Raw genomic sequence first — 55,696 nt, forward strand, 5'->3', positions numbered from 1 at the left:
GCACCTGACTACCCGACAAGAACAATACGAGGTAAGCACGATGACCGTGAAAATTTCCCACACTGCCGATGTTCAAACCTTCTTCAACAAGGTGGCTGGCCTGGACCATGCCGAGGGCAACCCACGCTTCAAGCAGATCATCCTGCGCGTCCTGCAGGACACCGCGCGCCTGGTCGAAGACCTGGAAATCACCGAAGACGAATTCTGGCACGCCATTGACTACCTCAACCGCCTGGGCGGCCGTAACGAGGCGGGCCTGCTGGCCGCAGGCCTGGGTATCGAGCACTTCCTCGACCTGCTGCAAGACGCCAAGGACGCCGAAGCCGGCTTGGGTGGCGGCACACCGCGCACCATCGAAGGCCCGCTGTACGTGGCCGGTGCGCCGCTGGCGCAAGGCGAAGCGCGCATGGATGACGGCACCGATCCGGGTGTGGTGATGTTCCTTCAGGGCCAGGTGTTCGATGCCGACGGCAAGCCGCTCGCCGGTGCCACCGTCGACCTCTGGCACGCCAACACCCAGGGCACTTATTCGTACTTCGATTCGACTCAGTCCGAATACAACCTGCGCCGCCGCATCATCACCGATGCCGAGGGCCGCTACCGTGCGCGCTCCATCGTGCCGTCGGGGTACGGCTGCGACCCGCAGGGCCCGACCCAGGAATGCCTGGACCTGCTCGGCCGCCACGGCCAGCGCCCGGCGCACGTGCACTTCTTCATCTCGGCACCTGGGTTCCGCCACCTGACCACGCAGATCAACTTCGAGGGCGACAAGTACCTGTGGGATGACTTCGCCTACGCCACCCGTGACGGGTTGATTGGCGAGCTGCGCTTTGTCGAAGATGCCGCTGCCGCGCGTGATCGCGGTGTTCAGGGCGAGCGCTTTGCCGAACTGGCGTTCGACTTCCACCTGCAGGCGGCTGCAGCGCCGGAGGCCGAAGCGCGCAGCCATCGGCCGCGTGCGTTGCAGGAGGGCTGAGTTCTAGCCTGGATTCACAGTGTTTTGGCCTGGGCCTTTCCGTGCGGGGAGGGCCTGGGCTTTTTGCTGTCGGCCGCTTGTCATCTAGAATCGGCCTTTTACCCCGAGCCCGCACCATGCTCCCGATTGCACTGTTACCGACTACCGCCGACCAGGCCCCGCTCATCCGCAACCTTTACCAGTTCTACTCTTACGAGTCCTCCGACTGGGAGCAGGAAGATGTCGAAGTGGATGGCCGCTTCTACATCCACGACGAGCACCTGCAGCGCTACTGGCAGGACGACGGTTGGGGCGCCTACCTGGTGCTGGCGGACGGCTTCATCGCCGGTTTCGTACTGGTGGAACGCAGCGAGCTGCCGGGCCTCGATGCCCTCGAACTGGCCGACCTGTTCATCCTGAAGAAATACCGCCGCCAGGGTATTGGGCAGGCGGTGGCGTTGCAGTTGTTGAGCGGTGAGGGCGACTGGTTGTTGCGCTGCTACGCACAGGATCCGCCCGCTGTGGCGTTCTGCAAGGCTGTGCTGGCGAACCTGTCGCGCCCGGCACAGGCGATTGCCTTGGACGATGAGCCTGACTTGCTGAATTTCCTGGTGAGTGGCGCCCGCCATTGAGGCTGTATCTGTCTTCGTTCGTCCTTGAAGGGGAATAGCGAGATTTTTGTGAGCCGCTTCACAAAATCGTCATGAGCGGCATAATGCCATCAACGCATACCAAGACCCGGCCACAGTGTGCCGGGGTCCCTTCTCATGCCCCTCGAGGGTTCAGGTAAAGTTCATGTCGCTAGCTGCAAACCCCGACATCATGTACCGGCTGTTGATCCAGAGCGTGGTGGACTATGCCATCTACCTGCTCACCCCCGAGGGTATTGTCGCCAACTGGAACCCCGGTGCCCAACGTGCCAAGGGCTACCATGCCGATGAAATTGTCGGCCAGCATTACTCGTTGTTTTACACCGATGCCGAGCGTGCAGCCGGGCTGCCGGCGCTGAACCTGGAGCAGGCGCGCAGCACCGGGCGCTTTGAAGAAGTGGGTTCGCGCCTGCGTAAGGATGGCACTGCCTTTCACGCCCATGTGGTCATCGAAGCGGTGCATGACGATGCCGGGCAACTGGTGGGGTTCGCCAAGGTCACCCGCGACATTTCCGAGCGCCACCACCAGGAGCAGGAGCTGCTGAAGGCCAAGGAACTGGCCGAGCAGTACAGCCAGGAAATGACCAAGCTGTCTCAGTTCCTGGATTCGGTGATTGCCAACATTCCTGCCAGCGTCATCGTCCAGGACCTGGAAAGCCAGCGCATCCTGTTGGCCAACCAGCAGGCCGAGCGCCTGTTCGGCGGGCCGGGGCGCAGCATGATCGGTCAGTTGCCCGGTGACTGCCTTGCCCCCGCAGCGGCCGGCTACCTTGAGCAGCAACTGGCGCGTGGTGCCCGCAGTACCAAGGGCCATGCCGCCGAAACCCGCGTCGACACGGCCCGCGGCCCGCGCACCCTTCGCAGCCGCACCTTGCTCAGCCAGAACCGCGAGGGCCAGGCTGACTACGTGCTCTTCGTCGCCGAGGACGCCACTGAAGAGTTGGCCGCCCATGCGCAGATCCACCACATGGCGCACCATGATGCGCTCACCGGGTTGCCCAACCGAACGCTGTTCAACGAACGCCTGCGACAGGCCCTGGTGCGCGGCAGCGAAAACGCCAAGCTGACCGCTGCCTTGTGCCTGGACCTGGACAATTTCAAGAACATCAACGACTCGTTGGGCCATGCCTTTGGCGACAAGCTGCTGCGCGAGCTGGGCAAACGCCTGCGCCGCGAGTTGCGCGAGCACGACACTCTGGCGCGTCTGGGTGGTGACGAGTTTGCCGTGGTGCTGACCGGCCTGGATGGCCGAGATGCCGCATGCAACACCGCGCAGCGGTTGATCAACGCCATCTGCCCGCCGTTCCAGATCGAGGGGCACCAGTTCACTGTGGGGGTCAGCATCGGCATTGCCATCGCCCCCGATGACAACGACCAGGCCGAGCAATTGCTCGGTTATGCCGACATGGCGCTGTACGAGGCCAAGCGCAATGGCCGCAACCGCTACGAGTGTTTCGACGTCGAGCTGGACGTCGCGGCCCGCCAGCGCCGCCTGGTGGAAACCGACCTGCGTACCGCGCTGCATCTGGGCCAGCTGCAGCTGCACTACCAGCCGGTGGTCGACCAGCAGACCAGCAGCGTTACCGGTTACGAGGCGTTGCTGCGCTGGGAGCACCCGACCCGTGGCATGGTCATGCCCATGGACTTCATCCCCATCGCTGAAGAAACCGGGCTGATCCACGAACTGGGCACGCGTGCACTGAACCTGGCTTGCCAGGAGGCGGCCAGCTGGGACAGCGAGCAGACCGTGTCGGTCAACCTGTCGGCCGTGCAGTTCAAAAATGGCAACCTTGTCCATATTGTCGCCCTGGCGCTGGCCGACTCAGGCCTGCCGCCGCAGCGGCTGGAGCTGGAAATTACCGAATCGGTACTGCTGGGCAACAGCGAAGAAAACGTGCGCACCTTGCGTGCGCTGAAAGACCTGGGTGTGTCCATTTCGCTGGACGACTTCGGGACCGGCTACTCATCGTTGGGGTACCTGCGGTCGTTCCCGTTCGACCGGATCAAGATCGACAAGTCGTTCGTGCACGACATGTGCGACAGCCGCGAAGCAATGTCGATCATTCGCGCCATTACCGACCTGTCCAACAGCCTGATGATCAAGACCACGGCCGAGGGGGTGGAGTCGGAAGAGCAGATGCGTCGGTTGGCGGCGGAAGGGTGTTCGCACTTTCAGGGTTACCTGTACGGGCGGCCGGCACCGGCGAGCGAGCGGTTGAAGCAGGTCATTACGCCAGGCTGACGGCTTACGCGGTCTTACTCAAAATCTAAAAACTTGTGCAATCCTTATGGGAGCGGGCGTGCCCGCTCCCATAAGGCCTGTGTCGCGCTTATGAATTTCAGCTATTCCAGTCCGGCGCAAACGCCGGGCTCACTACGCGCTGATCCTTCGGCAACCCGGCAATCGCCGCACGGTCTTCGTCATCCAGTTGCACGTCCAGCGCTGCCAGGTTGGCCAGTTGGTTTTCGCGGCTACTGGCCTTGGGGATCGCCGCTACGCCGTCCTGGTCCAGCAGCCACTTCAGTGCTACCTGGCCAGGCAGCACACCATGCTTACGGGCAACTTCCTGGATGACCGGCTGCGCCGCTGCCTGGCCACGGGCCAGTGGGGTGTAGGCGGTGAGCAGCAGGTCATGGCGGCGCGCGTAATCAAGCAGCGGTTGCTGGCCAAGTAGCACATGGTATTCCACCTGGATCGCCGACAACGGTGCGCCCAGGGTTTCCATCACCTGGCGCAGCAGCCCAAGCGGGAAGTTGGCCACGCCGATGTGCCGCGCCTTGCCTTCGTCACGCAGCGCTACCAACGTTTCGATGCTGCGGGCCAGGTCCCAGTCCTGGCCGGGCCAGTGAATGTGGAACAGGTCGACGTGCTCGGTGCCCAGCGCGCGCAGGCTGTCTTCCAGTGACTGACGCATGGCCTTGGGTTCCAGGCGGTCCCACCACACCTTGGTGGTCAGGTGGATCTGCTCGCGCGGCACGTCGCTGTCGCGCAGGGCCTGGCCGACAGCCGCTTCGTTGTCGTAAGCGGTGGCGGTATCGATGTGCCGGTAACCCACGTCCAGCGCCTGGCGCACGGCCTGGGTGCACGCGGTGCCAGTCATCGGCCAGGTGCCCAGGCCGATTGCGGGCAGGGCCAGGCCGTTACGGGTGGTGAGCCTTTGCATGTAAATTCCTTGTAGGGTGTGCAGGGTTCGCGGTCGATGGTCGGCGATCAGCACGGCACGGGCCATGCGTGCGGGGCACAAAGTGGTCGATCAGCGAACAGAATTTGCAGTCGGCCTGGACAAGCGGCAATTGAACTTCCTTATGCTGCGCCATCTCTTCTAGAATCCGAACTGTTGCACCCGCCAGGCCATGCCTGTGCGGCCTTCCCTGGGCGCTGCCTGCTGGCGCGCCGTCATCGAGAGAGCCATGAGTTCCAGCACACCGCTGTCCGGCGTCAACCAACCTCTGCGTGGCATCACCCTCGTCGTGGTGGCGACGTTTCTGTTTGCCAGCCACGATGCCTTGTCCAAGTTTCTTGGCGGCCTGTACCCGATCATCATGGTGGTGTGGGCACGCTATTTAGTGCATACGCTGCTGATGGCCGGCATCTTTCTGCCCAAGTCGGGTATGAACGTGCTGCGCACCCGTCGGCCGCTGTTGCAGACGCTGCGTGCCTTGAGCCTGCTCAGCACCAGCCTGTTGTTTACCGCTGGCCTGCAATACCTGCCGCTGGCCGAGGCCACGGCAGTCAACTTTCTTGCCCCGGTGCTGGTCACCGCGCTGTCGGCGCCGCTGCTCAAAGAGCGGGTGACGGTGGGGCAGTGGGTGGCGGTGGTGTTGGGCTTTATCGGCGTGCTGGTGGTAGTACACCCGGGGGGAGCAATGTTCACCCCTGCCATTCTGTACCCGTTCGGTTCGGCGCTGGGGTTCTGCTTCTACCAACTGCTGACCCGCATCCTGGCGGCGCACGACAGCCCGACCACCAGCAACTTCTATGCGGGGCTGTGCAACACCTTGGCGTTGAGTGCGCTGGTGCCGTTTTTCTGGGAAATGCCGCGTTGGGACCATGCGCTGCTGATGCTGGCGTTGGGGGGCTTTGGCATGACGGCGCACCTGCTGCTGACCCAGGCCTTCCGCCATGCGGCGCCAGCGTTGCTGGCACCGTTCAGCTACTGCCAGATCGTGTTTGCCGGGTTGCTCGGGTTCGTGATCTACAGCCAGGTGCCGGATACCTTGAGCCTGGTGGGTATTTCGGTTATTTGCCTCAGTGGGCTGGGGGCGGCGTGGATGCAGCGGCGTAAATGAGGCGCTCGATCTCACAAACGCCAAACTTCTTCAGCCAAGCACCTACCGAGCCATAAACTGCAAAATACGCTCGCGCAACCAGCGCTCGGCGGGGTCGTTGTCCTGGGCACCACTCCACACCATCGACAGCTCTGCCTCGGTGATATCGAACGGCGCCGGGTCGGCACGCAAGCTGCCGTCGTCGGCCAGGGCGCAGGCGGCGTAGTCCGGCACCGTGGCGATCATCTCGGTATTGCGTAGCAGGGCGCGCAGGCTGCCGAACTGCGGCACTGCCAGCACCACCTTGCGGCAACGACCGATGCGCGCCAGGTCCAGGTCGATATTGCCGCTCATGTCGCCGGAGAACGACACCATCACATGCGGGCGGGCGCAGTATTCGTCGAGGGTCAGCGGGCCGGGGCGGTCGTCGGCGCGCAGTACCCGCACGCCGATGTTACGCAGCTTGCGGCGTTTGGCGGTGGCCGGCAGGTCGGTGGTGTAGCTCACACCGACCGAAATTTCACCGCTGGCCAGCAAGCCGGGCATCAGCAGGAAGTTGGCACGCCGTACCACCACGCTGATATCCGGGGCCTCTTCGCGAAGGGCCTGCAGAAGCGCTGGGAACAGGCCGAACTCGGCATCGTCCGACAGGCCCAGGCGGAACACGTTGCAACTGCTGGCCGGGTCGAACTCGCGGGCTCGGCTGATGGCGGCGGAAATCACGTCCATGGCCGGGCCCAGCTCGGCGAAGATCTGCATGGCCCTGGGCGTGGGCTCCATGGCCCGGCCGCTACGGATCAGCAGCGGGTCGTCAAACAGCTCGCGCAGGCGGGCGAGGGCGGCGCTGACGGTGGACTGGGTGATGAACAGCTTTTCACCCACGCGGGTCAGGTTGCGTTCGATCATCAGGGCTTCGAACAGCACCAGCAGGTTCATGTCGACGCGGCGCAGGTCGTTGCGGTTCATTGGGCTCGGGTTCCGGGGGTAGAGGGCTTGGCGGTGTATTGAAGCATGTGGGCGGCCTGCTTGCCTTGTATGGATGTGCCTGCCAACGCCTGACAGAGCCAGCCTATCACCCCCTAACAGCCACTCTATTAGAAGTCTGCCCAAGCTCGGCTAGTCTTTCCCCTGGCCCCGCGAATTCCGCGAGCGGGCGGTGTGTCAGCACCTGCGTGCAAGACCGCACCGGCCCGCCGTGACAGCTTCGCAAGCCCCGTGTAGACCTGATGAGGGGTAGCACGAGCCCACACGCTCGGCTGAAAGAACACCTGGCATAGACCGGAAATCTGGATAACCGACCCAAAGGTACCCGCAGATGTCGAACGAATCGAAATGCCCGTTCCATCAAACCGCAGGTGGCGGCACCACCAACCGTGACTGGTGGCCTGACCAGCTCAACCTGAGGATTCTTCACCAACATTCGTCCAAGTCCAGCCCTGACCCGGACTTCGATTATGCCAAGGCGTTCAAGAGCCTGGACTTCCAGGCCCTGAAAAAAGACCTGACCGCCTTGATGACCGATTCGCAGGACTGGTGGCCCGCCGACTTCGGCCACTACGGCCCGCTGTTCATCCGCATGGCCTGGCACAGCGCCGGTACCTACCGCATTGGTGATGGCCGGGGTGGCGCCGGCTCGGGTCAGCAGCGTTTCGCCCCGCTCAACAGCTGGCCGGACAACGTCAGCCTGGACAAGGCCCGGCGCCTGCTGTGGCCGATCAAGCAAAAGTACGGCAACAAGATTTCCTGGGCCGACCTGATCGTGCTTACCGGCAACGTCGCCCTCGAATCCATGGGCTTCAAGACGTTCGGGTTCTCGGGCGGGCGTGCCGATGTGTGGGAGCCCGATGAAGACGTGTACTGGGGTTCGGAAAAGGTCTGGTTGGGGGGCGATACCCGCTACGGCAAGGACCAGGTCAAGGCGCAGCCGCCAGGCCAGGGTGACCTGGTGGCCGAACCGGCCAAACATGGCGAAGAGCAAAACCGCGACCTGTCGGCCGAGCGCAACCTGGAAAACCCACTGGCCGCCGTGCAGATGGGCCTGATCTACGTGAACCCGGAAGGGCCGGAAGGTAACCCCGACCCGGTGGCTTCGGGCAAGGATATCCGCGAGACCTTCGGCCGCATGGCCATGAACGACGAAGAAACCGTGGCACTGATTGCAGGTGGCCACGCCTTCGGCAAGACCCACGGTGCCGGCCCTGCCGACAACGTCGGCCCGGAGCCGGAAGCTGCAGGCCTGGAGCTGCAGGGGTTGGGTTGGGCCAACAAGTTCGGAAGCGGCAAGGGTGGCGATACCATCACCAGCGGCCTGGAAGTGACCTGGACCTCGACCCCCACCCGATGGAGCAACGAGTACCTCAACAACCTGTTCAACTTCGACTGGGAACTGACCAAGAGCCCGGCCGGTGCCCACCAGTGGCGGCCGAAGGAGGGCAAGGGGGCAGGCACCGTGCCGGATGCCCATGACCCGGCCAAGCGCCACGCGCCTTCCATGCTCACCTCCGACCTGGCGCTGCGCTTCGACCCGATCTACGAACCGATCGCTCGCCGCTTCAAGGACAACCCTGAGCAGTTGGCGGATGCTTTCGCCCGCGCCTGGTACAAGCTGATCCACCGCGACATGGGCCCGCTTGCGCGTTACCTGGGCCCGGAAATGCCCAATGAAGAGCTGCTGTGGCAGGACCCGTTGCCCAAAGCTGAGGCATCCACTCTCAGTGAACAAGACATCGCGGCCCTCAAGGCCAAGGTTTTAGCTTCGGGCTTGAGCGTGGGCGAGCTGGTTTCCACCGCCTGGGCATCGGCCTCGACCTTCCGTGGCTCCGACAAGCGCGGTGGTGCCAATGGCGCCCGCTTGCGCCTGGCGCCGCAGAAGGACTGGGCTGCAAACCAGGGTGTAGACAAGGTGCTGGCGGCGCTGGAGAAGATTCAGGCCGACTTCAACAATGGCGGTAAAAAGGTCTCGATGGCCGACCTGATCGTGCTGGCGGGTACGGCCGCCGTTGAAAAGGCCGCCAAGGATGCCGGCTACAGTGGCAGCGTTGGGTTCCGCCCGGGCCGTGTCGATGCGTCCCAGGCGCAGACCGATGTCGAATCGTTTGCCGTGCTGGAACCGTTGGCCGATGGTTTCCGCAATTTCACCAAGGCTCGCTATAGCGTCAAGGCCGAGAAGCTGTTGCTGGACAAGGCCCAGTTGCTGACCCTGACCGCGCCGGAGCTGACCGTGCTGATCGGTGGCCTGCGCGTGTTGGGCGCCAACCATGGCGGCAGCAAGCAGGGCGTGTTCACCGACAAGCCCGGCACCTTGAGCAATGACTTCTTCCGCAACCTGTTGGACATGGGCGTGGAATGGAAGGCGACTTCGGCAGACAACGAAAGCTTCGAAGGCCGCGATCGCAAGACCGGGCAGGTGAAGTGGACCGGTAGCCGGGTTGACCTGGTGTTTGGTTCGCATGCCCAGTTGCGGGCGCTGAGTGAGGTGTATGGCAGCAGTGATGGGGGTGACAAGTTCGTCCGGGACTTTGTGGCCGCGTGGCAGAAGGTCATGGAGCTGGATCGCTTTGACCTGAAGTAGCAGTGTTTCCGGGGGCGCATCGCGCCCCCTTTGCAGTGGCCATCCCGCCAATTCCAGGTCGGATAGATACAAAAGCGTCCTCGTCGGTTCTGTTGCAATGCTTCTCAGGCGGCAAGCCTGAACAGCGTGCTTACAACGACAAGGAACCCCGACCATGCAAATGCCCAAGACCCTGAAAATCCGCAATGGCGACAAGGTGCAGCCAACCTTCTCGGCCCAGGAATATGCGGCCCGCCATGCCCGGCTGCGGGCCTACATGGACGAGCAGGACATCGAAGCGGCGATCTTCACGTCGTACCACAACGTCAACTACTACAGCGATTTTCTCTACTGCTCGTTCGGCCGCCCCTATGCGCTGGTGATCACCCAGGACAAGGTGGTCTCGATCAGTGCCAACATCGACGGCGGGCAACCCTGGCGGCGCACGGTGGGCACTGACAACATCGTCTACACCGACTGGCAGCGCGACAACTTCTTCGTCGCCATCCAGCAGGCCCTGCCGCTGGCCTCGCGCATTGGCGTGGAGCATGACCACCTCAACCTGCAGAACCACGGCAAGCTCGCCGCCTGCTACCCCAAGGCCGAGCTGGTAGACATCGGTGCACCCTGCATGCGCATGCGCATGATCAAGTCGGCCGAGGAGCAGGCGCTGATTCGCCATGGCGCGCAGGTGGCCGATATCGGCGGTGCGGCGGTGGTAGAGGCGCTGCGCGATCAAGTGCCTGAATATGAAGTGGCATTGCATGCCACCCAGGCGATGGTCCGGGAAATTGCCAAGCGCTTCCCCGATGCCGAGCTGATGGACACCTGGACCTGGTTCCAGTCCGGGCTCAACACCGACGGTGCGCACAACCCGGTAACCAGCCGCCGCGTGGGCAAGGGTGAAATCCTCAGCCTCAACTGCTTCCCGATGATCGCTGGCTACTACACCGCGCTGGAGCGCACACTGTTCCTCGACCATTGCCCGGACGAGCACCTGCGCCTGTGGCAGGCCAACGTCGAGGTACACGAGGCCGGGTTGAAGCTGGTACGTCCGGGCATGCGCTGCAGCGATATCGCCCGTGAACTGAACGAGATTTTCCTGCGCCACGACCTGCTGCAATACCGCACCTTCGGTTATGGCCACTCGTTCGGCACCTTGAGTCACTACTACGGCCGCGAAGCCGGGCTGGAGCTGCGCGAAGACATCGACACGGTGCTGGAGCCGGGCATGGTGGTGTCGATCGAACCGATGATCATGCTGCCTGAAGGGCGACTGGGGGCGGGCGGGTATCGCGAGCATGACATCCTGATCGTCACTGACCACGGCGCTGAGAACATCACCCGATTCCCGTATGGGCCGGAGCACAACATCATTCGCAAGTAAGCATCGGTGGTGCCTCGTCGCGGCTTCAGCCGCGATGAGGCCAGCCCAGACAACAAAAAAATCACTGTATGACCACCAGACCCTGCCTCCAATTAAAAGAACCAGAGGGTACCCGTCATGTCCAGCACCACACTTGACCCATCCACCGTCGACGGCCCCGCGCTCAGTGCCGAACGCCAGGCCCTGCGCAAGGCCGCCCGGGCCAGTTTCATGGGCAACTTCGTCGAGTGGTTCGACTACGCCGCCTACGGCTACCTGGCCACCATCATCGCCGCCACCTTCTTCCCGCAAACCGATAAGACCACCGGCTTGCTGGCCACCTTTGCAGTGTTTGCCCTGTCGTTCCTGGTGCGGCCACTGGGCGGCATTGTCTGGGGCCATTTCGGCGACCGCCATGGCCGGCGCAACGCACTGTCGTGGTCGATCCTGATCATGTCGGTATCCACCTTTTGCATTGGCCTGTTGCCCGGTTATGCGCAAATCGGCCTGTGGGCACCCTGCCTGCTGTTGCTGATCCGCCTGGTGCAGGGCTTTTCGGCTTCGGGCGAGTACGCCGGTGCCGCCGCGTTTTTGGCTGAATACGCACCGCCTGGACGGCGCGGCTTGTACACCAGCATCGTGCCGGCCAGCACCGCAGCGGGGTTGCTGTTTGGTGCGGCATTCGTGGCGGTACTGCACGAGCTGCTCAGCAGCGAAGCCCTGCATGAATGGGGCTGGCGGCTGCCGTTCCTGCTGGCGGCGCCGTTTGGCCTGGTAGGGCGTTATATCCGCATGAGCCTGCAGGACACCCCCAAATTTCTGGAGATGGAGCAGCGCCTGGAAAACAAAGCCTGCATGGCGCAGGCGCCAATACGCGAACTGATGAGCCAGCACCGCCGCAGCCTGGCCATCGGCATTGGCGTTACCTGCCTGAACGCCGTGGCGTTCTACCTGCTGCTTAGCTACATGCCGACCTACCTGTCCACTGAAATGGGCATGAGCGAGCGGGATTCGTTCATTGCCTCGACGGTGTCGCTGGCCACCTATATCGGCTTGATCTTCCTGATGGGGCGTTTGTCCGACCAGTTTGGCCGCAAGACCATGCTGGTGGTGGCGTCGCTGTTGTTCCTGGGGCTGACCGTGCCGTTGTTCCGCCTGCTCGATGGGCAGCCGCTGGTGGTGATCCTGGCGATCCAGATTTGCTTCGGGGCGGTACTGGCGATGAACGACGGGACCTTGCCGTGCCTGCTGGCGGAGATTTTCCCGACCCGGGTGCGTTTCAGTGGCTTTGCCCTGAGCTTCAATCTGGCCAACGCGCTGTTTGGCGGGACTGCGCCGTTCATTGCCACCTGGCTGATCCAGGTGACCGGCAGCAAGCTGGCGCCGGCGGGGTATTTGCTGGCGGCGGCACTGGTCGCGCTGGTGGCCATGCTGATGTGTCGGGAAACGGCGCACTCGGCTCTTGAAGATTAGTTGACCTGTACCGGCCTCTTCGCGGGTAAACCCGCGAAGAGGCCGGTAAAAGCGATACAAAAACTTGAATTAATGCAGCGAAGCCTGCCGCCGCTCCCCCAGCGGCGACAACCCGAAGAATCGGCTATAGCTCTTGGAAAAATGCGCCGGCGAACTGAACCCGCAAGCCAACGCCACCTCCCGCACCTGCGCATCGCTGCGCAGCAGCAACTCCCGCGCCCTCGACAGCCGTAACTCCAGGTAATACTGGCTGGGCGTACGCTGCAGGTACTTGTGAAACAGCCGCTCCAACTGGCGCACGGTCACTTCATTGAGGCTGGCCAGCTCTTCCAGCCCCAGCGGTTCTTCCAGGTTGGCTTCCATGATCGCCACCACCTGGCTCAGCTTGGGTTGGGCGCTGCCCAACAGGGTGCGCAGCGGCACCCGCTGGCGCTCGCGCTCGCCCCGCATGCGGTCGCACAGCAACAGCTCGGCCGCCTTGGCCGCGATGTCCTGGCCGCCAGCCTCGCGGGCTACCAGTTGCAGCATCATGTCCATGGCTGCCACACCGCCCGAGCAGGTGTAGCGGTCGCGGTCCAGTTCGAACAGCTGGCTGGAGATCACGATGCCGGGGAAGTGTGCCTGCAATGTCGGCAAGTCTTCCCAGTGGATGGTGCAGCGGTAGCCCTTTAGCAGTTCGGCCTTGGCCAGCAGGTAGCTGCCGGTACAGATACCGCCCAACGGCATGTGTTGGCGGGCCAACTGGCGCAACCAGTCGATCAACGGACGGTTACCACGACTACGGTCGATGGGGTTGGCACCCACCACCAGCAGGGTATCCAGTGCGGGCGCGTTGGCGATGCTGTAGTCGGGTAAGACGCGCATGCCGTTGCTGGCCGTCACTGGCGCATCGTCTGCTGCGATGAGCACACTGCGAAACAGTGGCTTGCGCGCGGCCAGGTTGGCCATGCGCAAGGTTTCTACCGCCGAGGCCAGGCCGATGGTGGTGAAATTGGGCAAAATCAGAAAGCCGAAGGTCTTCGCGGAACAACTCTTTACAATAGACGGCGATGGGGTTGCAGAAGCGGGGTGGACCATTGCGCTGTTCCTGTGCAAGCTGAGGCATAGTTCGTCAGGGGCAGTGAGAAAATACAGCCTCGCGTGGTTCTTGTTTTTATAGGTCGTTGCCGGGTCGATCTTACACCCCCGGCGCAGCGACCAGGAATGGCCCCGCCGGCTGGCAGGGCCGACAGTGATTGCACAGAGAAGGTGATCGTTCGTGAACCCCGAATCCATGCTGGCGGCATTGCCAGGCTACGCCATGTCGCCCGAGTCGATCCAGGTGCTGCCCGATGCCAAGGCCTACCGCGCCTGCCTGTTCGAGCGCATCCGCGCTGCAACCCGGCGCATCGTCATCGTTGCGTTGTACTTGCAGGAAGACGAGGCCGGCCAGGAAGTGCTGGATGCCTTGTACCAGGCCAAGGCCGAGCGGCCGGGCCTGGAAATCACTATCGTGGTCGACTGGTTCCGTGCCCGCCGTGGCCTGCTCGGGGCCGGTCGCCAGCCGGGTAACGCCGCCTGGTACCAGGCCCAGCGCCAGTTGCGCGGGCTGGATATCGTCATTCACGGGGTGCCAGTGCAGACCCGTGAGTTGTTCGGTGTGTTGCACCTGAAGGGCAGCATCATCGACGACTGTGTGATCTACACCGGCGCCAGCCTGAACAACGTGTACCTGCACCGCTTCGACCGTTATCGCCTGGACCGCTATCACCTGTTCCAGTCACCGGCGCTGGCCGACGCCATGGTCGGCCTGGTAGCGCGCCTGCTGCACCACACCGCCACACCACGCCTCGACTTGCCCGCACCACCCGCCACCCGTAGCTTGCGCGGCGACATTCGGCGCTTGCGTGCGCGGTTGCGGCGCATGGCGTACGAGGCACCGGCCGCCGTGCCTGGGGAGGGGTTGCGGGTGGTGCCACTGTTGGGCGTGGGCCGTGGCAACCCGTTGAACCGGGCGCTGTGCGCCCTGCTAGCGGCGGCGCGCACGCACATCATCATCAGCACGCCGTATTTCAACCCGCCACGGGTGGTGATGCGCGAGCTCGACCATGCGCTGGAGCGGGGCGTGCACGTTGAGCTGATCGTGGGTGACCGCACGGCCAACGACTTCTACATCGCCCCCGGTGAGCCGTTCAGTGCCAGTGGCGCTTTGCCTTATCTGTATGAAGACAACCTGCGAGGCTTCGCCCGGCGCCGCCACGCGGCCATTACCCGTGGCCAGCTGGAAGTGCGGATCTGGAACGATCCCGGGCATACCTTCCACGCCAAGGGCGTGTGGGTCGACCAGCGCTATTCGCTGCTGACCGGCAACAACCTGAACCCGCGGGGGTTCAACCTGGACCTTGAGAACGGCCTGCTCATCGATGACCCGCTGGGGCAGTGGCTGGCGCCACGAGAGGCGGAGCTGGCCGAGTTGCGCCGGTTTGCGCCGAAAATCGGCTCGGCCGAGGCGTTGGGGGTCAAGGCCGAGCACCCCAAGGAAGTGCGCAAGTTCCTGCGGCGGTTGCGTTATAGCCGGTTGGAGCCGTTGATCAAGCGGATGCTCTGAGCCCTTGCACTCTTCCAAAAGCCGTGCCCGCGCCTACAGGGACCGCGCCGGCTCGGCGACCTTAGCTAAGCCTGTGCTTGTCTGAGTGCTCACGGGCGGGCAACGGGTGCGTTTTCTTGGGTGAATGCATCGCGATTTGAGTGGTGAACACGACCGCTTGATGTCAATATGATATTGCTTGCGCACGACCATGGACAGGGGCTGGGCTATCATTTGCAGGCAACCGTGCAAGGCCCCTCTGAAAAGTCATCACGAGCGCATACAATCGGGCCTTTTCTTCGTTAACCAGATAGGCCAATGCGTATATGGCGCTAGATCCACCCACGATGCTGACCATCTCGGTCGCCCTGGCAGCAGCAGCTGCGTTGTACCTGGCGATTGAGTGGCGCAGCGTCCGCGAAACCTCTTTGCTGTTCTGGAGTGCAGGTTTTGCCACCATTACTGTCGGCTGTGTTCTGGCCTTGCTACGCGGGATCGGCTTGCTGTTCATCGGCATCTGGTTCGCCAATGGCTTGCTGGTGGTTGCGCACTGGTTTTTCCTGATGGGCGTGTTGCGTTTTACCCAAGACCGTTTGTCGCGGGCCTGGTTATTGGTTGTGGTCGTGTGGTTCGCCTTGCTTTTGCTGCCCGTGGGGCCGCAGTGGTCGAAGGTGATGTTGATGGTCAACTCGCTGCTGGTGGCCGCGCTGACGTTGAAGGCCAGCTTCCTGTTGCGGCCGCACGGCAAGTCGCTGAGCGTGGGCGCGGTGCAGCTGCGCTATGTGTTGCTGCTTCACGGGCTGTTCTACGTGGCCAAGGCGGTCATTGCGATCACGCCGGGCACCTTGATTGACCTGGCCACCTTTGGCGGGCTGATCATTCAGATTTCCCTGGTCGAGGGGGCGATGGCGATCATGCTGATTGCCTTGTCGATGACGGGGACCGTGCGTTATCGACGCGAGGAGCGGATTGCCAGGTTGGCCGCGCGCGACCCGTTGACTGCGCTCTACAACCGCCGCGCGCTGGAAGTGCGGGCCGGGCATTTCTTCAAGGAAGTGAGCCCGGCGCAACCCGGGGCCTTGCTGCTGATCGACATCGACAACTTCAAGCTGGTCAACGACCTGCATGGGCATATCGCGGGTGATCGCTTGCTGATTGCCCTGAGCGAACTCATTCGCACAGGGCTGCCCGAGCGCTCGCTGGCAGCGCGTTTGGGCGGTGATGAGTTCGTCATCTTGCTGTGCGGGGCGAGCAGCGAGCGGGTCATGGAGTTGGGTGGGCTGTTGCGTGAACAGTTCCAGCAGTACGCCAGCAAGACCGTGCCTACACCGCAGGCGGTCACCTTGAGTATCGGTGCCAACCTGTTCGAGCAGCCGCCGGCCAGCCTGGCGGCGTTGATCGAGCAGGGGGATGTGGCGTTGTACCAGTCCAAACGCAGTGGGCGGGACAGTATCCAGTTTGTAGAGCGGCCTATGGCAGACCTTAGCCAATAGGCCATCGGGGCCGCCAAGCGGCCCCGATGTTATGGGCTATCAGGTCACCACCTGGTAGCACGGTACATACGCCGCGCCGCCGGGCAGCTTCATCCGGTGCTGGTCGACGAAGGCCTGCAACAGCCGGCCCAGCGGGTCCAGCACGGCGCTGTCGCCACGGATCTGGTACGGCCCGTGCTCCTCGATCAGGCGGATGCCCTTGTCTTTCACGTTACCCGCAACAATGCCGGAAAACGCCCGGCGCAGGTTGGCTGCCAGTTCATGGGGCGGCAGCTCGCGGCGCAGGTCCAGCTCGGCCATGGCCTGGTGGGTCGGGTCGAACGGGCGCTGGAAGCTCTCCTCGATCTTCAGCAGCCAGTTGAAGTGGAAGGCATCGTTACGCTCGCGGCGGAACTGCTTGACCTCTTTGAGCCCTTCGACCATGTGCCGGGCAACTTCCGCCGGGTCGTCGATGATGATTTCGTACAGCCGGTGCGCTGCTTCACCCAAGGTGGCGCCGACAAAGGCATGCAACTGCTGCAGGTAAGGCTCGGCACTGCGCGGGCCGGTGAGTACCACCGGGAACGGCAGGTCGTGGTTGTCCGGGTGCATGAGGATGCCCAGCAGGTACAGGAACTCCTCGGCCGTGCCGGCACCGCCCGGGAAGATGATGATGCCGTGGCCGACACGTACGAAGGCTTCCAGGCGCTTCTCGATGTCCGGCAGGATCACCAGTTCGTTGACGATAGGGTTGGGCGCTTCGGCGGCGATGATGCCCGGTTCGGTCAGGCCCAGGTAACGGCTGCCGTGCATGCGCTGCTTGGCGTGGGCGATGGTGGCGCCCTTCATCGGCCCCTTCATCACGCCAGGGCCGCAGCCGGTGCACACGTCCAGTTTACGCAGGCCAAGCTCGTGGCCGACCTTCTTGGTGTACTGGTATTCCTCGGTGCTGATCGAGTGGCCGCCCCAGCACACCACCATTTTTGGCTCCACGCCCGGGCGCAGGGTGCGCGCGTTGCGCAGCAGGTGGAAGACGTAGTCGGTGATGCCCTGGGAGCTTTCCAGATCGATGCGCTGGCTGGCCAGTTCGCTTTCGGTGTAGACGATGTCGCGCAGGGCGCTGAACAGCATTTCACGGGTGCTGGCGATCATTTCGCCATCGACGAAGGCGTCGGCCGGGGCATTCAAGAGCTCCAGGCGGACACCGCGGTCCTGTTGGTGGATTCTCACCTCGAAGTCCTTGTAGGCCTCGAGAATGGTCTTGGCATTGTCGACATGGGCGCCGGTGTTGAGGATGGCCAGGGCGCACTGGCGGAACAGGGTGTAAAGGCTACCGGTACCGACTTCACTCAGTTGCTGCACTTCACGTTGTGACAGCGTTTCCAGGCTGCCTTTGGGGCTGACGGATGCATTGATGACATTGCGTTGAGGCATCTAAGTCTTTCCTGTGCGGGTAAAACATCCTTCTTTGACAACACCATACCGAGAAATGTGGGCGGCAACGAGAGGGCTAGTGAAAAAGCTTGAGGCCGGGTTGGCTTCTTCGCGTATTTACCCGCGAAGAAGCCAACCCGGCCTCAAGTCAGCCCAACAGCTTCTGCACGCCGACTGTAATCGCCAAACCACCCCCGACCAGCCACAGGTTGAGAATCGCCCCGGTCGCCAGCGCCTTCGGCCCAGCCTGGCGGATCTGGCTGAAGCGGGTTTCCATCCCCAGTGCCGTCATGGCCATGGTCAGGGCAAAGGTGTCCAGGCTGTTCACCGCCTGGGTCACGCTACCAGGCAGCACCCGCAACGAGTTCACCAGTACCAGAGCGAGGAAGCCGAAGGCGAACCAAGGCATGGCGATACGCCCATTGCCCTGCGCTTGGCCGGCTTTGCGCGAACGGCTGATCCACAGGCCTACCACCAACAGTACCGGCACCAGCAACATTACCCGGGTCATCTTGACGATGGTTGCGATATGGGTGGCTTCAGGGCTTACGTTACTGGCGGCGCCAACCACCTGGGCCACTTCATGAATAGTGCCGCCCAGGAACAACCCGGCACCCATCGTGTCGAGGTGCAGCCAGCCGGCGTTGATGGCCAGCGGGTACAGGAACATCGACAAGGTGCCGAACAGCACCACGCTACCGACTGCCATGGCGCTCTTGTGCGGGGCACTGCGCAGTGCCGATTCGAAGGCCAGCACCGCAGCGGCGCCGCAGATGGCGCTACCGGCGGCCGTCAGCAAGGCAGTATCGCGGTCCAGCTTGAACAGTTTCATGCCGCACCACAGGCCGATCAACAGTGTGCTAGATACCACCAGCAGCGACACGATAAGCCCCGACCAGCCGACTTCGGCGATCTCCTGCAGGCTGACGCGCAGGCCAAAGAAGGCCACGGCGATGCGCAACAGGCCGCGCGCAGAAAAGTTGATACCCGCCGCCCAGCTAGCCGGTACGCCGTCACGCAGCGCGTTGCCATACAGCGCACCGGCGACAATACCGACGATCAGCGGGCTGATGCCCAGGTTGGCGATGGCGGGCATGGCGGCCAGCTGAGTGACCGCGAGCGCGAACAACGCCACGAACAGGATGCCATTGAGCCGCCCTCGGGTAGAGAGGGTAGGTGCAAAAGCAGGGTTGGACGGAACCGTGGCCATGTGAGTCCTCCGGAAAGGTATTTCGACAAGGCCTACGTTAATCTGGTTATAAGCTTATAAAAAATCGTAATTTAGGATGGCAAATATCCGAATAGCTGATATTTTTCATTCATGACCCCAGAACAGCTGATAACGTTCGCCACCGTTGCCGAGCATGGCAACATCAGCCATGCGGCCCAGGCCCTGCATCTGTCGCAGCCGGCTGTGTCCGGCCAGCTCAAGCTGTTGCAGGAGGCGTTTGGCGAGCCGCTCTATCAACGTGCCGGCCGTGGTGTACGGTTGACGGCGGCTGGCGAGCAACTGCTGGCCCATGCCGAGCGCCTGCGTGAAACCTTTCGTCAGGCGCAGGCGCTGCGCGAAGCCATGCGCGGGCTGGAGCGCGGGACCTTGCGCATCGGTGCCAGCACCACGCCGGCCAGCTACCTGCTGCCTTACTTGATTGCCGATTTCCACGGGCGCTATCCAGACGTGCTGGTCACCACTTCACATGGCAACACGGCGGAAATTGTTGCCGCCCTGGACAGTGTCGATATCGCCCTGATCGAAGGCCCGCCGGGACAGGAGCTGCCGCTGGGCACGGAAGTGACGGCATGGCGTGAGGACGAGATCGTGGCCATCGTGCCACGGGGTCACCCCTTGGCTGACAGTGATCAGCAGACGCTGGCGTCACTGGGAGCCTGCCCACTGGTGCTGCGCGAAAGCGGCTCGGGTGTGCGGCAAATCGTCGAGCGGGCGTTTGCCCGTGAGGGTGTGGCGATGCGCGTGGCGCTGGAGATTGCCGGGGTGGAAGGGGTGAAGGAGGCGGTACGGGCCGGGATGGGGGTTGGCTTTGTGTCGGCGATGTCCATTCGCCATGAAGATGGGGCGCTGCACCGGCTGCAGGTTACGCCGCAGGCGCTGGTGCGTCGGTTCTCCATTCTGGTGCCGCATGCGGCAACCCCCTCGCGGGCGGCTGCGCGGTTTCTTGAGTTGTGTGTTGGCAGGCAATTTGGCTGGGGCGGCGTGCGGCTACGATAGTTCCGGATACCGCGGGACTACGCAGAACCCAAGCGATCGCTACAGCCGCCGCACCGACCCCGTGCCTGACACCGATATCTGCCATGACTTCTACCAAAGCGAGGTTCTTGCTTAGGCGAGGTTCCTGGAAATCCGCGCTGCGCGTTTTTCGCCAGTCGTCATCGGGCAGTTGTGCAATTCGCTCGCGGCTCATGCTTCCCGTCAATGGGCCAGATTGCAACGTTGAGTAGGCAATGACTGACCTGGTAAAAATATCAGTTTCCAAACCACGAATGTCTATCTAGGGTGAAGGCATCTGAGGCTTGGGATAGTTTTGCCATGGATTGTCTCCTTCGGGGTGTAAGTCTCCAGAGTCGTCCGAACCTTGATCTAGCCTATACGGTTTACGGTTTCTCTGAGCTGTCACAACATTCGTCCATTATCGGATTCGCCGGACAGCGGCGTGACGCAGTGCATGGCTTGTATCCGCTAGGAAATGGTCGGCGTCTGTATAGCCCTTCAATCTGCCGCTTTACCAGCCCTGACTCTATAAGCCCGTTTGGTAGCGGGGGGATAAATGCGTATGCCTATTGCTCAGGTGATCCTGTGAATTATGTTGACCCTTCTGGGTCTTCCAGAAATGCCTCCAGGGGACAAGTGAACCCTCGAATGAGTCTGGATATCAATGTTTTGCAAAAAGAGGGTTTTCCATCAAGCTTGCAGCCACAGCTTTCACATTTCCGGAAAGTGGCGAACGGAATACATCGGGGGACGATGGAAAAGAGTGTTGTAGCTGCACGGTTATATAAGCACGGGGCTCCGCACTATGGGTACACCCGATGGGATCTAAAATACAATTTTGAAACCGATGGGTTTGCAGCGGATTTCGTGGCTGGCAGCCCCATTTTTCATTTGCCGGTTGGTCACTATGAGACGAAGCTGAATATCTTTGTGTTGGGCGTGGGACCTTTTAAACCCGCACGAGGGCTCGGAAATTATAAATCTTACGAAGTCAGTAAAAGAGATCTTAGGAGTTTCTCTCTTCCTGCTGCTCAGCACGAGAGACCGCAGCTAGCAGGGTCAGCGTGGCGTGAAGTTGCTAAAGCAATGTGGGATGTGCGTTTCCAAAGGGAGATTGACCGGTTTGATAGGATGCTTGAGCGCTATGGACCACCAGAAGCGCCGCCTTCTCCACCCCCTAGGCGAAGCTAACTCTAGAAGTAAGCCTTCTCGCTTTCGTCAAGCAGGCGCGGCATGCGTTGAGCCGCGCCCAGGACAGATATTCAGTGCGCGCAGCGACTGGTGTCCCCTTGCTCCGCAGGTGCTTTGCGCGCGTCAGCTAGAATAGTCGCCAGCACGATCAGCGCAGCACCCGCAGCCATGCGCAGGCTCGGTTGGTCACCAAACAACCACCATGCCCCGATGATCGCGCACACCGGCTCCAGCGCGATGATCATGCCGGCAATGCGGGCTTCCAGGCCTTCCAGGCGCTTGACGAACAGGAACTGCGACAACCCGGTGCAGAACACACCCAACAAGGCCAGGTCGACCCAGTCGCTGCCTGCGAGGCGGGTGCTGCCCAGCAGGTCGAAAGTCGGTACCACCAACACCAGGCCGGCGGTAACCATCTTGCGGGCGATGTGTGCTTGCCTGATCGCGATATCGGCAGTTGCCTTGCTACGCCGCGTCACTCTTCGCCGTAGTTCATGATCGACAACAGGCGGATGGGCACCTGCACCAGCTGTTCGGGGCCATGCGGGGTTTCACCGTCGAAGGTCAGGCTGTCGCCAGCGTGCATGTGATAGAGCTGGTTGCCATGGCGGTACACCAGTTCGCCTTCCAGCAGGTGGAGGAATTCGGTGCCCGGGTGGGCGAAGGTCGGGAACTCTTCGCTGGCGTCATCCATGCTCACCATGTACGCCTCGAAGTTCTTTTTCGGCCCCCTGGCGTGATTGAGCAAATGGTAGGTGTGGCCCTTCTCGGTGCCGCGGCGCACCACCTCCAGCCCTTCGCCGGCCTTCACCAGCAAGGCATTGCCGTCGGGCTGGTCATATTGGCTGAACAGCTTGGCCATCGGCATGCCCAGTACGTCGCACAGGCGGCTGAGGGTGTCGAGGCTGGTGGACACCTGGGCGTTCTCGATCTTGCTCAGCATGCCCTGGCTGATGCCGGCGATGCGCGCCACATCGGCGAGCTTGAGGGACTGGGCCTGGCGCTGGCGCTTGATCTGCAGGCCCAGGTACTGCTCCAGGCGAAGGCGCGGTTCGGTTTCGGTCGACATCGAATGTCCTGCACGGTTTCAGTTCAAGAATAAAGATTTCGCACTGGGAAAGTGCGAAAAGCAGCTGCGTTGGCTGCTTCTTTCCTCGGGTGAAAACAAGTTTCCCATAAATAGAGCTTAAATATCAGCCTGGGTTTTGAGTTGCCTGTGCGGGCCTCATCGCGGTCAAGCCCGCTCCTACAGGGGCTGCGGTGTTTTTTTGCAGGAGCGGGCTTACCCGCGATGAGGCCAGATCAGGCGGTACACAAGGGCGCTGTGGACAGAGTTGGCAAGCGCATTGCATTCCTGTGAGGAAATTAAGTTTCTCATGCGGAATCATTGCCCCTTACCCAGGAGTGTTCAACCCATGTTGCCAGCAGAAACCCAGCGCACCCTCGACCAGCACGGCATCAAGTACGTGCTGGCGCAGTTCGTCGATATCCATGGCTCGGCGAAGACCAAATCGGTGCCGGTCTCGGGCCTGAAGATGGTGGCCGAAGAGGGCGCCGGCTTTGCCGGGTTCGCCATCTGCGGCATGGGCATGGAGCCGCACGGCCCGGACTTCATGGCCCGTGGCGACCTTTCCACCTTGATCCCGGTACCGTGGCAGCCGGGGTACGGCCGGGTGGTGTGCGTGGGGCATGTCAACGGCCAGCCCTGGCCTTACGACAGCCGCTATGTGTTGCAACAACAGGTGCAACGCCTGGCCGACAAGGGCTGGACCTTGAACACCGGCCTGGAGCCGGAATTCAGCCTGTTCCGCCGTGACGAAGGCGGCAAGCTGCAACTGGTGGATGCCTCCGACAACCTCGACAAGCCTTGCTACGACTACAAGGGCCTGTCGCGCTCGCGGCTGTTTCTCGAGCGCCTGACCGAGGCCCTGCAACCGGTAGGCTTCGACATCTACCAGATCGACCACGAAGACGCCAACGGCCAGTTCGAGATCAACTACACCTACAGCGACGCCATGGAGTCGGCCGACCGCTTTACCTTCTTCCGCATGGCCGCCGGTGAAATCGCCAACGACCTGGGGATGATCTGCTCGTTCATGCCCAAGCCCGACCCCAAGCGTGCCGGCAATGGCATGCACTTCCACCTCTCGCTGGCCAGCAGCACCAACAAGAACCTGTTCCACGACGCGTCCGACAGCAGCGGCATGGGCCTGTCGAAGCTGGCCTACCACTTTGCCGCAGGGCTCCTGGCCCACGGCCCGGCGTTGTGTGCCTTCGCGGCACCGACGGTCAATTCCTACAAGCGGCTGGTGGTGGGGCGTTCCTTGTCGGGTTCGACGTGGGCGCCGGCCTTCGTGGCCTGGGGGGCCAACAACCGCTCGGCGATGGTGCGCATCCCGTATGGCCGCCTGGAGTTCCGCCTGCCGGACGCCGGCTGCAACCCGTACCTGGTTACCGCCGCGATCATCGCCGCCGGGCTCGATGGCATCGACCGCCAGTTGGAGCCGGGCGAGATGTGCAACGAGAACCTTTACAACCTCAGCCTTGAAGAAATTGCCGCACGCGGCATCAAGACCCTGCCGCAATCGCTGAAGGAAGCCGCCGACGCGCTCGAAGCCGACCCGTTGTTCCGCGAGGTGTTGGGCGCCGAGATTGTCGACGAGTTCATCAAGCTCAAGCGCATGGAGTGGGTGGAGTACTGCCGCCATGTCTCCGACTGGGAAATCCAGCGTTACACCGAGTTCTTCTGACCGCCCCAATCCTCTGGGCGGCCAATACGACAGCGACCGCCCACTGCCTAGTAAGGAGCATCACCATGTGTGGAATCGTAGGTCTGTACCTGAAAAAGCCCGAGCTGGAGGCCCAGCTTGGCAAACTCTTCGAACCCATGCTCGAAGCCATGACCGACCGTGGCCCGGACAGCGCAGGCTTTGCCATCTACGGCGACGAGGTGGCGGATGGCTGGGTCAAGCTGACCCTGCAAGCCACGGATATCAACTACGACTGGGCCACCCTGATGGGCCAGCTGGAGGGGCGCCTGGGCTGCTCGCTTGACGGGTTCCAGAATGCCAGCGCGGCGGTACTCAAAGTGCATACCAGCGAAGCGGCTGCCCGCCAGGCACTGAGCGAACTGGCCCCGGCCGTGCGCATCATGAGCGCCGGGCAAAGCATCGAAATCCTCAAGGGTATGGGCCTGCCGGCTGAAATCTCCAGCCGTTTCGGCCTGGCCGGCATGAAGGGCAGCCACATCATTGGCCATACCCGCATGGCCACCGAAAGCGCCGTGACCATGGAAGGCAGCCACCCGTTTTCCACCGGTGCCGACCTGTGCCTTGTGCACAACGGCTCGCTGTCCAACCACTTCCGCCTGCGCCAGGAACTGAAGCGCGAAGGCATCAGTTTCGAAACCGATAACGACACCGAAGTGGCCGCCGGCTACCTGACCTGGCGCCTGCAGCAGGGCGATACCCTGGCCCAGGCCCTGGATGGCGCGCTGGAAGACCTGGACGGCTTCTTCACCTTCGCCATCGGCACCCGCAACGGCTTTGCCGTGATCCGCGACCCGATTGCCTGCAAGCCGGCAGTGCTAGCCGAGACCGAAGACTACGTGGCCATGGCCTCGGAATACCAGGCACTGGCCAGCCTGCCGGGTATCGAGCATGCCAAGGTCTGGGAGCCGGCTCCGGCCACCCTGTACGTCTGGGAGCGCGAAAGCGCCTGACCTGCCACCGAACCTCTGGAGAACCTTATGAAAACGATCGACCTTTCCAGCACTTCGGTGCGTGTGCTCAACCAGTCCCTGCATGGTGACGTGCAGGACCACGAATGGCGGGTGACCCACCCCGATGGCAAACACAACCTGGCCGTGGGCATCAACGCCGCCGTGGCGGTGGATATCGAAGGCCACGCTGGCTACTACTGCGCCGGCATGAACCAGCAGGCCAGCGTGACCGTGCATGGCAACGTGGGCGTGGGCGTGGCCGAAAACATGATGTCTGGCTCGGTGCGGGTCAAGGGCAGTGCCTCCCAGGCCGCTGGCGCCACCGCCCATGGCGGGCTGCTGGTGATCGAGGGTGATGCCGGTGCCCGTTGCGGCATTTCCATGAAAGGCGTGGACATCGTGGTGGGCGGCAGCATCGGCCACATGAGCTGCTTCATGGGCCAGGCCGGGCGCCTGGTGGTGTGTGGTGATGCCGGCGATGCGTTAGGCGACTCGCTGTACGAGGTGCAGATTTACGTCAAAGGCTCGGTGCAGTCGCTGGGCTCGGACTGCATCGAAAAAGAAATGCGCGCCGAGCACCTTACAGCGTTGCAGGAGCTGCTGAACAAGGCAGGCCTGGAGCACAAGGCCGCCGATTTCAAACGCTACGGCTCGGCCCGCCAGCTGTACAACTTCAAAGTCGACAACGCCAGCGCGTACTGATCCAGGAGCATTCCCATGAGCGAACAATTCCCCCCGGTACTGCGTGAGTCGGCCACCTTCGATCGCCTGACCATCCAGGAAATCCAGCGTGCCGCCGAAACCGGCATCTACGACATTCGCGGTGGTGGCACCAAACGCCGTGTGCCGCACTTCGACGACCTGCTGCTGCTGGGTGCCAGCGTGTCGCGCTACCCGCTGGAAGGCTACCGCGAGAAGTGCGGCACCGATGTGGTGCTGGGCAACCGGTTTGCGAAAAAGCCGATCCACCTGAAAATCCCGGTGACCATCGCCGGCATGAGCTTCGGCGCGCTGTCGGCCAATGCCAAGGAAGCGCTGGGCCGTGGTGCGACCATCGCCGGCACCAGCACCACCACCGGCGACGGCGGTATGACCCCTGAAGAACGCGGTCAGTCGCAGCATCTGGTGTACCAGTACCTGCCGTCGCGCTATGGCATGAACCCGGATGACCTGCGCAAGGCCGATGCTATCGAGATCGTCCTCGGCCAGGGCGCCAAGCCGGGCGGTGGCGGCATGCTGTTGGGCATGAAGGTAACCGAGCGCGTTGCCGGCATGCGTACCCTGCCGATCGGCGTCGATCAGCGCAGTGCCTGCCGCCACCCCGATTGGACCGGGCCGGACGACCTGGCGATCAAGATTGCCGAGATCCGTGAAATCACTGACTGGGAAAAGCCCATCTACGTGAAAATCGGCGCCAGCCGCCCGTACTACGACGTCAAGCTGGCAGTGAAGGCCGGTGCCGATGTGATCGTGCTCGACGGCATGCAGGGGGGGACTGCGGCGACGCAGGAAGTGTTCATCGAACACGTCGGCATCCCGATTCTGCCGGCCATCCCGCAGGCAGTGCAAGCCCTTCAGGAAATGGGCATGCACCGCAAGGTGCAGCTGATTGTATCGGGTGGCATTCGCAACGGTGCCGACGTGGCCAAGGCCATGGCACTGGGCGCCGATGCGGTGGCCATTGGTACGGCGGCGTTGATCGCCCTGGGTGACAACCACCCGCGACTGGACAGCGAACTGAAGAAGATTGGCTCGGCGGCCGGCTTCTATGACGACTGGCAGAACGGTCGCGACCCGGCCGGCATCACCACCCAGGACCCGGAGCTGGCCAAGCGCCTGAACCCGGAAGAGGCCGGGCGCCGATTGGCCAACTACCTGCGCGTACTGGTGCTGGAAGCGCAGACCATGGCACGGGCGTGTGGCAAGTCGCACCTGCACAACCTGGACCCGGAGGACCTGGTGGCGTTGACCGTGGAAGCGGCGGCGATGGCACGGGTGCCGCTGGCGGGGACTGCGTGGGTACCGGGCCAGGCGCAGTACTGATCTACCCCGACACCGCCGGCTGCCAGCCGGCGGTTTTCATTGCACAGGAGTGACTCCATGAAGCTTGCCCTTGCTGTTGTGCTGTTCGCACTGACACCGCTGGCCTATGCCGCAGAACCCACCCTGGACACCGGCAACACCGCCTGGATGATCTGCGCCGCGATGTTCGTGCTGATGATGTGCATACCCGGCCTGGCGCTGTTCTACGGTGGCATGGTACGGGCGAAGAACTTCCTTTCGGTGTTCACCCAACTGTTTGCCGTAGCGGGTGTGATCGGCATCCTTTGGGTGCTGTTTGGCTACAGCCTGGTGGTCGACACCACGGGTATGGTCGAGGGGCAGTTGACCTTCAACAGCTTCATCGGCGGCCTGGACAAGGCGCTGATGCTGAACATCGGCCACGACAGCCTGGTGGGCACGATCCCGGAAGGTGTGTTCGCGGTGTTCCAGCTGACGTTCGCCATCATCACCCCAGCGCTGATTGCCGGTGGTTTTGCCGAGCGCATGAAGTTCAGTGCGTCGTTGCTGTTCATGGGGGCCTGGTTCGTGCTGGTGTATGCGCCGATCGCCCATATGGTGTGGGGCGGGCCGGGGGCGCTGATGGTCAACTGGGGCGTGCTGGACTTTGCCGGCGGCACGGCGGTGCATATCAACTCCGGCGTCGCTGCCTTGGCGGCTGCGTTGATGCTGGGCAAACGCAAGGGCTATCCGCAGGTGGCCATGCCGCCACACAACCTCGGTTTTACCCTGGTGGGTGCCGGGTTGTTGTGGGTGGGCTGGTTTGGCTTCAACGTGGGGTCGGGGCTGGCGGCCAACGAAGGAGCAGGGGTGGTGATGCTGGCGACCATGGTGGCGGCCTGCGCCGGGATTGTCGGCTGGTTGCTGACCGAGAAGGTGATGCATGGTCGGCCGACTGCCCTCGGTGCGGCTTCCGGCGCGCTGGCAGGCTTGGTGGGGATTACCCCGGCCTGTGCGTTTGTCGGGCCTTTGGGGGCTGTAGTGATTGGCCTGTTGACCGGGGCCATCTGTTTCTTTGCCGTGACCCGGCTGAAACAGGCATTGGGGTATGACGACAGCCTGGACGTGTTCGGGCTGCATGGTGTGGGCGGGATGGTCGGTGCGATTCTGACCGGCGTATTTGCTGCGCCGGTGTTGGGCGGTTATGTAGAGGGCGTATCGCCGATAGGGCAGGCGCTGGTGCAGTTGAAGGGGGTGGCGTTCACCTTCGTCTACTGCTTCGTGGTGAGCTGGGCGATTCTTGGGGCCATCAAGCTGACCGTGGGCCTGCGGGCCAGTCGGGAAGAGGAAGAGCAGGGGCTGGACCTGGCGGAGCACAATGAGCGGGCGTACAACCTCTGATGGCAAGTGGTCTGTGCTGGCCTCTTCGCGGGGTTGCCCCCGAAGAGGCCAGCACAGGCTGAATCAGTGCCCCATGGCCAACTTGGCACTCATCTGCCGACGACGGTAGGCACTGTCACGCGAAGCCAGCCACCAGTACAGCGGCGAGGTAATCGCCAAGCCCACCAGCCAGGACAGGTCAGCCCCGTTGATGTGCTCGGAAATCGGCCCGACATACAGCGGCGTGTTCATGAACGGGATCTGCACCACGATGCCCACGGCATAGGCGATCAGCGCCTGCGGGTTGTAACGGCCGTAGATACCGCCATCGACCTGGAAGATCGACTGGATGTCGTAGTCCCCCTTGTGAATCGCGTAGAAGTCGATCAGGTTGATCGCCGTCCATGGCACCAGCACCACCAACAGCACCAGCACCATGTCGACGAAGTGGCCGATGAAGTCTGCCGAGGCGAACACCGCCACCACACAGCAGGCCGACAGCACGATCAGCGAAAGCACCGCGCGGCTCTTGGCGGTCGGGATCCAGCGGTAGGCGAAGGTTTGCACCAGGGTGATGATCGACAGCACAGCACCATACAGGTTGAGGGCGTTGTGGCTGATGACACTGAGCAGGAACAGCACCAGCATGACCGGGCCAAGGGTGCCGGTGGCCAGCTTGACCGCGTCCATGGTGTCCATGCCGGCCGGGATCGCCAGCACCGCCACGGCGCCGAAGATGAACGACAGGCTCGAACCCAGGGCCGAGCCCAGGTAGGTGGTCCAGAAGGTCGAGCTGACTTTCACATCCGCCGGCAGGTAGCGGGAGTAGTCCGACACATAGGGCGCAAAGGCGATCTGCCACAGCGCCGCGAGCGACACGGTGGCCAGCCAGCCGGCCAGGTTGAAGCCGCCGCGGGTGAGGAAGTCGTCGCTTTGCACATGGGTGAAGATGTAGCCGAAGCCCACCACGATGCCGATGCCCAGCACCCAGGTGCCGATACGGTTGAGCACGTGGATGAAGCGGTAGCCGATGATGCCGATGATGCCCGAGCCCAGCGCACCGATGACGATGCCCACCGGTACCGGTACGGCGTCGACCACGCCATGCAGCGACTTGCCGGCGAGCACGATGTTGGAGGCGAAGAAACCGATATACATGACCCCGGCGATCACCACCACCAGCAGCGCGCCAAGGGTACCGAATTGGGCGCGGCTCTGGATCATCTGCGGGATGCCCATTTGCGGGCCCTGGGCCGAGTGCAGTGCCATCAACACACCACCAACCAGGTGGCCGACCAGGATGGCGATGATGCCCCACACCAGGTTCAGGTGGAACAACTGCACGCCCAGCGCGCCGGTAACGATGGGCAACGGCGCGATGTTGCCGCCGAACCACAGTGTGAACAGATCCCTTACCTTTCCGTGGCGGTCTTGCGGCGGTACGTAGCCGATCGTGTGTTTCTCTATGAGGGGTGCCGAATTGGCTGCACTGGTCATGATTGACTCCAAGGCAAGGTAGGGCATCGGGAACTGCCCGGGGGCGTGCCGGCGAAGGGCGACGCGTTCTTGTTGGAGGGATGATGCGGGGCGCGGGGATAACGAGAAATTAGTAAATATGTACCCATAAACCTTAAAAAACCTAAGGCTGACAAAAGCTTAAGCGGTGGACGGTAGCAAGGAGGGTGCCAGTTGGCGGGAGGGCTTGTAGTAGAGGGGTTTGTGGTCTGGCGGGCTGATTTTAGTGGGCTGTGCTGGTGCGCTGCGCCCGTTTTCAGGGCGCAGGCAAAACAGCTACATCGGCAACAACCGATCCTGAATCACCTCTTTCATCACCAGTGTCGAGCTCAAGCGCTTCACATTGGGAATGCTGGTCAGCTTCTCGTCATACAGCTTCTGAAACGCCGGCAAGTCCTTGGCCACCACGTGCAGCAGGTAGTCCGGGTCACCGAACAGTCGCTGCGCCTCGACAATCTGCGGGATCTCGGCCACTGCCGCTTCAAAGTCCGCCACCGGCTGGCGGGTGACTTCGCGCAGGGTGACGAATACCAGCGCGGCAAAGTTCAGCCCCACAGCGCTCGGCGCCAGGCGGGCGTGATAGCCCAGAATCGCCCCGGACGCCTCCAGTGCCTTCAGGCGCCGATGGCAGGGCGAGAGGCTGAGCCCCACGCGATCAGCCAGTTCGGTCACCGAGAGGCGACCGTCTTTTTGTAGCTCGGCAAGAATCTTTCGATCGGTCCTGTCCATTGAGAAGGATCTTCCAGTAATTGAACCACGAAGGGGAATATACGAAAGAAAATCCCTGAGCGGAATCCGTAATCTTTCGACATCCCAAGGCAGTGGAAAAAGGAAGATTCAAGTGGCTATCAGTGTTCTGACGGCATTCTGGGCCGTGTCGATGCTGTTCGTGATTACCCCGGGGGCAGACTGGGCCTACGCTATTTCGGCGGGCATGCGCGGGCGCTGGGTGATGCCGGCGGTGGCGGGCATGCTGTCGGGGCATTTCCTGGCCACCCTGGTGGTGGCGGCTGGGGTCGGCAGCCTGCTGGCCGGCCACCCGTTGGCGCTGACCTTGCTGACCCTGGCAGGGTGCAGCTACCTGTTGTGGTTGGGCGGCAACCTGTTGCTGAGCCCGGCATTACCCGAGGCCGGGCAGGGCGGTGTTGGAGAATCGGGCTCGCGCTGGGCGTTGAAGGGTTTTTGCGTCAGCGGGTTGAACCCGAAAGTGTTCCTGCTGTTCCTGGCCCTGTTGCCGCAGTTCACCGACCCGCAGTCAAGCTGGCCGGTGCCGTTGCAGATTCTGCTGCTGGGCCTGGTGCACCTGTGCAGCTCGCTGGTGATCTATTCGTTGGTCGGCTATGGCGCCAAGGCGGTGCTGAGCACCCGGCCGGGGGCGGCCAGGCTGGTCGGGCGGGTGTCGGGGGTGGCGATGATCACGGTGGCCTTGGGCTTGATAGTGGGGCAGATCAACTGAGTTCACCGGTTTCAAAAGGCTTCAGATAAACTCGCAGCAGTCCACAGCACAACCAGGATGTGCCCGATGCCCGAGATAACCCAACTGTTAACGTTTGCCCTGATCTGCCTCGGCATGGTGCTGACCCCGGGGCCGAACATGATCTACCTGATTTCCCGCTCGATCTGCCAGGGGCGCAAGGCCGGCTTGATTTCCCTTGGCGGCGTAGCGCTGGGTTTCGTCATCTACATGTTCTGCGCTGCACTGGGCATCACCGCCCTGGTGATGGCTGTGCCTTTTGCCTACGATGCGCTGCGCATTGGTGGCGCGCTGTACCTGCTGTACCTGGCCTGGCAAGCGCTGCGCCCGGGCGGTCGCTCCCCGTTCCAGGTCAAGGACCTGCCGGCGGACAGCCCGCGCCGGCTGTTCACCATGGGCTTTGCCACCAGCCTGCTGAACCCCAAGATCGCCGTCATGTACCTGTCGTTGATGCCGCAGTTCATCGAGCCAGGGCATGGCAGCGTGCTGCTGCAGTCGCTGGTGCTGGGGTCGACGCAGATCGCCATCAGCGTTTCGGTCAATGCACTGATCGCAGTCATGGCCGGGTCGATCGCCGTATTCCTCGCCGGTCGCCCGTTGTGGCAGCAGGTTCAGCGCTGGCTGATGGGGACGGTGCTGGCGGGCCTGGCCGTGCGAATGCTGGCCGAAGGGCGGCGCTGATCGCTAGGCCTCAGGCGGCGGCTCCTGGGGCAGGTACAAGGTAAAAGTGGTGCCCTGGCCCGGCACACTGTTCACCTGCACATCGCCCCCGGACTGCTTGGCAAAACCGAACACCTGCGACAGCCCGAGCCCGGTGCCTTCACCCGGTGCCTTGGTGGTGAAGAACGGGTCGAAGATGCGCTCCAGCAGTTCGGCGGCAATGCCGACACCGCTGTCGCTCACCGAAATCGCCGCGAACTGGCCCGGCTGTGGCGCCTGGCCACGCAGGGTGGGCAGGTGCTGGTCGGCCTGCAGGCGCAGCTGCAAGGTGCCTTCGCCGGCCATGGCATCGCGGCCGTTGAGCATCAGGTTGATTACCGCGGTTTCCAGCTGGTTGAGGTCGGCACGGATATGGCAAGGCGCCTGCGGCAACTGCAGCTCGACCTGGATCCGCGCACCGGTGGCCGTGTCGAGCATGTCGGCCATGGCTTCCAGTCGTGGCCCGACCTCGAACACTTGCGGGCTCAGGGCCTGGCGGCGGGCGAAGGCCAGCAACTGACCGGTCAGCCTGGTACCGCGGTCAACGGTGTCGGACATGGTTTTGAGGTAGCGCTCGCGACGCTGTGCGTCGAGGTTGGGGCGCTGCAGAAAATGCAGCGATGAGCGAATGATGGTCAGCAGGTTGTTGAAGTCATGGGCCACGCCGCCTGTCAGTTGGCCGATGGCTTCGAGCTTCTGGGCCTGGCGCAGCACGGCTTCTGTGTGTAGCAACTGGCTGGTGCGTTCATCCACGCGCTGTTCGAGGGTGGCATTCAACGCCTCCAGTGCCGCCATGGCCTCGCGCACTTCGGCGTGGGCCTTTACCCGCTGGACATGCGCCCAGGAGCGCTCGGTGACTTCGCTGATCAGTGCCTGTTCATAGTGGGTCCACTCCCGTGGCGCCTTGTCGTGGATGGCCATCAGCGCGGTCAGCCGGCCGCCTTTGATCAGGGGCATGCAAATAGTCGCGGTAATGCCGATGGCCTGGAAGGTGGCAGCTTCCTCCGGGGACAGCTCGCTCAGGTTGTCCCGGATGACCAACGGCAGGCCACTGCGCAGGCGGCCGACCGCCAGCTTGCCGAAATCCTCCAACCGATAGCGGCCCAACAGATGCGGCGAGCCTGGCGCCACGGCGTCACCGCAGATGGTGAAACCGTCCTCGTCGGGCTCCATCACCGCATAGGCGCAACTCGACAGTTGCAGGTGTTCGACCAGCAGGCGCGTGGTAGTGGCAAGGATCTGGTCCGGGGCGGTGGCGTCGGCCACGGCACGGCCCAGGTCGTCGAGGAATTTCAGGCGCTGGTTGGCGAGCACGCTGGCGGTGGTTTCGGTGACTGTATCGAGCATGCCCAGCACCTTGCCGTCGTGGTCACGGATGGGGCTGTAGCAGAAGGTGAAATAGGCCCGTTCGGGGCTGCCGTTGCGGTCGATGACGAGCGGGAAGTCTTCGATGTACACCGCCTCGCCGGCCAGGGCGCGGTTGGCCATGTGGCCGATGTCGGCCCAGGCTTCCTGCCACACGGCGCGGAAGGGGATGCCCAATGCCGAAGGCTTTTGCCCGAGAATCTGCGAAAAGGCGTCGTTGTGCAGGGTGAGCAGGTCTGGCCCCCAAAGCACGGCTTGCGGGAAGCGCGAGGCCAGGCACAGGGCCAGGCTGGTTTTCAGCGGGTCGGGCCAGTGCTGCAGCGGGCCCAGTGTGGTGGCGGCCCAGTCGTGGTTGCGGATGCGCTCGGCCATCAGCCCGCCGCCGTCTAGCCATTTTGCCATTTGCTCTGCTGGTCCTTTTGCGTAAGGCCTTAAGGGTGCATCCAGAATAGACGTTTGGCGAGAATTTTTGGTGGCTTGCCGGCGATAGGGCCGATACAGGCTAGCGAATGAAGTGCACCTTGCCAGTGTCGTCATTGCCCATGTAGATGCCATAAACACCGGCCTGCCGTTCGAGGATATAGCGCTCGAGAATCTGCCGGATTGCCGGATAGTAGATCTCGTCCCACGGGATCTCGTCCGGTTCGAAAAACTTGTACGCCAGCGTCTCGGCCCCGTACTGCCCGGTTTCTTCGATGACGATGGCGCGGAAGATGATATACACCTCGCTGATTTTCGGCACGCTGAAAATCGAGTAAGGCGAAACGATGTCGGCACGTACGCCGCTTTCTTCCCACACCTCGCGCAGCGCCGCCTGCTCGGTGGTTTCGCCGGCTTCCATGAAACCAGCCGGCAAGGTCCAGGTACCCGGGCGCGGGGGGATGGCGCGCTGGCACAGCAGGTACTTGCCATCGCGCTCGATGATGCAGCCGGCGATGATCTTCGGGTTCACGTAGTGGACGTAGCCGCAGCCGTTACAGTGCAGGCGTTCGTGGGTATCGCCTGTGGGAACGCCCCGGGCCAGTTCCGTGGTGCAGTGCGGGCAGTAGCGCGGGGCGTTGGGCATGATCAGCGGCCTATGCGGTTCTTATATACGTGGATCCTTCAGGGCCAGGGGCTCGACCATGTCGCGCACCTTGGCGTTGTCATCCTGCTTTTGACGCAGGTAGTCCAGGGCTACCTTGGCGGCAGCGCGGACGTGGTCGACAGAGGCCTGGTGGGCCACCAGCGGGTCGCCGCCCTTGATCGCCTCGACGATCTTTTCCATTTCGCGGTTGCTGGCGCCACGGCGGTTTTCCTGCGACACCGAGGTGGCACGCAGGTAGCTGATGCGCGCCTGCAACTGGCGCAGCTGCTGGGCCGCCACCTGGTTACCGGAGCCTTCCAGCAGCACATCGTAGAAACCTTGAACCGAGTCCAGCACCTGTTGCAGTTCGCCTTCTTCGAGGGCCTCGCGGTTGACCTCCAGCGCACGTTCCAGGGCACGGATGTCCTTGGCTTTGGCGTTGAGGGTGAACAACTGCACGATCAGCCCTTCGAGCACGCAACGCAGCTCGTAGATGTCGCGGGCATCTTCCAGGGTAATAATGGCTACACGCGGGCCCTTGGCGTCGGCGAATTCCACCAGACCTTCGGATTCCAGATGTCGCAGCGCTTCGCGCACCGAGGTACGGCTGACCCCAAGGCGGTCGCAGAGGTCACGCTCGACCAGGCGGTCGCCTGGCAGCAGGTGGAAGTTCATGATCGCGGCGCGCAGCTTGTCGAGCACGATTTCGCGCAGGGTAACGGGGTTGCGGTTGACCTTGAAGCTGTCGTCGAGTGGCTGGCGTTTCATCAGGTGCGCTCTTTATGAGGCTGTTGCGCCAACATCGCGGAATACCCCGAACCGAGGCGTTCCATGCAGTGGTTCGAACAGCCCGTTGTTAACGGGTTGGCTCCGCATCGGCTTCGGCAAACGCTTCACGGGCCAGGCGGAAGCTGTCCACCGCCGCGGGTACGCCGCAGTAAATGCCGACCTGGAGCAGGATTTCGCGAATCTGTTCACGGCTCAGGCCATTGCGCAGTGCGCCCCGAATGTGCAGCTTGAGTTCGTGGGGCCGGTTGAGCGCGGAAATCATGGCCAAGTTTATCATGCTGCGCTCTTTGAGCGACAAGCCTTCGCGGCCCCAGACGTGGCCCCAGCAGTATTCGGTGACCAGTTCCTGCAACGGCTGGGTGAACGCGTCGGCGTTCTGGATCGAGCGGTTGACGTAGTCCTCGCCCAGCACCTGGGTGCGGATGGCCAGGCCTTTCTCGTACTTTTCGTTGCTCATCTGCAGTACTCCGGAATAAAACAGGGGCCGCAACCGAGGGTGAGACGATGAGCGCGGCCCCTAAAAGGGTGATCAGCCAAGCGGGGGCAGGGCGCCCAGCTTGCCTTTGTGGTACACCATCGGCGTTGCCGGCTGCTCGGGCAGCACCAGGTTTTTCACAGCGCCCACGATGATCGCGTGATCCCCGCCGTCATACTCGCGCCACAGTTCGCACTCGATGATCGCCGTAGCCTTGGCCAGCAGCGGGTTGCCCAGCTCGCTCAGGTGCCAGTCGATGCCTTTGGCCTTGTCCTTGCCCTTGCCGGCGAAGGCATAGGCTTCGGCGGTCTGGTCGGCGGACAGCAGGTGGATCGCAAACTGCTTGCTGTCGCGCAGGATCGGGTAGGTGTCGGAGGCGTAGTTGGGGCAGAACAGCACCAGCGCCGGGTCGATCGACAGCGCGCTGAAGGCGCTGGCGGTGATGCCGACGATGGCGCCGTCGGCGTCCAGGGTGGTGACTACCGTGACGCCGGACGGGAAGGAGCCCATCACGTCTTTGTAGATGCCGGGTTCGATCATCTCGTGTTCCTCTTAGCGCATCACGAACGGGTCGGGCATCGGCGCGGTGGACAGGTTGATCCACACGGTCTTCAGCTCGGTATAGGCCAGCACCGAATCGATGCCGCTCTCGCGGCCGTAGCCGCTGTTCTTGAAGCCGCCGATCGGCGCCATGGCCGACACGGCGCGGTAGGTGTTGACCCAGATGATCCCCGAGCGCACGTCGCGGGCCAGGCGGTGGGCACGGCCCAGGTCGCGGGTCCAGATGCCGGCGGCAAGGCCGAACTGCGAGTCGTTGGCGATTTCCAGTGCCTCTTCTTCGGTCTTGAAGCGGATCACCGCAGCAACCGGGCCGAACACCTCTTCCTGCATGATGGTCATCGCGTTGCTGTCGCACTCGAACAGGGTCGGCTCGTAGAACCAGCCGTCACCTTCGACCTCGGCACGCTTGCCGCCCATGTGCAGCTTGGCGCCTTCGGCCTTGGCTGCAGCGACCAGGCCTTCAACCACCGCGAGTTGTTGCGCGGTGGCCATGGGGCCCATTTCGCTGGCGTCGTCCTGCGGGTTGCCGATGCGGATGCGCTTGGCGCGGGCGATCAGGCGTTCGACGAACACGTCGAAGATTTCGTCCTGTACCAGCAGGCGCGAACCGGCCACGCAGCTTTGGCCGGAGGCGGCATAGATGCCGGCCACGGCGCCATTGATGGCGCTGTCCAGGTCGGCGTCGGCAAAGATGATGTTCGGCGACTTGCCACCCAGCTCCAGCGACAGCTTGGCAAAGTTTTCGGCGCTGCTGCGCACCACATGGCGCGCGGTGGCGGCGCCGCCGGTGAAGGCGATCTTGCGCACCAGCGGGTGGCGGGTCAGCGCCGCGCCGGTGCTTGGGCCGTAACCGGTGACCACGTTGACCACACCTGCCGGGAAACCGGCCTCAAGGGCCAGGCGGGCCAGTTCGAGGATGGTCGCCGAGGCGTGCTCGGACGGCTTGAGCACAATGGTGTTGCCGGCGGCCAGGGCCGGGGCCAGCTTGATCGCGGTGAGGTACAGCGGGCTGTTCCACGGGATGATGCCGGCCACTACGCCAATCGGCTCGTGCACGGTGTAGGCGAACAGGTCGGGCTTGTCCAACGGCAGGGTGCCGCCTTCGAGCTTGTCGGCAAGGCCCGCGGTGTAGTGGAAGAACTCTGGCAGGTAGCCCACCTGGCCGCGGGTTTCGCGGATCAGCTTACCGTTGTCGCGGCTTTCCAGCTGGGCGAGGTGCTCCTTGTTTTCGGCAATCAGGTCGCCCAGGCGACGCAGCAGCTTGCCGCGCGCGGTAGCGGTGATGCTACGCCATTCCTTGCTGTCGAAGGCACGCTGGGCGGCCTGCACCGCCAGTTCGACGTCGGCTTCATCGGCGTCGGGCAGTTGCGCCCAGGCCTGAGCGGTGGCCGGGTTGAGGCTGTCGAAGGTCTTGCCGCTCTGGGCATCGCGCCATTGGCCGTCGATGCACATCTGGAAACGAACGAGGGTCATGCAACAATCCCCTTGGCGGATTCTGTGAGGGTGCGGGCTTGCGCGAGGAAGTCCAGCAGCATCTTGTTGACTTCACGCGGTGCTTCTACCGGCATCATATGCCGTTGCTCGGCGAGGACCACACTGTGCGCACCAGGAATGCTGGCGGCGAGCTGGCGGGTCATGGCCGGGGTAGAGCCCGAGTCGAGTTCGCCAGTGGCGATCAGCGTCGGCACCTGGATGCTGCCCAGGTCGTTGGCGCGGTACATGTCCTGGGTGGCGAACAGCGAATAGGTGGTGTGGTAGCCCTGCGGGTCGTTGCTCGCCAGCACTTGGCGGATGGCGGCGACCTGCGCCGGGTTGGCAGCCTTGTATTCACGGCTGAACCAGCGGTCCAGGGCGGCGTCGACGTTGGCGTCGGGGCCCAGCTGCGCAGCCTGGGCGGCGCGGGCAATAACGCCGGCGCTCTGCTCGGGGGTGCGGTTGAACACGCTGTTGAGTACCACCAGTGCTGCCAGGCGTTGCGGGTAGTTCAGTGCAAATGCACGGGCAACCAGGCCGCCCATGGAGAAGCCGATCACGGTGGCTTGTGTGATTTGCAGGTGGTCAAGCAGTTCGGCGAGCTGGGCGGCATAGCCTTCCAGGCCGATGTCGGCAGCCGGCAGGGCGCTTTGGCCGTGGCCGAGCATGTCGTAGGCGATGACGCGGTAGTCGTTGGCCAGGCCAACGATCTGACCGCCCCACATTTCCTTGTTCAGGCCCACGCCGTGGATCAATACCACGGGTTGGCCCTGGCCGACGGACAGGTAGCTGGTGCCGGCAGGGGTGTGTTCAGCGACAGGCTGAATCATGGAGGGCGCTCCTTGAAGGTCGGGCGCGGCGGGTAAGCACACCACGCCCCGGCCCCGTTTTGGTTGTTGTTATTGAGCGCTGGCTTTTTCGGCAGCCAGTTCTTCCAGGTCGATGTAGCGGTTGCCGATGCGCGGGTGCAGGCGGCCGCCGTCGGCAGCGCCCAGGACCACGACGATTTCATCGGCACGCGGGGCGTCTTCGATCTGCATTTCCAGGGTGATGTAGTGCGAACGCAGGCCCTCGTCGTCCTTCTGCATCATCGGGATCTGAATCGAGGTGCCTGGGCCGCCACGTTTGTTGGTGAAGCTCAGGTAGCTCTTGGCCTGTACCGCTTCGCGGTAGTGGTTGCCGAAGCGCAGGGTGTGGATCACCGCCGAGGCGTGCTCGATTTCGCCATCGGCGCCCACTACTGCAGCTTTACCGTAGGCTTCGATCTTGTCGGCACCGCCGATGGCGGCAGTCAGGCGCTCGACCATCAGGGCACCCAGGTCCGAGCAGTTGGCGCGGATTTCCGGCTTCAGATCTTCAACGAAACCGCGACCGGCCCATGGGTTCTTGATCACGACGGCCAGGCCGACCATGGTCACCGGCTTGTCGGTGGCCTTGCCGCCTTCGATGCGGGTCTCTTCGGAGTAGGTGACGATCTTGCGGATTTCGAAACTCATGGGTGGCTCCTGGTGAGGGTTATCAGCTCTTGTTGTCTGATGGTATACCATAATATTTGTAGTGCAAGAGGGGGCTGAACATTTCTCTTGCTGGGAGACGAAAGGTGGCGTGATGCCTTGATTCTTGTCGTGTCTGTACTGGCCTCTTCGCCGGCAAGCCCGCTCCCACAGGGATCGCACAGTCTTCCTGCCTTGCGCCGATTTCATAAAAAAGCCCGCTCACGCAGGCCTCAGAGGCCCACGGGAGCGGGCGCGTCCCGCAATGATTCAGGCAATGGGAATTCAGGCGAACGCCGGCACCACTTCCTTGATGAACAGCTCCAGCGACTTCTTCTTCTCGGCGTGGGGCAGGCTGTTGTCGCACCAGAAGCTGAACTCGTCGACACCGAGCTCCTGGTAGTACTTGATGCGCGCAATGATTTCTTCCGGGGTGCCGATCATGGTGTTCTTGCGGATATTCTCCAGCTCGAACGCTGGCACTTCGGCGAACTTCGACTCCGGGCTTGGCTCGAGGAAGCCGTTGACCGGGGTGGTCTTGTTGCCGAACCAGGCGTCGAAGGTGCGGTAGAAACGCGAAATGGCCTGGGCGCCGACCTTCCAGCCTTCCGGCTCGGCCGGGCTGTGCACGTGGGTGTGGCGAAGCACCATCAGTTGCGGGCGCGGTACGTCCGGGTTGTTGTTCAGGGCGGCCTGGAACTTGTTCTTCAGGTCCAGCACTTCTTCGTCCCCCTTCATCAGCGGGGTGACCATGACGTTGCAGCCGTTGGCCACGGCGAAGTTATGCGAGTCCGGGTCGCGGGCAGCGATCCACATCGGTGGGGTGGCGTTGAACGGCTTCGGTACGCTGGTGGAAGTGGGGAACTTGTAGACTTCGCCGTCGTGGGCGTAGTCGCCTTCCCACAGCTTGCGCACCACCGGCACCATCTCGCGCAGCGCCTTGCCGCCGTCGGTGGCCGGCATGCCGTTGGCCATGCGGTCGAATTCGAACTGGTAGGCGCCACGTGCCAGGCCCACTTCCATGCGCCCGTTGCTGATCACGTCGAGCAGGGCGCATTCACCCGCCACGCGGATCGGGTTCCAGAACGGCGCGATGATGGTGCCAGCGCCCAGGCGGATCTTGTCGGTGCGTGCGGCCAGGTAGGCGAGCAGCGGCATCGGGCTTGGCGAAATGGTGTACTCCATGGCGTGGTGTTCGCCAATCCACACGGTGCTGAAACCGCCGTTTTCGGCCATCAGGGTCAGTTCGGTCAGGTCTTCGAACAGCTGGCGGTGGCTGACCTGTTCATCCCAACGTTCCATGTGTACGAACAACGAAAATTTCATGGGGCTTTCCTCAACGCTTGAAAGGGGCTGGCGCCGGGCAGGGGAGGCGCCAGGGGGCTCGATTCATGATTGGCTTCAGGCAAAGGCCGGCAGGCTGGCCATCTTGCCGCGGCAGTACACCATCGGCCGTGGCGCTTCTGCTGGGACGATCAGGTTGTGCACCTTGCCGACCATGATGGCGTGGTCGCCACCTTCATATTCACGCCACAGTTCGCATTCGATAACGGCGGTGGCGCCGGCCAGGATGGGGTTGCCCAGTTCGCTCAGGGTCCACTCGATACCACTGGCCTTGTCCTTGCCCTTTTTGGCGAACGCATAGGCTTCTGCTTGCTGTTCACCTGAGAGCAGGTGAATGGCGAAACGCTTCTGCTTCATCAGCACAGGGTAGGAATCGGAGGTGTAGTTGGGGCAGAACAGCACCAGCGGCGGATCCATCGACAGGGAGGAGAAGGCGCTGGCAGTCAGGCCGACAACCGAGCCGTCATCGTCCAGGGTAGTGATGACGGTAACGCCGGAGGGGAAGGAGCCCAGGACGTGCTTGTAGACGGTTGCGTCGATCATCGGGTGTACCTCTAAAGGGCTGCGGTGGTCCGCGGTTTTTATCATTGATGTGTCTGATGGTATACCGTAATACCTAATTTGCAAGCGGAATTTTCAAGCCTGTTGTTCCACGATGAACGGCGCAAACCCACGAATAACGTGGCCTTGAGTGGTGAGGTGGTTTGTCGCAGGCGTTTCACGAGCAGATCAGCGGCCGTTTTTTCCTGCGGATCAGTGTTGTCAAAAGTTTGGAATACCATAATATGGTCCGCAGCTGAGAGGCCGCCCTGGATGCGGTTTCCTTACAACGATAAAAACGACCTTTCGAGCTGAATCCTATGTCCCAACCGTCGTCGCAACACCCGTTTGTCGAGAATCACACGGTCGATTACGTTCCACCTGCCGAGCGCCATGGGAAGGCGCGCGACCTGTTCACCCTCTGGTTCAGTACCAATATTGCGCCACTGCCTATCGTCACCGGCGCCATGGTGGTCCAGGTGTTCCACCTCAATCTGTTATGGGGGCTGATCGCCATTGTGCTGGGCCATCTGGTCGGGGGCGTGGTCATCGCCCTGGCCTCTGCGCAGGGACCGCAGCTGGGCATTCCACAGATGGTACAGAGCCGTGGCCAGTTCGGCCGCTACGGCGCCTTGCTGATCGTGTTCTTCACCGCGCTGATTTATGTCGGCTTCTTCATTTCCAACATTGTCCTGGCGGGCAAGACCATCCATGGCATCACCCCAAGCGTGCCGATGCCGGGCGCGATCGTGATCGGTGCCCTGAGCGCCACTGCCATTGGCGTGATCGGTTATCGCTTCATTCATATTCTGAACCGTATCGGTACCTGGGTGATGGGTTCGGCACTGCTGGCCGGCTTCATCATGATGTTCGCCCAGGACCTGCCGGCCGACTTCTTCAGCCGTGGTGCATTCAACCTGTCGGGCTTCATCGCCACCGTATCGTTGGGCACGATCTGGCAGATCAGCTTCTCGCCATACACCTCCGACTACTCGCGCTACCTGCCGCGTGAAGTAGGCATTGCCCAGCCGTTCTGGGCCACGTACTTCGGCGCCACCCTGGGCACTATCCTGTGCTTCAGCTTTGGTGCGGTAGCGGTGCTGTGTGTGCCGGAAGGCACCGACGCCATGGATGCGGTGAAGCAGGCCACTGGCTGGTTGGGCCCGATCCTGATGGTGCTGTTCCTGCTCAACATCATCAGCCACAACGCCCTCAACCTGTATGGCGCGGTGTTGTCGATCGTGACTGCGATCCAGACCTTCATGGCCGAATGGACACCAAGCATCAAGGTGCGGGTGTTGCTGGCATCGGTGATTCTGGTGGGCTGCGGGATGGTTGCACTGAATGCCTCGGCGGATTTCATTGGCCACTTCATCGGCCTGATCCTGGCGCTGCTGCTGGTGCTGGTGCCGTGGGCTTCGATCAACCTGATCGATTTCTACCTGATCAAGAAGGGACAGTACGACATTGCGTCGATCTTCAGTGCCGATGGCGGTATCTATGGCCGCTTCAATCACCACGCGATCATTGCCTATGCCTGCGGGATTCTGGTGCAGCTGCCGTTTGCCAATACGTCGCTGTATGTGGGGCCGTATTCCAACATTGTCGAAGGGGCGGACTTGTCTTGGTTGTTCGGGTTGATCGTCACGGTGCCGCTGTATTACTGCCTGGCGACGCGCGGCAAGGCTGTCGAGAAGGCTGGGCGGGTTGTGAGTGTTAACGACTGATAGATGACTTTTGCTGTAAATGGGGCTGCTTTGCAGCCCCTGTTGTTTCAGGTCAAACCTTGAACTGCGCCACCATGCCGTTCAGGTCCACCGCCAGTCGCGACAGATCCTGCGCCGCCGCACTGGTCTGGTTCGCACCCGCCGACGTCTGCATCGCCAGATCACGAATGTTCACCAGGTTACGGTCCACCTCGCGTGCCACCTGCGCCTGCTCCTCCGAAGCACTGGCAATCACCAGGTTGCGCTGGTTGATCGCCGCAATCGCCTCGGCAATCACCTCCAACGCCTGGCCGGCGCCTTGTGCCACTTCCAATGTGCCCGATGCACGCCCCTGGCTGCTGTGCATCGCCGTCACCGCCCGCTCGGTACCGTTCTGGATACCGGCGATCATCTGCTCGATCTCCGCCGTCGACTGCTGGGTGCGGTGGGCGAGGGCGCGAACCTCGTCTGCCACCACCGCAAAGCCACGGCCCGCCTCGCCTGCGCGGGCTGCTTCGATAGCGGCGTTCAGCGCCAGCAGGTTGGTTTGCCCGGCAATCGCGCCAATCACATCCAGCACGCGGCTGATCTCGTTGGCATTGCTGGCCAGTTGCTCGATTTCGGCCGAGGTGCCCGTTACGTCAGCCACCAGATGCTGAATGGATGCCAGCGCCTGATTGACCCGGTCGCGGCCATCGCGGGTGGTCTGGTCGGCGCCCTTGGAAGCATCGGCAGTGCTGACCGCATTGTTCGCGACCTCTTCGACGGCGGCGGTCATCTGGTTGACGGCGGTGGCCGCCTGGTCGATTTCCGCGCTCTGCTGGTGCAGGCCGCGGCTGGTGTCTTCGGTAACGGTGTGCAGCTCTTCCGAAGCCGAGGCCAGCTGGTCGGACGACGCGGCGATCTTGCGCAGGGTATCGCGCAGGCTTTCCTGCATGCGGGCCAGGGCGCGTAACAGCAAGGCTGGCTCGTCGCGCCCGGTCACGCGTATTTCCCGGGTGAGGTCGCCGGTGGCCACGCGTTCGGCAACAGCCACGGCATCGGCCAGTGGTGCCACGATGCTGCGGGTAAGCACGGTGGCAATGGCGGCCAGGGCAAGCATGATGACCAGCAACGAGGCGATGATGGCGGTGAACGCTTCGTCGGCCACATCGCTGCTGCGCTGCGAGGCATCTTCGGCACCTTTGCTGTTATAGGCGAGCAGGGCGGTCATGGCCTTCATCATGGTGTCGGCGCGCTGCGTGAGGGGGCCGTTGATCTGCTGCTTGGCATCGTCCATGCGGCCTGCAGCAATGTCCTGCAGCACTTTCACCTGCAGGTCGAGGTACTGCTGGTGTGCGTCATTGAGGGTGTTGAACAGGGCGCGGTCGTCGGCCGCGATGAGGGTGTCGGCGTAGTCTTTCAACCCACCCTTGAGCTCGGCGTTGATGCCTTCGAGCAACTGCAGGTTGCGTGCGCGCTCGGCGGGGTTGTCGTCCAGTGCGGCGCGCAAGGTGATAGCCCGTGCGCGGCCGAGGTTGCTGCTGATGTCACCCAGGGCTACCACGGCGGGCATCCAGGTGACACGGATCTCGTCGGTGGCCTTGTCCATCTGGCGGGTTTCATAGAGTGCGATAAGGCCCATGAACAGGACCAGGAGGCCCAATAGGGCAAATACGCTGGCAGCGCGAATGCCGATCTTCATATTCCGTAACTGCATGGAATGCTCCTTGACGGTGGCGTGCAGGCCTCAGGAGCTTGGTCGTAAAGCCGGGTCACCGGTATGGCGCAAGGCTCTTGAGGCGCTGCGGATTAGTAGTGTTACCTCACCCTCTTGAATACTTTTTTGGTTTAAATGATGCCATATGGCCATCATTATTGGACAGTCCAACAATGTAACGACATAATTGACAAAACCGTCGTTTATTGACGGTTTTGTCAGGATCTTGCTGTCAAACGATCGCAATCATCGGGTCGGCAGCAGCCAAGGCCACGGCACGATCAGCCGCTGGCGGGTAGATCCATACCGAGTTGATCTGGCGCTTGAGGTCCTTGCCTTCCTGGCCTTGCAGCTTCAGTTCGCGCTCCCAGCCTTCGCTGTACGCCGCGCCCCATTCACCCAAGTCAAGGCAGGTGACGTACTTCGGTTGGCGGTATACCACCGGTGCCACCCCAAGCAGATCAGCCATGGCGTTGTTGCCGCTGTGGCGACCCATGGGAATGGCGTGCTGGCAAGTCATCAGGGCGTGGTTGCCGACTTCATCGACGGCGGCCCAGGCGGTATCACCGGTGGCGTAGATGTGCTGCTGGCCCACCACTTTAAGGTGGTCATCGACCTTCAGCCGGCCGAAGTTGTCACGCTCCCCGGCAACCTGTGCGGTCAGCGGGCTGGCGTTGACACCGACGGTCCAGATTACGGTGCTGCTGGCGATGTACTCGCCGTTGTCGAGGGTGACGCCGCCTGCATCCACAGCCACCACCGAGGTATTGGTCAGCCATTCGACGCCAGCCTGCTGCGACGCGGCGACGATCGACGGTTTGATGCCTTCGCCCAGGGCCGCGCCAATACTGGCGCCACGGTCAACCAGCAGTACTCTGACATCGTCACCCAGGACGGCACGCAGTCGGGCGGGCATTTCGGTGGCGGTTTCGATACCGGTGAAACCACCGCCACAGACCACCACGGTGTTGCGGGCAGGCGAAGCTGGCAGGGCCACCAGGCCCGTAAGGTGCTGCTCCAGGCGAACAGCCGATTCCATCTGGTCGACATCGAACGTGTGCTCGGCCAGGCCCGGGAGTGCCGGGCGCGCTACCTGGCTGCCGGCGGCGAGGATCAGGCGGTCGTAGGCGATCTGATGGCGCTGGCCGTGGCTGTCGATGTAGCTGACGCTGCGTGCATCGGCATCGATGGCCTCGGCGTTGCCAGTGATGAAGCGCACGCCAACGACTTCGAACAACTCACCCACAGGGGCCTTCAAGGTATGCGCGTTGGCTTCATAGAAGCGCGGACGGATACGCAGTTCTGCTTGCGGGGCGAGCACGCTGATGCTCAGGTCGTCGCGTTGGGCCTGGTCGAGCAGGCGAGCGGCGCTCAGGGCGCTCCAGACACCGGCAAAGCCGGCACCGATGATGAGGATGTTCGTTTTCATGTAGGGGCTCCGCAAGGTTCGAAGAGGGCTTCGAGGACGGGTGAGTGTCGCTCGAATAACTACGACTGTATTTGTCGTAGTTATTCCCTGCAAGTCTTTTTTCGAACACGCCGGTGCCTCGTGACGCCCAAAAAGGGAGAAACTGGCCGTGTTTAATGGTTCAGAGGGATGGGGTGAACCGAAAGGCGGCCACTGTCTGCTTTGCCCATTCAATGAGATCGGCGTATTATTTGCGACAAGATTGGTCGGAGATTGATATGTCGCTCTACAGTGCTGGCGTCGAATACGGCATCCATTGCCTGCTGTTCCTGGTGGACGAACGTGGTGATTCGCGCGAGTCCAGCGTGCGTGACCTGGCAGAGTTGCAGGGGGTGCCTCAGGAGTATCTGGCCAAAGTTTTCACCAAACTGGCCCGTGCCGGGTTGGTCGCCGCCACCGAGGGTGTTCGCGGCGGTTTTCGCCTGGCGCGGCCGTCGGACGAAATCACGGTGCTGGATATCGTCAATGCCATCGACGGGCCGAAGAAGATTTTCGACTGCCGCGAGGTGCGTGAGCGTTGCAGCCTGTTCGACGGTTCGCCACCTGGCTGGGCGACCGAGGGTACCTGTGCGATCCATGCGGTGATGCTGGGGGCGCAGAAGCGCATGGAGGAAGCGCTGGCGCAGCAGACCATTCTTGACCTGGCCCGGCGGTTCGGGCGCAAGGCGCCGGCCGAGTTCGGGCAGCAGGTGAGTAGCTGGATGGGTGAGCGGCGCGAAGGCAAAGGTGGCGGGGATATACCGGTCAGCCAGGTCTGAATGTGGTGCCTGTACAGGCGTAACGCTTTCAGCGCCCCTCATGTTGGCGCCGAAATGCCCCCGGCTGCACCCCCACCGCCTTGGCAAACGCCCGGGTAAACGCCGCCACCGACTGGTACCCCACCTGCGCCCCCACCTGCTCCACGGTATTCCCCGCCCGCAGCAACTGGCTGGCATGGCGCATACGCAGAGCCAGCAGCACCTGCCCCGGCGATTGCCCGGCCAGCTCATTGAAACGCTTGAAAAACGCCGAGCGTGACAAGCCGGTGCAGGCAGCCATGCTTTCCAGTGTCCAGGCCTGCCCCGGTTGCTCGATCAATTGCTCCAGCAAACCGGCAAACGCCGGCTGGCGGGCGAGGGCGACCAGCCCGCCCAGTGACTGCCCGGCAATTACCTGCTGGCGCAGCACGTAGAGGAACAACAGGTGCGTCAGCCGCTCCAGCAACGCCTGTGACGGCCCAGCGGCTCGCCGGCATTCTTCCAGAATCAGCTCGAACAGCGCCCGCGCCGCACTGCCAGCGGGGTCTTCGGCGCGCAGCAAGATCCAGTCAGCCAGGCCTTCGACAATCAGCGAAGACAGGCCGGACTGAAAGTGGAAGAAGCCGCAGACCAGCCCTACGCCGTCACTGGCCTCACTGTCCAGCGCCTGCATGGCCTGGCGCGGCTGGGCACAGGCATCGGCCGGGTCCTGGTCGCTGGACAAGCGATAGGCAAGGTCGCGTAACAGGAATACTGCATCGCCCTTTTCCAGGCGCACCGGTCGCGCCTTGCCGTCGATGTGCAGCCAGCAATGCCCTTGCACCACCAGATGGAAGCTGGCTCGGCCCATGCCTTGGGTGCTGGCGTGCCAGCCACCACAGTAGCGCCCGACATGAAACAGGCTGGCATCGAGCTCCAGGCCCTCTAATAACCAATCGACAAGGTGGCTGGACGAAATCATCTAATACAAACACTCAGGAGCAAGGAAAGGCGACTGATGAATATGGAGGGTAATTCTTATAACCAACAGACTGTAGTGACCCCCATCAAAGGAGACCACTCCATGTCCTCCCGCATTACTTTACACACCCTGCAAAGCGCCCCGGAAGCGGCCCGTCCATTCCTCGAGAATGCCCAGAAAAACTCAGGCTTCATCCCTAACCTGCTGGGTGTGCTGGCCAACGCCCCGGCGGCGCTGGAAACCTACGTGACCGTTTCGGCGCTCAACGGCAAGTCCGAGCTGAGCCTGGCCGAGCGTGAAGTGGTGCAACTGATTGCCGCTACCCAGCATGGCTGCGACTTCTGTGTGGCCGGCCACACTGCTGTGGCACTGAACAAGGCCAAGCTGCCGCAGGAAGTGGTCGATGCCCTGCGTGCCCGGGGCGAACTGCCCGACGCCCGTTACGAAACCCTGGCAGCGTTTGCCCGCGAAGTGATCGCCACCCGTGGCAATGTCAGCGAGGCCACCTACCAGGCCTTCCGCGCCGCCGGCTTCAGTGAAGGCAACGCACTGGAGGTGATTCTGGGCGTGAGCCTCGCAACCCTGTGCAACTTTGCTAATGTTTTCGCCCAGACGCCGCTCAATGAAGAGCTTGGCAAATACCGTTGGCAGCCTTCTGCGTAACCCTCCCGTGATAGCGGCCTTGATGCGGTCGTTGTAGAAGCGGCCTTGTGCCGCGAATGGGCCGCAAGGCGGCCCCGGCGTTCCCAAAGGAGCAAGACCATGCAAGATTGCGCATTTCGTCACTGGCTGGATGCCAATGCCGAGGCCATCGACCGGGGCCTGTGCGAACCGCAACAGGTGCTGGCACAGATCGCCGAATCACAGCTACTGCGCATTGGTGTCGACCCGGCCTTGGGTGGCACGGGCGGGCAAGTGACCGACGCCGTCGAGGCCATCGCCGCGATTGCCAGCCGTTCGTTGGCTTCAGCCTTTGTCTGCTGGGGCCAGCGTGCCTTCATTGAATACCTGTTACACAGCCCCAACCAGCCATTGCGCGAGCGCTTGCTGCCGCGCCTGTTGACGGGCGAACTGGCGGGTGCCACCGGGCTGTCCAACGCCATGAAGTTCCTGTCCGGCATCGAAGCGCTGCAGGTGCGTGGCCGGCCGGTAGCTGATGGCTGGCACCTGGAAGGGCGTTTGCACTGGGTGACCAACCTGCGCAAGAGCGGTTTCGTGGTGGCGGCGGCCATCGAAGACGAAGCCGGCGGTACGCCGTTCGTGCTGGCCATTCCTTCCGAGGCCCAGGGCCTGACACGCTCCGATGACTTGCAACTGATGGGCCTGCAATCGAGCAACACGGCGGCGCTGGCTTTCCACCAGGTGCCGCTGGCGCGTGACTGGTTGCTGCACGAGAACGCCCGCGAGTTCCTGCCGCGGGTACGCCCGGCTTTCCTGGCATTGCAATGCGGGATGGCCATCGGCTTGGCGCGACGGGCGCTGGAAGAGGTGCAGGGGCATCTGCATGGACGTGCCTCGTTCCTCGATGAAGCCCGTCAGGTACTCAGCGAGCGCCTGGAAAACACCGTGAGCGAGCTCAAGCAGGGGTTGCTCGATGGCCGCTTCCAGCAGCAGCCAGCGGCTTTGTTCAAGTTGCGCATCACCCTGGCTGAAAGTGCCGCCGATGCCGTGCAACTGGAGTTGCAGGCCAGCGGTGGCAAGGCCTACCTCAGCGAATATGGCGAAGGCTTTGCCCGCCGCTGGCGCGAGTCGGCCTTCGTGCCGATCGTCACCCCCAGCCTGGTGCAATTGCGCGCCGAACTGCAACGCCAGGCGGGCGCCGCATGAGCCACGTGTTGCTCGAAGCTCGCGATGTCAGCCTGGGCTACCCGCGTGAGGGTGGCTGGCAGCAAGTGCTGGCGCAGTTTGACTTGCAATTGGCACCGGGCGAAGTGGTGAGCATTCTTGGCCCCAGTGGCGTCGGCAAGTCCAGCCTGCTGCGGGTGCTGGCGGGGCTGCAGCAGCCCCGCGGCGGCAGCGTGACGTTGCACGGCCAACCCTTGCAAGGGCCGCACCCACGGCTGGCGGTGGCCTTCCAGGACCCGAGCCTGCTGCCCTGGCTGAGCCTGGAGAAGAACGTCGCCTTTGGCCTGGACTTCGCCCGCCAGCCCAAGCTGGATGCTGCCGAGCGGCGCGCACGTATCGACCATGCGATTGCCGCCGTGGGCCTGGCCCACGCCCGTGGCCAGTACCCGGCGCAGTTGTCCGGCGGCATGGCCCAGCGCACGGCGCTGGCCCGTTGCCTGGCCCGCCAGCCCGAAGTGCTGTTGCTGGACGAACCGTTCGGCGCGCTGGATGAAGTGACCCGGGCCGACATGCAGCAACTGCTGCTGCAACTGATCGCCACCCACAACACGGCGGCGGTGCTGATCACCCACGATATCGACGAAGCCCTGCTGTTGTCCGACCGGGTTCTGCTACTGGGCAACCACCCAGCGCACATCCTCGGCCAATGGCACATCGACCTGCCGCAACCACGCGCGCAGCGGGTTGAAGAACTGGGTGCCTTGCGTATCGAAATCCTCAAAACCCTTCGGCGGGCAAGCCGCACCGTAGAACCTACCCCAACCCCGTTGCCCTCGGAGGCTGTCCATGTGCATGGATGACTGCTGTTCCTCTTCTTCGCGTCGCGATTTCCTCAAGCTTGGCGCCATGCTTACGGCGGCGGGTGCACTGCCATTGCTGTCGAGCCTGCAGGCGCGCGCTGCCGCCGAGCCGGACGCGCCGGTGCGCATCGGCTACCTGCCGATCACCGATGCCACGCCGTTGCTGGTGGCGCACAACAATGGCCTGTTCGAGGCCGAAGGCATCAAGGCCGAGCGCCCGGTGCTGTTGCGCAGTTGGGCACAGGTGATCGAGGCGTTCATTTCCGGCCAGGTCAACGTCATCCACTTGCTGTCGCCGATGACGGTGTGGGCGCGTTACGGCAGCAAGGTGCCGGCCAAGGTCGTGGCGTGGAACCACGTGGGCGGTTCGGGCCTGACCGTGGCTCCGGACATCACCGACATGAAACAGCTCGGTGGCAAGACTGTGGCCATCCCGTTCTGGTACTCGATCCATAACGTGGTGCTGCAGCAAATGCTCAACGACAACGGCCTGACGCCAGTGTCGAAGCCGGCCAACGCTCAGTTGGCTGCCAACGAAGTCAACCTGCTGGTGCTGCCGCCCTCCGACATGCCGCCCGCTTTGGCCAGCAAGCGCATTGCCGGCTACATCGTCGCTGAGCCGTTCAACGCCCTGGCCGAAAACCTCAAGGTTGGCCGCGTGCAGCGTTTTACTGGCGATGTGTGGCGTAACCACGCGTGCTGCGTGGTGTTCATGCATGAGCATGATCTGAACAACCGCCCGGAGTGGTCGCAGAAGGTGGTCAACGCCATCGTCAAGGCCCAGCACTGGACCCGCGACCACCGCGCTGAAGCCGCTGCCTTGCTGTCCAAGGCCGGCCCCAACAAGTACACCCCGCATGAGCCTGCCGTGCTGACCAAGGTGCTGGCCCCGGCCGCCGAGGACCGTGCCGGCTACATTGCCAGTGGTGCCATTCGGCATCAGCAGTGGGACGAAAAGCGCATCGACTTCCAGCCGTATCCGTTCCCCAGTTACACCGAGGAACTTGTCAAACGCCTGAAAACCACCCTGATCGAAGGCGACAATGCGTTTCTTGCCGGGCTTGATCCGGCGCAGACGGCCCGCGACCTGGTCGACGACCGATTCGTGCGCAATGCCATCGCTGCGGTGGGTGGCCCGTCGGTGTTCGGCATTGCCGACAACTTCGAGCGTAGCGAGGAGTTTGCGGTCTGATGCGCACGCATGTCGTACATGCCGGCCTTGGCCTGGCCGGGTTGCTGGGTTTGTTGCTGCTGTGGTGGGCCGGTGTTGCCTTGTTCGGCCAGGCCGACGGCCTGTCGGCGCGCTTTTCTCCGGCGGCAACCTTGGCCAGCCTGTTCGAGTTGCTGGGGCAGGGTGAGGTCTACGGGCATATCTGGGTCAGCCTCAAGCGCATCCTGGTCGGGCTGTTGCTGGCACTGCTCATCGGCGTGCCGCTGGGTTTGCTGGTCGGCAGTTACCGGCACCTGGAGGCGGCAACCACCCCGGCGTTCCAGTTCCTGCGCATGATCTCGCCGCTGTCGTGGATGCCGGTGGTGGTGATGCTGATGGGGGTGGGCGACCAGCCTATCTACTTCTTGCTGGCGTTCGCCGCGTTGTGGCCGATTTTGCTGAACACGGCGGCCGGGGTCAGGCAGCTGGACCCACGCTGGTTGCAACTGAGCCGCAGCCTGAGTGCCACGCGTTGGGAGACGTTGTGCAAGGTGATCGTGCCGGGGGTGATTGGCCACGTGCTGACCGGTGTGCGGCTGGCCATTGGCATTTTGTGGATCGTGCTGGTGCCGTGCGAAATGCTCGGGGTGAGTGCGGGGTTGGGGTATTTCATTCTCGATACCCGCGACCGGCTGGCGTATTCCGAGCTGATGGCGATGGTGCTGCTGATTGGTGTGCTGGGGTTTGTGCTGGATGCCTTGGCGCGAGGGCTGCATCGGCGCTGGGTGCATGGCTGACGGGCCAGTGGGGCTTCTTCGCGGGCTTGCCCGCTCCCACAGGTACTCCATCGCCCTTGGGCTGGTGGTATCCCTGTGGGAGCGGGCAAGCCCGCGAATAGGCCCTCGGATCAATGCACAGTCTTGCGCTGTCGCACACATTCTTGGGCTTGAACGGTCAATTCATCCAGCCGCTCGTCCCGCATCTGTTCGGCTTCGATCATCGCATCCTCACCCTGTTGGTTAAGCAGGTAGGTATGAATCTGCAGCACTTCTGCCGTCTGATAAATCGGCGCAATGTCCAACCGCCCGATCAGCGCGCCACTGGCCTGCCCGGTACTGCTCATCAGTACCTGCGGCCCATTGGCGGCTACAACTTGCATGCCCATCGCCTCGAACCAAGGCACCTGATTGGCAAAGGCATTCAGTTCCACACAGGCATGGCGCGCCTGCAGGTCGCCCAGCAAGGCCCGTGCGATGCCCTGGCGGCGATGGCTGGCGTTTACGGCCAGGAATGCAAGCGCACATGACTGGTCATCATCCTTGGCCGGCAGCGACAGGGCAAAGCCCAGCAACTGGTCCGGCGCTTCGGCATCCAGCGCCAGGGTCAGCGCCACGGCCAGGCCGCGGGTGCCGTCCAGCGCTTGCAGGTACTGGTGCACTTCCATACCAACGCCGTACTGGTACAGCGGGTACAGCGGGTTGTCGGCGGTGATGGCAACACTGCTCAATTCACCGACATTGTGGATCACCAGTTCGCGGATCTGGTTCTGGAAAGATTCGGGCGGCACGCTGTCGAGGCGGCTCAGGATGAACATCGGGGGGCAGGCTCCGGCGGGTAGGAATACAGCCCACGCCGTGTAGGCGCGGGTTGTACAGTTTAACCGGTTTTGCCCCATCAGCCTTGTGCCTGTAGTGCACCGAGCATCAGGTCGAGGTTTTGCACCGCAGCACCCGAGGCACCTTTGCCCAGGTTATCGAACACCGCAGTGAGCAACACCTGCCCATGTTCGGGGTTGGCGTACAGTGCCAGGCGCAGGTCGTTGCTGTCGTTCAATGCTTCGGGGTCAAGGTTGGCTGCTACGCCTTGTTGGTGCAGCGGCATCACCTGCACGTGGCGGGCCCCCTGGTAGTGCTGCTCCAGGCAGGCCTGCAGCTGATCGGCGCTGACCTGGCCGGGTAGCAGGCGCAGTTGCAGCGGGATGCTCAACACGATGCCCTGGCGGTAGGCCCCATAGCCGGGCATGAACACCGGCCGTGCCGACAGCCCGGCGTGCAGTTGAATTTCGGGTACGTGCTTGTGTGCCAGTTCCAGCCCATACAGTTGCAGGGTCGGTGCCTTTTCGGTACTGGGGTGTTCGTGGCGCTGGACCGCCGCACGGCCACCGCCGGAGTAGCCGGAAATGGCATGGATGCCCAGCGGGTAGTCGGCGGGTAATAACCCGGCCTTGACCAGCGGGCGCAGCAGGGCAATGGCGCCAGTAGGGTAACAGCCTGGGTTGCTGACGCGTTTGCTTAGGGCGATGCGCTCGGCTTGCTGCTCGTCGAGTTCTGGCAGGCCATAGACCCAGCCCGGTGTGGTGCGATGCGCCGAGCTGGCGTCGATCACCCGCACCTGCGGGTTATGGATCGCCGCCACGGCCTCACGGGCGGCGTCGTCGGGCAGGCACAACAGGGCGATGTCAGCGCTGTTGATGGCCTCGCGGCGGCGTTGCGGGTTTTTGCGTTCGGCTTCGGGGAGGGTGAGCAGGCGCAGGTCGCTGCGGCCTTGCAGGCGTGCATGGATCTGCAGGCCGGTGGTGCCTTGGTCGCCGTCGATGAAAACAACAGGGGTGTGCATGGTCAGGGTCCGGTAGGGTTGGGATGACCTATGCTCGCCTGTGGCTGAGTTAATGGAAATTTGAATATCATGATGCTGATGTTCATGTTTCATGAATGAAAAGGCCAGCACAGACCATGCGTGAAATCAGCCTCGACCGCCTGCGCACGCTGGTGGTCATCAGCGACCTGGGCTCCTTCGCCGAGGCCGCTCGCCAGCTCAACCTGGCACCGCCCACCATCAGCCTGCATGTGGCTGAACTGGAGTCACGTATCGGTGCCCCGTTACTTAGCCGTGCCCGCGGGCAGGTGCGTCCTACTGCCATTGGCGAAACATTGCTGGCCCGCGCCCGGCGCTTGCTGGCCGACGCTGACCTGGCGCTGGACGAAGTACGCCGACAGGTCGAGGGGCTGACCGGCCGGGTACGCCTGGGCGCCTCCACCGGTGCCATCGCTCACTTGTTGCCACAGGCGCTGGAGCACCTGCGCGTGGAGCACCCGGGGATCGACGTGCAGGTCCAGGTGCTGACGTCCCAGGCATCGCTGGCGCGTTTGCGTGAAGGCGCGCTGGATATCGGCCTTGTGGCCTTGCCGCAAGTCGCTGGCAAAGGGCTGACAGTGACGCCCTGGCGGCGCGATCCGATCCTGGCCTACGTGCCGGTCGACTGGCAGCCACCGGCCAGGGTTACCCCGGCCTGGCTGGCGCAAAGGGCGTTGATCCTCAATGACAGCAGCACCCAGCTCTCGCGAGTGACAGGGGAGTGGTTTGCGGCAGCGGGGTTGTACCCAGAGCCTCGGATCGAGCTGAATTACAATGATGCGATCAAGAGCCTGGTCGGCGCCGGGTACGGGGCGACGTTATTGCCGCAGGAGGGCGAGGCGGCCGAGCTGGACCGGCGTATTGCACGTCGGCCACTGCGGCCTGGGTTGTGGAGGCAGTTGGGTATCGCTTGCCGGGAAGGCCAGGTTGAGCGGGCAACGGCGTATGTGTTGCAGGCATTGGAGCGGTTGCGGCAGTAGCGATTACCGGCTTTACCCTCGCTCTCGTGCCCGCACCACGGTCACCGTCCCGCCACCCACTCCCCAGTTATCGGGAGTTTTCGCCAGGATGGCGGCCACATCGAGATCGAAACCCAAGGCGCATTCACCTGCCTGGGCGACTTCCTTGCCACGGCAACGCTGGTACGCCATGGCGGCGGCTTGATGCAGGCTTACCGCTTTACCGTGCAGGACGCATTGGCCAGCGGCGAGTTGGTGGAGGTGCTTGCTGAGTTTGGCGGGACGACACGGCCGTTCATGTTGATCTACCCGCACGGCCCGCACATGCCGTTGCGGGTGCGGGTGTTCATTGATTTTCTGTTTGCCGAAGGTGCACGGCCCCAGGGCTGAGCCGAAGCGCCGGGGCGTAAGCCCGACTATGCTGTTTGCTGCGTCGAGCCAATGTCATCTCGATGACCCTTCCGGTTTCCCAGGAGAACACTCCATGAAATCCATCGTACTGCTGGTGATTGCTTCTGTGTTGAGTTTTGCCGCCCATGCCGACCCGGCGAGCAACTGTGCAGCCAAGGTCAAGGAGCTTGAGGATTTCCACAAGGCCAGTGGCCAAGCGATGCACGGCGGCATGGCCCATGATTTCAAAGTCCACATGCAAAATGCCAAGGATGCTCAGAGCAAGGGTGACTATACC

General features: G+C 62.8%; 51 protein-coding genes and 3 pseudogenes (1 of these 54 running past the window's edge). 29 read left to right on the forward strand and 25 right to left on the reverse strand.

Features of this window, described 5'->3' with window-relative positions; genetic code table 11:
• Positions 1–40: 40 nt before the first annotated feature.
• The 3 genes from catA (at position 41) to D906_RS09865 (ending at position 3,847) form a co-directional block, all read left to right on the forward strand.
• Positions 41–976: a catechol 1,2-dioxygenase gene (gene catA, locus D906_RS09855; protein ID WP_025754505.1), complete on the forward strand. Its 936-nt coding sequence runs from the start codon at positions 41–43 to the stop codon at positions 974–976.
• Between the two features lie 116 nt (positions 977–1,092).
• A complete protein-coding gene (locus D906_RS09860) occupies positions 1,093–1,587 on the forward strand; it encodes a GNAT family N-acetyltransferase (RefSeq protein WP_016715679.1) in 495 nt (164 codons plus the stop codon).
• A 163-nt stretch (positions 1,588–1,750) separates the two neighbouring features.
• The gene (locus tag D906_RS09865; protein ID WP_016715680.1) at positions 1,751–3,847 is read left to right on the forward strand and encodes a bifunctional diguanylate cyclase/phosphodiesterase; all 2,097 of its coding nucleotides are present in this window, start codon (positions 1,751–1,753) and stop codon (positions 3,845–3,847) included.
• Positions 3,848–3,944: 97 nt separating this feature from the next.
• Here the strand turns inward: D906_RS09865 and D906_RS09870 are convergent, their stop codons facing one another.
• Entirely contained in the window at positions 3,945–4,769 is an 825-nt protein-coding gene (locus D906_RS09870) for an aldo/keto reductase (protein ID WP_019097867.1), read from the reverse strand.
• A 247-nt stretch (positions 4,770–5,016) separates the two neighbouring features.
• Between D906_RS09870 and D906_RS09875 the strand changes: the two genes are divergently transcribed.
• Positions 5,017–5,895 carry a DMT family transporter gene (locus D906_RS09875; protein WP_016715684.1) on the forward strand — a complete coding sequence of 293 codons (879 nt, stop codon included), beginning with the start codon at positions 5,017–5,019 and terminating at the stop codon, positions 5,893–5,895.
• 42 nt (positions 5,896–5,937) lie between these two features.
• Here the strand turns inward: D906_RS09875 and D906_RS09880 are convergent, their stop codons facing one another.
• Entirely contained in the window at positions 5,938–6,840 is a 903-nt protein-coding gene (locus tag D906_RS09880; protein WP_019097866.1) for a LysR family transcriptional regulator, read from the reverse strand.
• A gap of 349 nt (positions 6,841–7,189) precedes the next feature.
• On the opposite strand from D906_RS09880, the gene katG reads away from it, so the two are divergent.
• The 3 genes from katG (at position 7,190) to D906_RS09895 (ending at position 12,263) form a co-directional block, all read left to right on the forward strand.
• Complete coding sequence (gene katG, locus D906_RS09885; RefSeq protein ID WP_027609067.1) at positions 7,190–9,445, forward strand: catalase/peroxidase HPI; 2,256 nt, start codon at positions 7,190–7,192, stop codon at positions 9,443–9,445.
• Between the two features lie 154 nt (positions 9,446–9,599).
• Complete coding sequence (locus D906_RS09890) at positions 9,600–10,811, forward strand: M24 family metallopeptidase (RefSeq protein ID WP_019097865.1); 1,212 nt, start codon at positions 9,600–9,602, stop codon at positions 10,809–10,811.
• Positions 10,812–10,928: 117 nt separating this feature from the next.
• Positions 10,929–12,263, forward strand: a complete 1,335-nt coding sequence (locus D906_RS09895; RefSeq protein ID WP_019097864.1) for an MFS transporter — start codon at positions 10,929–10,931, stop codon at positions 12,261–12,263.
• 69 nt (positions 12,264–12,332) lie between these two features.
• On the opposite strand, the gene D906_RS09900 is transcribed toward D906_RS09895, so the two are convergent.
• Positions 12,333–13,340: a GlxA family transcriptional regulator gene (locus tag D906_RS09900; RefSeq protein ID WP_027615128.1), complete on the reverse strand. Its 1,008-nt coding sequence runs from the start codon at positions 13,338–13,340 to the stop codon at positions 12,333–12,335.
• 181 nt (positions 13,341–13,521) lie between these two features.
• On the opposite strand from D906_RS09900, the gene pssA reads away from it, so the two are divergent.
• Both pssA and D906_RS09910 read left to right on the forward strand, forming a co-directional pair.
• A complete protein-coding gene (gene pssA, locus D906_RS09905; protein WP_027615129.1) occupies positions 13,522–14,850 on the forward strand; it encodes a CDP-diacylglycerol--serine O-phosphatidyltransferase in 1,329 nt (442 codons plus the stop codon).
• Between the two features lie 326 nt (positions 14,851–15,176).
• On the forward strand, positions 15,177–16,322 hold the full coding sequence (locus D906_RS09910) for a GGDEF domain-containing protein (RefSeq protein ID WP_027615130.1): 1,146 nt from the start codon (positions 15,177–15,179) through the stop codon (positions 16,320–16,322).
• Positions 16,323–16,361: 39 nt separating this feature from the next.
• On the opposite strand, the gene ppnN is transcribed toward D906_RS09910, so the two are convergent.
• Together ppnN and D906_RS09920 are read right to left on the reverse strand one after the other, a co-directional pair.
• Complete coding sequence (ppnN, locus tag D906_RS09915) at positions 16,362–17,735, reverse strand: nucleotide 5'-monophosphate nucleosidase PpnN (RefSeq protein WP_019097861.1); 1,374 nt, start codon at positions 17,733–17,735, stop codon at positions 16,362–16,364.
• A 148-nt stretch (positions 17,736–17,883) separates the two neighbouring features.
• The gene (locus D906_RS09920) at positions 17,884–18,945 is read right to left on the reverse strand and encodes a YeiH family protein (RefSeq protein ID WP_027615131.1); all 1,062 of its coding nucleotides are present in this window, start codon (positions 18,943–18,945) and stop codon (positions 17,884–17,886) included.
• 111 nt (positions 18,946–19,056) lie between these two features.
• Between D906_RS09920 and D906_RS09925 the strand changes: the two genes are divergently transcribed.
• A complete protein-coding gene (locus D906_RS09925; protein WP_019097859.1) occupies positions 19,057–19,962 on the forward strand; it encodes a LysR family transcriptional regulator in 906 nt (301 codons plus the stop codon).
• Here D906_RS09925 and D906_RS27010 read toward each other — a convergent pair.
• Positions 19,931–20,200 (reverse strand): annotated as a pseudogene (locus D906_RS27010) (aldo/keto reductase); the annotation flags it as partial. The gene D906_RS09925 and the pseudogene D906_RS27010 overlap by 32 nt on opposite strands.
• Positions 20,201–20,280: 80 nt before the next feature.
• Here D906_RS27010 and D906_RS26770 point away from each other — a divergent pair.
• Together D906_RS26770 and D906_RS26775 are read left to right on the forward strand one after the other, a co-directional pair.
• Positions 20,281–20,559 (forward strand): annotated as a pseudogene (locus tag D906_RS26770) (RHS repeat-associated core domain-containing protein); the annotation flags it as partial.
• Between the two features lie 51 nt (positions 20,560–20,610).
• Positions 20,611–21,153: a hypothetical protein gene (locus D906_RS26775; protein ID WP_232238359.1), complete on the forward strand. Its 543-nt coding sequence runs from the start codon at positions 20,611–20,613 to the stop codon at positions 21,151–21,153.
• Between the two features lie 71 nt (positions 21,154–21,224).
• Here the strand turns inward: D906_RS26775 and D906_RS09940 are convergent, their stop codons facing one another.
• Together D906_RS09940 and D906_RS09945 are read right to left on the reverse strand one after the other, a co-directional pair.
• Entirely contained in the window at positions 21,225–21,569 is a 345-nt protein-coding gene (locus tag D906_RS09940; protein ID WP_080587360.1) for a DMT family transporter, read from the reverse strand.
• 59 nt (positions 21,570–21,628) lie between these two features.
• Positions 21,629–22,222 (reverse strand): cupin domain-containing protein, encoded by a 594-nt coding sequence (locus D906_RS09945; RefSeq protein ID WP_016715694.1) that lies wholly within the window; start codon positions 22,220–22,222, stop codon positions 21,629–21,631.
• Positions 22,223–22,568: 346 nt separating this feature from the next.
• Here D906_RS09945 and glnT point away from each other — a divergent pair, with 346 nt between their 5' ends.
• The 5 genes from glnT to D906_RS09970 all read left to right on the forward strand — a co-directional run bounded on the left by glnT (position 22,569) and on the right by D906_RS09970 (position 28,276).
• The gene (glnT, locus tag D906_RS09950) at positions 22,569–23,903 is read left to right on the forward strand and encodes a type III glutamate--ammonia ligase (protein WP_019097857.1); all 1,335 of its coding nucleotides are present in this window, start codon (positions 22,569–22,571) and stop codon (positions 23,901–23,903) included.
• 65 nt (positions 23,904–23,968) lie between these two features.
• A complete protein-coding gene (locus tag D906_RS09955; protein WP_016715696.1) occupies positions 23,969–24,874 on the forward strand; it encodes a glutamine amidotransferase family protein in 906 nt (301 codons plus the stop codon).
• 27 nt (positions 24,875–24,901) lie between these two features.
• Positions 24,902–25,576, forward strand: coding sequence for a protein glxC (locus D906_RS09960; protein ID WP_019097856.1), 675 nt, complete (start codon positions 24,902–24,904; stop codon positions 25,574–25,576).
• A gap of 15 nt (positions 25,577–25,591) precedes the next feature.
• Complete coding sequence (locus D906_RS09965) at positions 25,592–26,917, forward strand: FMN-binding glutamate synthase family protein (RefSeq protein WP_016715698.1); 1,326 nt, start codon at positions 25,592–25,594, stop codon at positions 26,915–26,917.
• A 57-nt stretch (positions 26,918–26,974) separates the two neighbouring features.
• Positions 26,975–28,276, forward strand: coding sequence for an ammonium transporter (locus D906_RS09970; RefSeq protein ID WP_027615132.1), 1,302 nt, complete (start codon positions 26,975–26,977; stop codon positions 28,274–28,276).
• 63 nt (positions 28,277–28,339) lie between these two features.
• On the opposite strand, the gene D906_RS09975 is transcribed toward D906_RS09970, so the two are convergent.
• Both D906_RS09975 and D906_RS09980 read right to left on the reverse strand, forming a co-directional pair.
• On the reverse strand, positions 28,340–29,752 hold the full coding sequence (locus tag D906_RS09975; RefSeq protein ID WP_019097854.1) for a cytosine permease: 1,413 nt from the start codon (positions 29,750–29,752) through the stop codon (positions 28,340–28,342).
• 294 nt (positions 29,753–30,046) lie between these two features.
• The gene (locus tag D906_RS09980) at positions 30,047–30,499 is read right to left on the reverse strand and encodes an Lrp/AsnC family transcriptional regulator (RefSeq protein WP_016715700.1); all 453 of its coding nucleotides are present in this window, start codon (positions 30,497–30,499) and stop codon (positions 30,047–30,049) included.
• A 112-nt stretch (positions 30,500–30,611) separates the two neighbouring features.
• On the opposite strand from D906_RS09980, the gene D906_RS09985 reads away from it, so the two are divergent.
• Complete coding sequence (locus tag D906_RS09985; protein ID WP_016715701.1) at positions 30,612–31,226, forward strand: LysE family translocator; 615 nt, start codon at positions 30,612–30,614, stop codon at positions 31,224–31,226.
• Between the two features lie 66 nt (positions 31,227–31,292).
• On the forward strand, positions 31,293–31,925 hold the full coding sequence (locus D906_RS09990) for a LysE family translocator (protein WP_025754496.1): 633 nt from the start codon (positions 31,293–31,295) through the stop codon (positions 31,923–31,925).
• A gap of 3 nt (positions 31,926–31,928) precedes the next feature.
• On the opposite strand, the gene D906_RS09995 is transcribed toward D906_RS09990, so the two are convergent.
• The 10 genes from D906_RS09995 to D906_RS10040 form a co-directional block, all read right to left on the reverse strand.
• Positions 31,929–33,710: an ATP-binding protein gene (locus D906_RS09995; protein ID WP_016715703.1), complete on the reverse strand. Its 1,782-nt coding sequence runs from the start codon at positions 33,708–33,710 to the stop codon at positions 31,929–31,931.
• Positions 33,711–33,810: 100 nt separating this feature from the next.
• Positions 33,811–34,374, reverse strand: a complete 564-nt coding sequence (locus D906_RS10000; RefSeq protein ID WP_016715704.1) for an NUDIX hydrolase — start codon at positions 34,372–34,374, stop codon at positions 33,811–33,813.
• Positions 34,375–34,395: 21 nt separating this feature from the next.
• Complete coding sequence (locus D906_RS10005; RefSeq protein WP_016715705.1) at positions 34,396–35,142, reverse strand: GntR family transcriptional regulator; 747 nt, start codon at positions 35,140–35,142, stop codon at positions 34,396–34,398.
• An 88-nt stretch (positions 35,143–35,230) separates the two neighbouring features.
• Entirely contained in the window at positions 35,231–35,620 is a 390-nt protein-coding gene (locus D906_RS10010) for a carboxymuconolactone decarboxylase family protein (RefSeq protein ID WP_016715706.1), read from the reverse strand.
• Between the two features lie 72 nt (positions 35,621–35,692).
• Positions 35,693–36,178, reverse strand: a complete 486-nt coding sequence (locus tag D906_RS10015; protein WP_016715707.1) for a flavin reductase family protein — start codon at positions 36,176–36,178, stop codon at positions 35,693–35,695.
• A 12-nt stretch (positions 36,179–36,190) separates the two neighbouring features.
• A complete protein-coding gene (locus D906_RS10020; protein ID WP_016715708.1) occupies positions 36,191–37,672 on the reverse strand; it encodes an aldehyde dehydrogenase in 1,482 nt (493 codons plus the stop codon).
• On the reverse strand, positions 37,669–38,502 hold the full coding sequence (locus D906_RS10025) for an alpha/beta fold hydrolase (RefSeq protein ID WP_019097888.1): 834 nt from the start codon (positions 38,500–38,502) through the stop codon (positions 37,669–37,671). Before D906_RS10025 ends, D906_RS10020 begins: the two co-directional genes overlap by 4 nt.
• A gap of 69 nt (positions 38,503–38,571) precedes the next feature.
• A complete protein-coding gene (locus D906_RS10030; RefSeq protein ID WP_027615133.1) occupies positions 38,572–39,168 on the reverse strand; it encodes an amino acid synthesis family protein in 597 nt (198 codons plus the stop codon).
• A gap of 282 nt (positions 39,169–39,450) precedes the next feature.
• Positions 39,451–40,491, reverse strand: coding sequence for an LLM class flavin-dependent oxidoreductase (locus D906_RS10035; protein ID WP_027615134.1), 1,041 nt, complete (start codon positions 40,489–40,491; stop codon positions 39,451–39,453).
• 75 nt (positions 40,492–40,566) lie between these two features.
• Entirely contained in the window at positions 40,567–41,052 is a 486-nt protein-coding gene (locus tag D906_RS10040) for a flavin reductase family protein (RefSeq protein ID WP_016715712.1), read from the reverse strand.
• Positions 41,053–41,369: 317 nt separating this feature from the next.
• Here D906_RS10040 and D906_RS10045 point away from each other — a divergent pair, with 317 nt between their 5' ends.
• Positions 41,370–42,776: a cytosine permease gene (locus D906_RS10045; protein ID WP_019097850.1), complete on the forward strand. Its 1,407-nt coding sequence runs from the start codon at positions 41,370–41,372 to the stop codon at positions 42,774–42,776.
• Positions 42,777–42,828: 52 nt separating this feature from the next.
• Here D906_RS10045 and D906_RS10050 read toward each other — a convergent pair whose 3' ends face one another.
• Positions 42,829–44,454, reverse strand: coding sequence for a methyl-accepting chemotaxis protein (locus tag D906_RS10050; RefSeq protein WP_027615135.1), 1,626 nt, complete (start codon positions 44,452–44,454; stop codon positions 42,829–42,831).
• Positions 44,455–44,686: 232 nt separating this feature from the next.
• Positions 44,687–45,883 (reverse strand): NAD(P)/FAD-dependent oxidoreductase, encoded by a 1,197-nt coding sequence (locus tag D906_RS10055; RefSeq protein ID WP_097156168.1) that lies wholly within the window; start codon positions 45,881–45,883, stop codon positions 44,687–44,689.
• A 257-nt stretch (positions 45,884–46,140) separates the two neighbouring features.
• Here D906_RS10055 and D906_RS10060 point away from each other — a divergent pair, with 257 nt between their 5' ends.
• On the forward strand, positions 46,141–46,680 hold the full coding sequence (locus D906_RS10060; protein WP_019097848.1) for an Rrf2 family transcriptional regulator: 540 nt from the start codon (positions 46,141–46,143) through the stop codon (positions 46,678–46,680).
• 28 nt (positions 46,681–46,708) lie between these two features.
• Here the strand turns inward: D906_RS10060 and D906_RS10065 are convergent, their stop codons facing one another.
• The gene (locus D906_RS10065; RefSeq protein WP_027615137.1) at positions 46,709–47,620 is read right to left on the reverse strand and encodes an AraC family transcriptional regulator; all 912 of its coding nucleotides are present in this window, start codon (positions 47,618–47,620) and stop codon (positions 46,709–46,711) included.
• 102 nt (positions 47,621–47,722) lie between these two features.
• On the opposite strand from D906_RS10065, the gene D906_RS10070 reads away from it, so the two are divergent.
• The 5 genes from D906_RS10070 (at position 47,723) to D906_RS10090 (ending at position 52,212) form a co-directional block, all read left to right on the forward strand.
• The gene (locus D906_RS10070) at positions 47,723–48,283 is read left to right on the forward strand and encodes a carboxymuconolactone decarboxylase family protein (protein WP_025754491.1); all 561 of its coding nucleotides are present in this window, start codon (positions 47,723–47,725) and stop codon (positions 48,281–48,283) included.
• A gap of 99 nt (positions 48,284–48,382) precedes the next feature.
• Positions 48,383–49,447, forward strand: coding sequence for an acyl-CoA dehydrogenase family protein (locus D906_RS10075; protein ID WP_019097847.1), 1,065 nt, complete (start codon positions 48,383–48,385; stop codon positions 49,445–49,447).
• Entirely contained in the window at positions 49,444–50,265 is an 822-nt protein-coding gene (locus tag D906_RS10080) for an ABC transporter ATP-binding protein (protein WP_025754489.1), read from the forward strand. Before D906_RS10075 ends, D906_RS10080 begins: the two co-directional genes overlap by 4 nt.
• Entirely contained in the window at positions 50,252–51,457 is a 1,206-nt protein-coding gene (locus D906_RS10085) for an ABC transporter substrate-binding protein (protein ID WP_019096625.1), read from the forward strand. Before D906_RS10080 ends, D906_RS10085 begins: the two co-directional genes overlap by 14 nt.
• Complete coding sequence (locus tag D906_RS10090) at positions 51,457–52,212, forward strand: ABC transporter permease (RefSeq protein WP_019096626.1); 756 nt, start codon at positions 51,457–51,459, stop codon at positions 52,210–52,212. The genes D906_RS10085 and D906_RS10090 overlap by 1 nt, the downstream gene beginning before the upstream one ends.
• Before the next feature lie 110 nt (positions 52,213–52,322).
• Here the strand turns inward: D906_RS10090 and D906_RS10095 are convergent, their stop codons facing one another.
• Together D906_RS10095 and argC are read right to left on the reverse strand one after the other, a co-directional pair.
• The gene (locus D906_RS10095) at positions 52,323–53,009 is read right to left on the reverse strand and encodes a GNAT family N-acetyltransferase (RefSeq protein WP_016715721.1); all 687 of its coding nucleotides are present in this window, start codon (positions 53,007–53,009) and stop codon (positions 52,323–52,325) included.
• An 80-nt stretch (positions 53,010–53,089) separates the two neighbouring features.
• Positions 53,090–54,031, reverse strand: a complete 942-nt coding sequence (gene argC, locus D906_RS10100; protein WP_019096416.1) for an N-acetyl-gamma-glutamyl-phosphate reductase — start codon at positions 54,029–54,031, stop codon at positions 53,090–53,092.
• A 116-nt stretch (positions 54,032–54,147) separates the two neighbouring features.
• Here argC and D906_RS10105 point away from each other — a divergent pair, with 116 nt between their 5' ends.
• From D906_RS10105 to D906_RS10115, 3 genes and pseudogenes are all read left to right on the forward strand, one after another.
• A complete protein-coding gene (locus tag D906_RS10105; protein ID WP_016715723.1) occupies positions 54,148–55,029 on the forward strand; it encodes a LysR family transcriptional regulator in 882 nt (293 codons plus the stop codon).
• Positions 55,030–55,059: 30 nt separating this feature from the next.
• Positions 55,060–55,398 (forward strand): annotated as a pseudogene (locus D906_RS10110) (LysR substrate-binding domain-containing protein); the annotation flags it as partial.
• A gap of 94 nt (positions 55,399–55,492) precedes the next feature.
• A protein-coding gene (locus tag D906_RS10115; RefSeq protein ID WP_016715725.1) for a hypothetical protein crosses the window boundary here: on the forward strand, positions 55,493–55,696 show its 5' portion. The gene runs 60 nt beyond the window's last position; 204 of the gene's 264 nt are visible here — the first part of the coding sequence; it begins with the start codon at positions 55,493–55,495; its stop codon lies beyond the right edge, outside the window.

The organism is Pseudomonas sp. LAIL14HWK12:I1 (genome assembly GCF_003202095.1).
Taxonomy (GTDB): Bacteria; Pseudomonadota; Gammaproteobacteria; order Pseudomonadales; family Pseudomonadaceae; genus Aquipseudomonas; species Aquipseudomonas monteilii.

Bases quoted from the DNA above. Each gene is read 5' to 3' on its own strand.
- D906_RS09940 (WP_080587360.1), bottom strand. From the start codon at position 21,569: ATGGTTACCGCCGGCCTGGTGTTGGTGGTACCGACTTTCGACCTGCTG.
- D906_RS09860 (WP_016715679.1), top strand. From the start codon at position 1,093: ATGCTCCCGATTGCACTGTTACCGACTACCGCCGACCAGGCCCCGCTC.
- D906_RS10015 (WP_016715707.1), bottom strand. From the start codon at position 36,178: ATGATCGAACCCGGCATCTACAAAGACGTGATGGGCTCCTTCCCGTCC.
- D906_RS10095 (WP_016715721.1), bottom strand. From the start codon at position 53,009: ATGTTCATCCTGAGCCGCCTCGACAGCGTGCCGCCCGAATCTTTCCAG.
- D906_RS10040 (WP_016715712.1), bottom strand. From the start codon at position 41,052: ATGATCGACGCAACCGTCTACAAGCACGTCCTGGGCTCCTTCCCCTCC.
- D906_RS10105 (WP_016715723.1), top strand. From the start codon at position 54,148: ATGCGTGAAATCAGCCTCGACCGCCTGCGCACGCTGGTGGTCATCAGC.
- D906_RS26775 (WP_232238359.1), top strand. From the start codon at position 20,611: ATGAGTCTGGATATCAATGTTTTGCAAAAAGAGGGTTTTCCATCAAGC.
- catA (WP_025754505.1), top strand. From the start codon at position 41: ATGACCGTGAAAATTTCCCACACTGCCGATGTTCAAACCTTCTTCAAC.
- D906_RS09975 (WP_019097854.1), bottom strand. From the start codon at position 29,752: ATGACCAGTGCAGCCAATTCGGCACCCCTCATAGAGAAACACACGATC.
- D906_RS10090 (WP_019096626.1), top strand. From the start codon at position 51,457: ATGCGCACGCATGTCGTACATGCCGGCCTTGGCCTGGCCGGGTTGCTG.
- ppnN (WP_019097861.1), bottom strand. From the start codon at position 17,735: ATGCCTCAACGCAATGTCATCAATGCATCCGTCAGCCCCAAAGGCAGC.
- katG (WP_027609067.1), top strand. From the start codon at position 7,190: ATGTCGAACGAATCGAAATGCCCGTTCCATCAAACCGCAGGTGGCGGC.
- D906_RS10060 (WP_019097848.1), top strand. From the start codon at position 46,141: ATGTCGCTCTACAGTGCTGGCGTCGAATACGGCATCCATTGCCTGCTG.
- D906_RS09875 (WP_016715684.1), top strand. From the start codon at position 5,017: ATGAGTTCCAGCACACCGCTGTCCGGCGTCAACCAACCTCTGCGTGGC.
- D906_RS10020 (WP_016715708.1), bottom strand. From the start codon at position 37,672: ATGACCCTCGTTCGTTTCCAGATGTGCATCGACGGCCAATGGCGCGAT.
- D906_RS10000 (WP_016715704.1), bottom strand. From the start codon at position 34,374: ATGCCCAACGCCCCGCGCTACTGCCCGCACTGCACCACGGAACTGGCC.
- D906_RS09945 (WP_016715694.1), bottom strand. From the start codon at position 22,222: ATGTCGACCGAAACCGAACCGCGCCTTCGCCTGGAGCAGTACCTGGGC.
- D906_RS09960 (WP_019097856.1), top strand. From the start codon at position 24,902: ATGAAAACGATCGACCTTTCCAGCACTTCGGTGCGTGTGCTCAACCAG.
- D906_RS09920 (WP_027615131.1), bottom strand. From the start codon at position 18,945: ATGGCCACGGTTCCGTCCAACCCTGCTTTTGCACCTACCCTCTCTACC.
- D906_RS09980 (WP_016715700.1), bottom strand. From the start codon at position 30,499: ATGGACAGGACCGATCGAAAGATTCTTGCCGAGCTACAAAAAGACGGT.
- D906_RS09955 (WP_016715696.1), top strand. From the start codon at position 23,969: ATGTGTGGAATCGTAGGTCTGTACCTGAAAAAGCCCGAGCTGGAGGCC.
- D906_RS10030 (WP_027615133.1), bottom strand. From the start codon at position 39,168: ATGAGTTTCGAAATCCGCAAGATCGTCACCTACTCCGAAGAGACCCGC.
- D906_RS09990 (WP_025754496.1), top strand. From the start codon at position 31,293: ATGCCCGAGATAACCCAACTGTTAACGTTTGCCCTGATCTGCCTCGGC.
- D906_RS09895 (WP_019097864.1), top strand. From the start codon at position 10,929: ATGTCCAGCACCACACTTGACCCATCCACCGTCGACGGCCCCGCGCTC.
- D906_RS09900 (WP_027615128.1), bottom strand. From the start codon at position 13,340: ATGGTCCACCCCGCTTCTGCAACCCCATCGCCGTCTATTGTAAAGAGT.
- D906_RS10070 (WP_025754491.1), top strand. From the start codon at position 47,723: ATGTCCTCCCGCATTACTTTACACACCCTGCAAAGCGCCCCGGAAGCG.
- argC (WP_019096416.1), bottom strand. From the start codon at position 54,031: ATGCACACCCCTGTTGTTTTCATCGACGGCGACCAAGGCACCACCGGC.
- D906_RS09910 (WP_027615130.1), top strand. From the start codon at position 15,177: ATGCTGACCATCTCGGTCGCCCTGGCAGCAGCAGCTGCGTTGTACCTG.
- D906_RS09865 (WP_016715680.1), top strand. From the start codon at position 1,751: ATGTCGCTAGCTGCAAACCCCGACATCATGTACCGGCTGTTGATCCAG.
- D906_RS10050 (WP_027615135.1), bottom strand. From the start codon at position 44,454: ATGCAGTTACGGAATATGAAGATCGGCATTCGCGCTGCCAGCGTATTT.
- D906_RS09965 (WP_016715698.1), top strand. From the start codon at position 25,592: ATGAGCGAACAATTCCCCCCGGTACTGCGTGAGTCGGCCACCTTCGAT.
- D906_RS10055 (WP_097156168.1), bottom strand. From the start codon at position 45,883: ATGAAAACGAACATCCTCATCATCGGTGCCGGCTTTGCCGGTGTCTGG.
- D906_RS10025 (WP_019097888.1), bottom strand. From the start codon at position 38,502: ATGATTCAGCCTGTCGCTGAACACACCCCTGCCGGCACCAGCTACCTG.
- D906_RS09870 (WP_019097867.1), bottom strand. From the start codon at position 4,769: ATGCAAAGGCTCACCACCCGTAACGGCCTGGCCCTGCCCGCAATCGGC.
- D906_RS10080 (WP_025754489.1), top strand. From the start codon at position 49,444: ATGAGCCACGTGTTGCTCGAAGCTCGCGATGTCAGCCTGGGCTACCCG.
- D906_RS09880 (WP_019097866.1), bottom strand. From the start codon at position 6,840: ATGAACCGCAACGACCTGCGCCGCGTCGACATGAACCTGCTGGTGCTG.
- D906_RS10005 (WP_016715705.1), bottom strand. From the start codon at position 35,142: ATGAAACGCCAGCCACTCGACGACAGCTTCAAGGTCAACCGCAACCCC.
- D906_RS09970 (WP_027615132.1), top strand. From the start codon at position 26,975: ATGAAGCTTGCCCTTGCTGTTGTGCTGTTCGCACTGACACCGCTGGCC.
- D906_RS10065 (WP_027615137.1), bottom strand. From the start codon at position 47,620: ATGATTTCGTCCAGCCACCTTGTCGATTGGTTATTAGAGGGCCTGGAG.
- D906_RS10035 (WP_027615134.1), bottom strand. From the start codon at position 40,491: ATGAAATTTTCGTTGTTCGTACACATGGAACGTTGGGATGAACAGGTC.
- D906_RS09925 (WP_019097859.1), top strand. From the start codon at position 19,057: ATGACCCCAGAACAGCTGATAACGTTCGCCACCGTTGCCGAGCATGGC.
- glnT (WP_019097857.1), top strand. From the start codon at position 22,569: ATGTTGCCAGCAGAAACCCAGCGCACCCTCGACCAGCACGGCATCAAG.
- D906_RS10010 (WP_016715706.1), bottom strand. From the start codon at position 35,620: ATGAGCAACGAAAAGTACGAGAAAGGCCTGGCCATCCGCACCCAGGTG.
- D906_RS10075 (WP_019097847.1), top strand. From the start codon at position 48,383: ATGCAAGATTGCGCATTTCGTCACTGGCTGGATGCCAATGCCGAGGCC.
- D906_RS10085 (WP_019096625.1), top strand. From the start codon at position 50,252: ATGTGCATGGATGACTGCTGTTCCTCTTCTTCGCGTCGCGATTTCCTC.
- D906_RS09890 (WP_019097865.1), top strand. From the start codon at position 9,600: ATGCAAATGCCCAAGACCCTGAAAATCCGCAATGGCGACAAGGTGCAG.
- D906_RS09995 (WP_016715703.1), bottom strand. From the start codon at position 33,710: ATGGCAAAATGGCTAGACGGCGGCGGGCTGATGGCCGAGCGCATCCGC.
- D906_RS10045 (WP_019097850.1), top strand. From the start codon at position 41,370: ATGTCCCAACCGTCGTCGCAACACCCGTTTGTCGAGAATCACACGGTC.